At 39.4% G+C, this 42,698-nt stretch carries 43 protein-coding genes and 1 pseudogene; 31 read left to right on the top strand and 13 right to left on the bottom strand.

Translation table 11 applies throughout. From position 1 onward, the window contains the following. Positions 1 to 239: 239 nt before the first annotated feature. On the bottom strand, positions 240 to 1,091 hold the full coding sequence (locus JOC31_RS06080; RefSeq protein WP_205017270.1) for a helix-turn-helix domain-containing protein: 852 nt from the start codon (positions 1,089 to 1,091) through the stop codon (positions 240 to 242). A gap of 80 nt (positions 1,092 to 1,171) precedes the next feature. Here JOC31_RS06080 and JOC31_RS06075 point away from each other — a divergent pair, with 80 nt between their 5' ends. From JOC31_RS06075 to JOC31_RS06035, 9 genes and pseudogenes are all read left to right on the top strand, one after another. Further along, a complete protein-coding gene (locus JOC31_RS06075) occupies positions 1,172 to 1,243 on the top strand; it encodes an SHP2/SHP3 family peptide pheromone (RefSeq protein ID WP_205017272.1) in 72 nt (23 codons plus the stop codon). 124 nt (positions 1,244 to 1,367) lie between these two features. Beyond that, positions 1,368 to 2,576, top strand: coding sequence for an MFS transporter (locus JOC31_RS06070; protein WP_205017269.1), 1,209 nt, complete (start codon positions 1,368 to 1,370; stop codon positions 2,574 to 2,576). A 294-nt stretch (positions 2,577 to 2,870) separates the two neighbouring features. Beyond that, positions 2,871 to 3,461: a type IV toxin-antitoxin system AbiEi family antitoxin domain-containing protein gene (locus tag JOC31_RS06065; RefSeq protein ID WP_205017268.1), complete on the top strand. Its 591-nt coding sequence runs from the start codon at positions 2,871 to 2,873 to the stop codon at positions 3,459 to 3,461. Next, positions 3,461 to 4,297: a nucleotidyl transferase AbiEii/AbiGii toxin family protein gene (locus tag JOC31_RS06060; RefSeq protein ID WP_205017267.1), complete on the top strand. Its 837-nt coding sequence runs from the start codon at positions 3,461 to 3,463 to the stop codon at positions 4,295 to 4,297. The genes JOC31_RS06065 and JOC31_RS06060 overlap by 1 nt, the downstream gene beginning before the upstream one ends. Before the next feature lie 72 nt (positions 4,298 to 4,369). Further along, positions 4,370 to 5,033, top strand: a pseudogene (locus tag JOC31_RS06055) (recombinase zinc beta ribbon domain-containing protein); the annotation flags it as partial. A gap of 134 nt (positions 5,034 to 5,167) precedes the next feature. Further along, a complete protein-coding gene (locus JOC31_RS06050) occupies positions 5,168 to 5,953 on the top strand; it encodes a Cof-type HAD-IIB family hydrolase (protein ID WP_205017266.1) in 786 nt (261 codons plus the stop codon). After that, a complete protein-coding gene (locus tag JOC31_RS06045; RefSeq protein ID WP_205017265.1) occupies positions 5,954 to 6,772 on the top strand; it encodes a Cof-type HAD-IIB family hydrolase in 819 nt (272 codons plus the stop codon). Positions 6,773 to 6,782: 10 nt separating this feature from the next. Continuing rightward, a complete protein-coding gene (gene ftsY / locus JOC31_RS06040; RefSeq protein ID WP_205017264.1) occupies positions 6,783 to 8,078 on the top strand; it encodes a signal recognition particle-docking protein FtsY in 1,296 nt (431 codons plus the stop codon). Between the two features lie 11 nt (positions 8,079 to 8,089). Beyond that, a complete protein-coding gene (locus JOC31_RS06035) occupies positions 8,090 to 8,272 on the top strand; it encodes a cytochrome O ubiquinol oxidase (protein WP_205017263.1) in 183 nt (60 codons plus the stop codon). Between the two features lie 98 nt (positions 8,273 to 8,370). Here the strand turns inward: JOC31_RS06035 and JOC31_RS06030 are convergent, their stop codons facing one another. Genes JOC31_RS06030 through JOC31_RS06020 form a run of 3 tightly spaced genes read right to left on the bottom strand, consistent with a single transcriptional unit; the run spans position 8,371 to position 10,262 of the window. Continuing rightward, the gene (locus tag JOC31_RS06030; protein ID WP_205017262.1) at positions 8,371 to 9,186 is read right to left on the bottom strand and encodes a TIGR03943 family putative permease subunit; all 816 of its coding nucleotides are present in this window, start codon (positions 9,184 to 9,186) and stop codon (positions 8,371 to 8,373) included. Next, positions 9,183 to 10,088 (bottom strand): permease, encoded by a 906-nt coding sequence (locus JOC31_RS06025; RefSeq protein ID WP_205017261.1) that lies wholly within the window; start codon positions 10,086 to 10,088, stop codon positions 9,183 to 9,185. Before JOC31_RS06025 ends, JOC31_RS06030 begins: the two co-directional genes overlap by 4 nt. Before the next feature lie 24 nt (positions 10,089 to 10,112). Next, entirely contained in the window at positions 10,113 to 10,262 is a 150-nt protein-coding gene (locus JOC31_RS06020) for an SPJ_0845 family protein (RefSeq protein WP_205017260.1), read from the bottom strand. 188 nt (positions 10,263 to 10,450) lie between these two features. On the opposite strand from JOC31_RS06020, the gene JOC31_RS06015 reads away from it, so the two are divergent. Further along, positions 10,451 to 11,503, top strand: a complete 1,053-nt coding sequence (locus JOC31_RS06015) for an LLM class flavin-dependent oxidoreductase (protein WP_205017259.1) — start codon at positions 10,451 to 10,453, stop codon at positions 11,501 to 11,503. Positions 11,504 to 11,603: 100 nt separating this feature from the next. Here the strand turns inward: JOC31_RS06015 and JOC31_RS06010 are convergent, their stop codons facing one another. Further along, on the bottom strand, positions 11,604 to 14,423 hold the full coding sequence (locus JOC31_RS06010) for a GBS Bsp-like repeat-containing protein (protein WP_205017258.1): 2,820 nt from the start codon (positions 14,421 to 14,423) through the stop codon (positions 11,604 to 11,606). Positions 14,424 to 14,555: 132 nt separating this feature from the next. On the opposite strand from JOC31_RS06010, the gene JOC31_RS06005 reads away from it, so the two are divergent. The 7 genes from JOC31_RS06005 (at position 14,556) to JOC31_RS05975 (ending at position 20,205) form a co-directional block, all read left to right on the top strand. Further along, a complete protein-coding gene (locus tag JOC31_RS06005) occupies positions 14,556 to 16,688 on the top strand; it encodes a Tex family protein (protein ID WP_205017257.1) in 2,133 nt (710 codons plus the stop codon). Continuing rightward, on the top strand, positions 16,675 to 17,103 hold the full coding sequence (locus tag JOC31_RS06000) for a SprT family protein (protein WP_205017256.1): 429 nt from the start codon (positions 16,675 to 16,677) through the stop codon (positions 17,101 to 17,103). Before JOC31_RS06005 ends, JOC31_RS06000 begins: the two co-directional genes overlap by 14 nt. Positions 17,104 to 17,184: 81 nt before the next feature. Next, positions 17,185 to 17,460 (top strand): PspC domain-containing protein, encoded by a 276-nt coding sequence (locus JOC31_RS05995; protein ID WP_205017255.1) that lies wholly within the window; start codon positions 17,185 to 17,187, stop codon positions 17,458 to 17,460. Between the two features lie 159 nt (positions 17,461 to 17,619). Then, positions 17,620 to 18,552, top strand: coding sequence for an HPr(Ser) kinase/phosphatase (gene hprK / locus JOC31_RS05990; RefSeq protein WP_205017254.1), 933 nt, complete (start codon positions 17,620 to 17,622; stop codon positions 18,550 to 18,552). Then, positions 18,549 to 19,325 carry a prolipoprotein diacylglyceryl transferase gene (gene lgt, locus JOC31_RS05985; protein ID WP_205017253.1) on the top strand — a complete coding sequence of 259 codons (777 nt, stop codon included), beginning with the start codon at positions 18,549 to 18,551 and terminating at the stop codon, positions 19,323 to 19,325. The genes hprK and lgt overlap by 4 nt, the downstream gene beginning before the upstream one ends. Positions 19,326 to 19,367: 42 nt before the next feature. Further along, the gene (locus JOC31_RS05980; RefSeq protein ID WP_205017252.1) at positions 19,368 to 19,745 is read left to right on the top strand and encodes a DUF948 domain-containing protein; all 378 of its coding nucleotides are present in this window, start codon (positions 19,368 to 19,370) and stop codon (positions 19,743 to 19,745) included. A 25-nt stretch (positions 19,746 to 19,770) separates the two neighbouring features. Then, positions 19,771 to 20,205 carry a YtxH domain-containing protein gene (locus JOC31_RS05975; RefSeq protein WP_205017251.1) on the top strand — a complete coding sequence of 145 codons (435 nt, stop codon included), beginning with the start codon at positions 19,771 to 19,773 and terminating at the stop codon, positions 20,203 to 20,205. A 201-nt stretch (positions 20,206 to 20,406) separates the two neighbouring features. Here the strand turns inward: JOC31_RS05975 and JOC31_RS05970 are convergent, their stop codons facing one another. Beyond that, positions 20,407 to 20,691, bottom strand: a complete 285-nt coding sequence (locus JOC31_RS05970) for a DUF3270 family protein (RefSeq protein WP_205017250.1) — start codon at positions 20,689 to 20,691, stop codon at positions 20,407 to 20,409. Positions 20,692 to 20,905: 214 nt separating this feature from the next. On the opposite strand from JOC31_RS05970, the gene JOC31_RS05965 reads away from it, so the two are divergent. Together JOC31_RS05965 and JOC31_RS05960 are read left to right on the top strand one after the other, a co-directional pair. Next, positions 20,906 to 21,835, top strand: coding sequence for a peptidase U32 family protein (locus JOC31_RS05965; protein ID WP_205017249.1), 930 nt, complete (start codon positions 20,906 to 20,908; stop codon positions 21,833 to 21,835). Between the two features lie 107 nt (positions 21,836 to 21,942). Further along, complete coding sequence (locus JOC31_RS05960; protein WP_205017248.1) at positions 21,943 to 23,229, top strand: peptidase U32 family protein; 1,287 nt, start codon at positions 21,943 to 21,945, stop codon at positions 23,227 to 23,229. Positions 23,230 to 23,515: 286 nt separating this feature from the next. On the opposite strand, the gene JOC31_RS05955 is transcribed toward JOC31_RS05960, so the two are convergent. Continuing rightward, on the bottom strand, positions 23,516 to 23,830 hold the full coding sequence (locus JOC31_RS05955) for a hypothetical protein (protein WP_205017247.1): 315 nt from the start codon (positions 23,828 to 23,830) through the stop codon (positions 23,516 to 23,518). A 101-nt stretch (positions 23,831 to 23,931) separates the two neighbouring features. On the opposite strand from JOC31_RS05955, the gene JOC31_RS05950 reads away from it, so the two are divergent. The 4 genes from JOC31_RS05950 to JOC31_RS05935 all read left to right on the top strand — a co-directional run bounded on the left by JOC31_RS05950 (position 23,932) and on the right by JOC31_RS05935 (position 26,355). Beyond that, positions 23,932 to 24,147 (top strand): YdbC family protein, encoded by a 216-nt coding sequence (locus JOC31_RS05950; protein WP_205017246.1) that lies wholly within the window; start codon positions 23,932 to 23,934, stop codon positions 24,145 to 24,147. A 62-nt stretch (positions 24,148 to 24,209) separates the two neighbouring features. After that, on the top strand, positions 24,210 to 24,962 hold the full coding sequence (locus JOC31_RS05945; protein ID WP_205017245.1) for an HAD family hydrolase: 753 nt from the start codon (positions 24,210 to 24,212) through the stop codon (positions 24,960 to 24,962). A 169-nt stretch (positions 24,963 to 25,131) separates the two neighbouring features. Beyond that, entirely contained in the window at positions 25,132 to 25,743 is a 612-nt protein-coding gene (locus JOC31_RS05940; RefSeq protein WP_205017244.1) for an NAD-dependent epimerase/dehydratase family protein, read from the top strand. Positions 25,744 to 25,818: 75 nt separating this feature from the next. Then, positions 25,819 to 26,355: a 2'-5' RNA ligase family protein gene (locus JOC31_RS05935; protein WP_205017243.1), complete on the top strand. Its 537-nt coding sequence runs from the start codon at positions 25,819 to 25,821 to the stop codon at positions 26,353 to 26,355. A 212-nt stretch (positions 26,356 to 26,567) separates the two neighbouring features. Here the strand turns inward: JOC31_RS05935 and lysS are convergent, their stop codons facing one another. Beyond that, positions 26,568 to 28,058: a lysine--tRNA ligase gene (gene lysS / locus JOC31_RS05930; RefSeq protein WP_205017242.1), complete on the bottom strand. Its 1,491-nt coding sequence runs from the start codon at positions 28,056 to 28,058 to the stop codon at positions 26,568 to 26,570. A gap of 146 nt (positions 28,059 to 28,204) precedes the next feature. Between lysS and JOC31_RS05925 the strand changes: the two genes are divergently transcribed. Both JOC31_RS05925 and JOC31_RS05920 read left to right on the top strand, forming a co-directional pair. Next, positions 28,205 to 29,107 carry an HAD family hydrolase gene (locus JOC31_RS05925; RefSeq protein WP_205017241.1) on the top strand — a complete coding sequence of 301 codons (903 nt, stop codon included), beginning with the start codon at positions 28,205 to 28,207 and terminating at the stop codon, positions 29,105 to 29,107. 88 nt (positions 29,108 to 29,195) lie between these two features. Next, positions 29,196 to 29,711: a GNAT family N-acetyltransferase gene (locus tag JOC31_RS05920; RefSeq protein ID WP_205017271.1), complete on the top strand. Its 516-nt coding sequence runs from the start codon at positions 29,196 to 29,198 to the stop codon at positions 29,709 to 29,711. Between the two features lie 23 nt (positions 29,712 to 29,734). On the opposite strand, the gene JOC31_RS05915 is transcribed toward JOC31_RS05920, so the two are convergent. The 3 genes from JOC31_RS05915 to JOC31_RS05905 form a co-directional block, all read right to left on the bottom strand. Beyond that, a complete protein-coding gene (locus JOC31_RS05915) occupies positions 29,735 to 30,385 on the bottom strand; it encodes a histidine phosphatase family protein (RefSeq protein ID WP_205017240.1) in 651 nt (216 codons plus the stop codon). Between the two features lie 63 nt (positions 30,386 to 30,448). Next, complete coding sequence (locus JOC31_RS05910; protein ID WP_205017239.1) at positions 30,449 to 30,922, bottom strand: aminoacyl-tRNA deacylase; 474 nt, start codon at positions 30,920 to 30,922, stop codon at positions 30,449 to 30,451. 269 nt (positions 30,923 to 31,191) lie between these two features. After that, positions 31,192 to 32,052 carry a glycoside hydrolase family 25 protein gene (locus tag JOC31_RS05905; RefSeq protein ID WP_205017238.1) on the bottom strand — a complete coding sequence of 287 codons (861 nt, stop codon included), beginning with the start codon at positions 32,050 to 32,052 and terminating at the stop codon, positions 31,192 to 31,194. Positions 32,053 to 32,221: 169 nt separating this feature from the next. Between JOC31_RS05905 and JOC31_RS05900 the strand changes: the two genes are divergently transcribed. The 4 genes from JOC31_RS05900 (at position 32,222) to JOC31_RS05885 (ending at position 35,699) form a co-directional block, all read left to right on the top strand. After that, positions 32,222 to 33,334: a vitamin B12 independent methionine synthase gene (locus JOC31_RS05900; RefSeq protein ID WP_205017237.1), complete on the top strand. Its 1,113-nt coding sequence runs from the start codon at positions 32,222 to 32,224 to the stop codon at positions 33,332 to 33,334. 171 nt (positions 33,335 to 33,505) lie between these two features. Beyond that, a complete protein-coding gene (locus tag JOC31_RS05895) occupies positions 33,506 to 34,636 on the top strand; it encodes a 5-methyltetrahydropteroyltriglutamate--homocysteine S-methyltransferase (protein WP_205017236.1) in 1,131 nt (376 codons plus the stop codon). Between the two features lie 153 nt (positions 34,637 to 34,789). After that, positions 34,790 to 35,320 (top strand): ECF transporter S component, encoded by a 531-nt coding sequence (locus tag JOC31_RS05890; RefSeq protein ID WP_205017235.1) that lies wholly within the window; start codon positions 34,790 to 34,792, stop codon positions 35,318 to 35,320. Then, on the top strand, positions 35,304 to 35,699 hold the full coding sequence (locus tag JOC31_RS05885; protein WP_205017234.1) for a DUF4430 domain-containing protein: 396 nt from the start codon (positions 35,304 to 35,306) through the stop codon (positions 35,697 to 35,699). The genes JOC31_RS05890 and JOC31_RS05885 overlap by 17 nt, the downstream gene beginning before the upstream one ends. Before the next feature lie 145 nt (positions 35,700 to 35,844). Here the strand turns inward: JOC31_RS05885 and JOC31_RS05880 are convergent, their stop codons facing one another. Further along, positions 35,845 to 36,321: a glutathione peroxidase gene (locus JOC31_RS05880; protein WP_205017233.1), complete on the bottom strand. Its 477-nt coding sequence runs from the start codon at positions 36,319 to 36,321 to the stop codon at positions 35,845 to 35,847. Continuing rightward, entirely contained in the window at positions 36,314 to 38,113 is a 1,800-nt protein-coding gene (gene pepF, locus JOC31_RS05875; protein ID WP_205017232.1) for an oligoendopeptidase F, read from the bottom strand. The genes JOC31_RS05880 and pepF overlap by 8 nt, the downstream gene beginning before the upstream one ends. A 196-nt stretch (positions 38,114 to 38,309) precedes the next feature. On the opposite strand from pepF, the gene ppc reads away from it, so the two are divergent. Next, positions 38,310 to 41,006: a phosphoenolpyruvate carboxylase gene (gene ppc / locus JOC31_RS05870; RefSeq protein WP_205017231.1), complete on the top strand. Its 2,697-nt coding sequence runs from the start codon at positions 38,310 to 38,312 to the stop codon at positions 41,004 to 41,006. Between the two features lie 282 nt (positions 41,007 to 41,288). After that, positions 41,289 to 42,515: a cell division peptidoglycan polymerase FtsW gene (ftsW, locus tag JOC31_RS05865; protein ID WP_205017230.1), complete on the top strand. Its 1,227-nt coding sequence runs from the start codon at positions 41,289 to 41,291 to the stop codon at positions 42,513 to 42,515. Positions 42,516 to 42,698: the final 183 nt, after the last annotated feature.

Raw genomic sequence — 42,698 nt, 5'->3', positions numbered from 1 at the left:
GCTTTTCATTATAAGTCATGTGGGGCTTTTTTCATACCGCTAAAAAGCCCTACAATATCTGAATGAGATTTACCCACTACAGAAATTATAGAGCCATAGAATATAAAGAAAGCCTTGGAATGGATTGTTTCCAAGGCTTTTTTCTTGTCTAATGGTATAAGTGAATAGTTGTTAAAGTGGTTGTTTTTATTGAGACACCCTTGATATATAAAACGTTAAAAGATAGAGAATGATTTCACTTATTCCTTGTTAACTAATTTATCAAGATGGTCGGTGTAATGTAATTTTAACTTGTCTTCTCCTAAAATATCAAGTACTTGAATAGATTGTTTCATCTTTTCAATTCCAGTACCTGATTGTTGCTTAAATTCATAGTACCCGGTCGCATAGAGAAAGACTGTCTGTTCATAAAAGTTCAATTCATTATCTAACAATACTTTTATTTCATCAATTAAATAGGAGCAGTTAGCATATTCTTCCTTATCGATACTAAGAATAAAACAATTGATAGCTAATTGAGTGACTATTCGTTTATTAGTTTTATTTAGAGAAGAGTAGATATAATTATTTAACATTTCCTTTGTTAATAAGAAATAGGAATTGTAGTTAATTGTTCGAACACAGTTACCTAATAAAATAATCTCATAGTACCCCCATTTTTCTACTTTGAAGAGGTAATCTGTCAGTTGAAGTAATTCATCATCTGATGGAATGATGCTTGAATCCATTGTGTGTAAAATGGACTTTACCATTGTTTTTTCAAAAGAATCTAAAGTGTAATTTGAGGAATCCGAAAGTAGAGATTGTATATTATTGATGTTTTGTGATGAATATTGTTGACGGATGTACTGTACTAAATTGGTGAATGATTCCGTTTTGGTATAGTACTGATCATGTAAAATAAGGAACTCATCTAACGTAATGTGTAATTTGTCTAGAATATTGATTAGTCGAATACAAGATATTTCTGATTCTCCACGCTCAAAACGAGAGATTTGTGATTTTGAAAGATGTTCATCTGCTACAGAGCATAGACTAATTTGTTTTCCTTTACGAACTTTTCTAAGTGTGATGCCAAGTTTTGATTTCATATTTTTCCCACTTTCCCAACACAAATTAACTCAATTTTTATTTATTGTACAATAAATAAAAATTGAAAGGAAGTCCGATTATGAAGAAAATTTCAAAATTTTTGCTGATTTTGATTTTGGTGATGGATATTATCACTATTGTTGGTGGGTAATTTGCTTAGCTATAAGAAAGGCGATAAAATTGAAAAATGTAAGTTAGTAAGGAATAATATTCCCGATAATATTAAGGCTTCAAATACCTGATAAAAGAAAATATTAATAATTAAGGAGTTGCTCTTGAAAATAGATACAAAAAATATAACTTACCTTACTGTAAGTAGAGTTATATCTCGAATAGGAGATATCATGTTTGATTTCGCCAATAATACATTTTTGGCAAGTATTAATCCGACTTCTCTGTCACTGGTTGCAATCTATCAATCTTTAGAAAGTGTGATAGGTGTTCTATTTAATTTGTTTGGTGGGGTTATTGCTGATAACTTCAAGCGAAAAAAAATTATCATTGGAACTAATATCTTATGCGGTATTGCTTGTATAGGTCTTTCGTTCCTATCTCAACAACAATGGTTGGTGTATGCGATTGTCATCACCAATGTTATTTTGGCTTTTATGAGTGCCTTTTCTGGACCGTCATATAAAGCATTTACGAAAGAAATTGTGAAGAAAGATGATATAACAAAACTAAATTCCTATTTGGAAACAACTAGTACCATTATTAAAGTAACTATACCAATGGTAGCAATTTTCCTATATAATATATTGGGCATACATGGTGTATTATTATTAGATGGATTATCGTTTTTAATTGCTGCATCACTAATTTTCTTTATTATACCTATTAATGAAGAAGTGGTCACAAAGGAGAAAATGACAATAAGTGGAGTCTTTAACGACTTAAAAATAGGGTTCAAGTATGTCTACAACCATAAGCCAATATTTATTATTATCATTCTCTCTGCCTTAGTTAATTTTTTTCTAGCAGCTTATAATTTATTGCTACCTTATAGTAATCAAATGTTTGGAGAAATATCAGAGGAGCTTTATGGAACATTTTTAACAGCAGAAGCAATTGGTGGATTTATTGGAGCGATATTAAGTGGTTTTGTCAATAAATCTTTATCAAGTAAACGTTTAATGCTCCTATTAGCGTGTTCGGGTATTATGTTAATGTTATCTACTCCGTTTTATTCTCTATTCCACAATGTCATTGTTCTAGCCTTGTCTCCAGCACTGTTTAGTCTATTTTTATCTATTTTTAATATCCAATTTTTCTCTATCGTTCAAAGAGATGTAGATAATGAGTTTCTTGGTAGAGTCTTTGGTATCATTTTTACGGTAGCTATACTTTTTATGCCGGTTGGGACTGGATTTTTCTCAGTGGTTTTAGAGCCGAATAATACTTTTAATCTCTTCATTATTGGAGGATCCATCACTGTGTTATCACTAGTCTTTGGAGCTTTATTTAAGAGATATGATATAAGTTGACAGTTCTAACTAAGTAAAATTAGGTATATTGATTCGAAAGAATTTAAAAGCACTTCGTTGATAATGTACTGCCCCCAAGAAGTTAGACATTATATTTTAAGTGAAGGATTTAGTTCTGAATTGCACAGGACTAAGTCCTTTTAGTTTAGTTTTTATTCGTTTGCCAAAAGCTCGTGCTTTGGTGTCAGTCTTATTGAAGGAATTAGATCCGAAATAGTTGATATAAAAGAAATAAAATGCTAACATTTAATGAAAGTGTTAGCATTTTATTTCTTTTGAAAGGAGCCTGCCATTATGAATAGTAGTGAAAGTATTATGACTGCATTTCAACAACATCAAGGATTTTTGACCTTTCAACAGGTGGTTGAAGAGAAACTACCTTACAAATTGTTGTTGAGAATGATTGAAGAGGGGCTAGTAGAGGTTGAAGAAAAGGGGTTATATCGCCTCCCTGATACTTATCTGGATGAATGGTTTGTGGCACAGCAACGTTTTTCAAAAGGAATTTTTTCTTTAGAAACGGCTCTTTGGCTAAATGGCCTATCGCTAACAGTTCCGTTTGAAATGACCATGAGTTTTCCATATGGAACTAATACAAAAAATATCAAAGCAGAAGGTATACGTCCGATAGCTCTTCGTTCTTATTACGATGAAGGAATTGTAGAACTTGAAAGACAAGTGGGGCAGAAGATTAAGGTATATGAGCCAGAGAGAGTTTTAGCAGAGTGTTTAAGGCCAATTTATCAGGTTGATGTTCAAGTTATTGCTCCTGCATTTAAGATGTATTTTCAAAATCACAAAGTTAACTATTCAAAACTTTTTCACTATGCACAGTTATTCAAGGTGACTAATAAGTTACAATCTTATATGGAGGTATTAGCCTAATGTTTTCCAATGCAAATAGCTTTAAGGCAAAGATTAAGAATATGGCTAAGGATAGAGGTATTCCTGCCCAGCAGCTCCAACAAAACTTCCTGATTGAACAGGTGTTGAAATTGATTGCTAAAAGTTCTTATAAGGATTCTTTTATTGTTAAAGGTGGTTATCTAAGAGGACAGTTGATAGGACTTGATAAGCGAACGACGATGGATTTAGATGTGACGCTTAAAGGGACTGCACTTAATCAAGAGAATTTGATTGCTATCTTCGAGGAGATTCTTTCAGATTCGGAGGATGTCTTTTCATTTGAAGTGGATAAATTAGAGCCGATTCGTCAAGATGACGAATATGGGGGATTTTCTCTAAAACTTAATGCTACGTTTGATACCTTAAGAGAGGTTGTATTTATAGACATTACAACAGGTGATAAGATTACGCCTCGAGAAATTACTTATTCGATGCCATCTTTATTTACTAATGAAACCATTGAGGTTTGGACTTATAATTTGGAAACTGTTCTAGCTGAAAAATTGGAAACTATTATTAGCCGAGGAGTAGTATCAACACGTCCTCGTGATCGTTATGACCTTTTTACCTTGTATCATATCAGAAAAGACGAGATAGATTTCGATGTGTTGCGTAAAGCTCTAGAGAATACTGTTGAAAAACGAGGTAGTAAAGAGATTATCGACATTTGGGAAAGTCAGCTAGATAGCATTGAAATTTCTGATTATCAAAAGCAACTTTGGACACGTTATCAAAGACAATTCAAATATGCACAAGATATTTCTTTTGAGAAATCAGTTCAGATTGTTAGAGAACTCATGACAACTATTATGTAATATAAAACGGTTCATTACCATATGTTGGGTAGTGAACTGTTTTTGTGTCTAGTCCTTCTGATGAAAAGGAACATTATCAAACGTGAGGTGTTTGATTTGGCCCATGTTGAATTGGATAAACTTGAAAAGAAAAGGCAGACCAGTAACATCTTTACAGGAAGATTGTACTGCGGTGCTTGTGGGGCGTCTTTTGGAAGTAGGGTGTGGCATTCCATCAGCAAGTACAGAACTATCTACCAGTGCAATGGCAAGTACAAGGGTGAGCATAAATGTCAGACAACTTATGTGACGGAAGAAGCAATTAAAGCATGGTTCCTATCAGCCATCAATCAACTTCTCAGCAATCGAGATGAGATTATCGCAAATACAGAGCTCTTAATTGACATGGCAAAAGACACTACACCACTTGAATCTAGGATTAATGATTTGGAGCATCATCTTGAAACCATACGACAAGACATCGAGGACTTGGTCGATAGGAATGCAAGGAAGGCTCAGAATCAAAATCTTTACCAAGAACAGTACGATACCTTGGTAACAGCCTACTAAGAAAAACAGAAAGAGTTGCAGGAAACTAGATCAGCCTTGATGGTTTTATCTAAAAGCTCAAAGAGCAGGATGACCTCATCACAGATTTCAATTAAGAACTCTGGCAGACTAGTGTCGAGCGATTGGATATAAAGGAAATAAGAAAATCAGCCTAACCTTCAAAAATGGCGTGAAGATTGATTTATAGCAGATAAGGGCGTGTCAATTTGGCGCGTCTTTTTTTGGTGTTTCTGTGTTATAATAGAAGAAGTTATATTAGGATTTGTGATGCATATCCCACTCGGGTTTTGCACCCCCTTGAAAGGGAAAAGGTTAGATTGTATGATTAAACTAATAGCAACAGATATGGATGGGACTTTCTTGCGAAAGGATGGCACCTATGATCGTCAGCGTCTGGCGATTCTACTAGAAGCTTTTGGAGATGATATGATCTTCACGGTAGCTAGTGGACGTGCTTTAATTGCGGTGGATAAGCTCTTTGAGGGCTTTGTAGATCGTATTGCCATTATTGCTGAAAATGGAGCTGTCGTCCAATACAAAGGAGAGATTCTTTTTGAACAAAAGATGGCTCCTGAGGATTATCTTGGGATTGTGGATCTTTTAAATCAGTCAGATGATTGTGCGGGTTACCTCTTGTCAGGACGTTGTGGATCATACGCTCCCTTGGATGCTAGCCAAGACTATGTGGAACACATGACACATTATTACGAAAATGTGCAACGATGTGATCTGACTCAGGTCGAGGATGACATTTTTAAAGTGACCTGCCAATTCACAGCAGATACGGTAGCAGCGCGTGAGATTTGGTTGAATCAAAATCTGAAAGGAAAAACAGCGGTCACAACTGGCTTTGACGCTATGGATATTATCTTTTCAGATTTACATAAGGCAACAGGTCTCAAGGCTTTGGGACAGGAACTGGAGATTTCTCCTGAAGAAATGATTGGTTTTGGGGATAATCTTAATGATTATGAAATGCTAGATTTTGTCGGAAAAGCAGTGGCAACTGAAAATGCCCGCCAGCAAATCAAGGATATTTCAGACGAGGTTATTGGACATTGTGAGGACGAGGCAGTGATTGCCTACATGGAAGGATTGGTGAAATAGATGGCAGATATAAAAGTTTTGGCATTGGATATGGATGGTACTCTTTTTAACAGTCAAAAAGAAGTGACACCTGAGAACCGTCAAGCTCTAGCAGCAGCTCGTGATTTAGGCGTGAAGGTTGTTATCACAACAGGACGCCCTTTGAAGGCTATCCAGCATATCTTAGAAGACTTGGGTCTCTACAATGAAGATAACTATAGCATTACCTTTAACGGTGGCTTGGTACAACGGAATAACGGCGATATTTTAGCTAAGACTGAGTTGAGCTTTAAGCAAGTTGAAGCTATTTATCAAGCTATGGAGCCTCTAGGTTTACCTGTGGATGTTATCAGTGATGGTGTGGTTTACAGTCTAGAGAGTCAAGGAAATCACTCAGACTATCACAAGGCAAATCCGATGCTGACCTTTGTTGAGATTGATTCACTAGCAGACTTGCCAAGAGACATCGTCTATAACAAAATTGTTATTGTGACTGATGCAAGCTTTTTGGATCAGCAGATTCCTAAAATCCCAGCCAATTTGTATGAGCAGTTTGAACTTTTCAAATCACGTGATATTATTTTAGAAATCATGCCAAAAGGTGTTCATAAGGCAGTTGGGCTTGATCTATTGACCAAGCATTTGGGAATGACTGCAGCCAATGTTATGGCTATGGGAGATGAAGAAAATGATCTTTCTATGCTTGAGTGGGCAGGCTGGGGTGTTGCTATGGCAAATGGCGCAGCAATTGCTAAAACAACTGCTAATGCAGTAACAACAAAAACTAATGATGAATCGGGTGTCGCAGAAGCGGTTCACCAGTATATCCTAGATAAGTAAAGGAGAAGAAATGGGGTTATTTGATCGCCTATTTGGAAATACACAAGAAGACGTTGACACTAGTCAGCCAAAAGAAAATCTAACCAGTCAAGAGCAAGTAGATACAGCGCAGGCAGAGCCCGTCGAAGCTGAGACAGCTGAGGTGCAAGAGCTATTAGAAGACGAGCTCGTTGTGAGTAGCAGTGAGTCAGAGCTGTCACAGGAAGTTACGTCAGAGCAAGCGTCATTGACAGAAGGTCAAGAGCATTTCAATGCTGTGATGGCAGATTATTATGCCAAAAAAGCGGCAGCCAAAGAAGCTCAGGAAAAGGGTCAAGAAATCCATTTCCAAGCTGTGGAAACCAAGGTTGTTAGCCAAGAAGAACCAGAACCTGCCAGTGAGACGACGGAAGATAAGTATAATCGCAGTCTTAAAAAGACCCGTACAGGATTCGCTGCGCGTCTGAATGAGTTCTTTGCCAACTTCCGCAGGGTCGATGAAGACTTTTTCGAAGAATTGGAAGAGTTGCTTATCCTATCTGATGTGGGTGTAACTGTTGCTACACAGTTGACAGAGGACTTACGCTATGAAGCCAAACTTGAAAATGCCAAGAAACCAGAAGATTTGCAACGTGTCATCATTGAAAAACTTGTCAATATTTATGATAAAGACGGTGTCTATAATGAGAAAATTAATTTTCAAGATGGTTTGACAGTGATGCTCTTTGTAGGGGTCAATGGTGTCGGTAAAACAACTTCTATCGGAAAACTGGCCCATAAATATAAGACTGAAGGCAAAAAGGTTATGTTGGTTGCTGCAGATACCTTCCGTGCAGGGGCAGTAGCCCAATTACTTGAGTGGGGACGTCGTGTAGATGTTCCAGTTGTAACAGGTAAAGACAAGGCAGACCCTGCTTCTGTCGTCTTTGATGGTATGGAAAAAGCTGTCGCAGAAGGTGTAGATATCTTGATGATTGATACAGCTGGTCGTTTGCAAAACAAAGACAACCTTATGGCTGAGCTGGAAAAGATTGGACGTATCATCAAACGTGTGGTTCCAGAGGCACCGCATGAAACGCTTCTTGCCTTAGATGCCTCTACAGGTCAAAATGCCCTTAGCCAAGCTAAAGAGTTTTCAAAAATCACACCTCTGACAGGATTGGTCTTGACCAAAATCGACGGTACTGCTAAGGGTGGGGTCGTTCTTGCCATCCGTGAAGAGCTTGCTATTCCTGTTAAGCTGATTGGTTTTGGTGAAAAAATAGATGACATTGGTGAATTTAATTCAGAAGATTTCATGAGAGGTCTTTTGGAAGAATTGCTTTAAAGAGGGGGAGTGTGATGTTTGTCAAAAACTACCTATCTACCATTTTAATGACGACTGCCTGTTTAGCTTTGAGCATTTTCTTCTTCATGAGACAAGAATGGCTATGGCTTATTGTATGGGTCGTGGTAACAGTTATTAACCTCTATCGCCTAGCTTTGGGCTATAAAAAAATGGCGATGACGTCCAAAGATTAAACTGAAACATATAAAAACCGAGTTTGGAATATCCAAACTCGGTTTTTATATGTTGACTGCTGATGCTTAGAAAAGCTACTTTCTAGGCTATATCTGTTCTAAAAGACACGATAGACGTATGGGTTTTTAGGTTCTTGTACTTCAGTTGCATCACTGATTTGTAGGACAGGAAGGTTCTGTTTTAATTCTTGGTTGTATTCTAGGCTAATTTTTCCAGTAACGGTTAACCAACTATTATTTGCATAGTTCTGTGGCCAACCGGTGGTCAACAAGCCATAGACACCAGAATCGGCAATACAGTGGATGATACCGAAGCGAAAGAGGTACTGATAGCCAGAGTGATTCGGCTCGTTATAGACAAATCCAGTGAAGCGAATACTGCGTCCCATAAACTGATCTGGATAGACATAGATAAGCTCCATCAGTTCCATATAGTTTTCAGTTGTGATGGTTAATTCGCCACTTCCCTGATATTTTTTGAGCTCTTTTGCCATCTCTTTTTCATAAGCTGACGCTGTAAAATAAGAACTGGTATCAGGTTTTAGATACTGGATAGAGACATTGTCTTCGGCAGCTGTTTGGGCATTGCTGCCAGATGCTAATGGGAAGTAGTAGCCTTTTGCAGATACCGTTGTAGAATCTAGAGTTACTGTAGGCACTAAAAGCCCAACTAAAACAGGAAAGACAAGAATCAAGGGACTGGTTAGCTTTGCCCATTTTCCAGTCAAGTGACTGTGTGTGCGGACCTTACGAGCCCAGAGGATAAGTTGTACAACAGCTAAAATAAAGGACAAAACCATTGAAATGTATGCTAAGTAGCTGTAATGGATATTGATGTACTGATTGAGTTTGCCAGTCACATTGAGGTACATGACAAGCTCAAAATAACCTGCTAAAATGAGAAATCGAATCATGCGAGGACCTCCACTAATAAGCAGTAGACGATGATGACAAGACTAGATGTTGCAACAAATTGTATGATGAAGCGTGGTTTAAAAGACTTAACCATCATCAGTAGGTTTTTTATATCAACCATCGGTCCAATAAGCAAGAAAGCAAGGACTGGTCCCATGCCAAATGTTGAGACCAAAGAAGCACCGATAAAGGCATCTGCTTCGCTACAAAGCGAAAGAATAAAAGCCATTAGCATCAGAATTAAAATGGCAACGATAGGATTGTGTCCAATGCTAGTCAAGATACGAGTTGGAACATAGATTTGCATTGCAGAGGCAAGGAGTGTCCCAAAAATCAAGTAGCGACCTGTATCGAAAAACTCATCAATAGCATGTACCAAGGCGAGAAATAGCTTCTTAAAGAAACCATGGTGACTATAATCGTGATGATGAATCGGAGGTCTATTGTCTTTTAGAATCTGTTCATCAACGACAAATCCCAGTAAAATTCCTAGAATGCTAGCCACACAGATAGCTCCCAGTAATCGTAAAGTCACATAGGTCCAAGAATTTCCAAATGCTGAGTATGTAGCAAACAGGACAATGGGATTGATGATAGGAGCAGTTGCTAGAAAAGGAACAGCCGTATAGGAGGGCACCTGCTTTTCTAAAAAGCGAGTAATAATTGGAACAATCCCACACTCACAAGAGGGAAAGAGAAAGCCGATAAAGGTGCCAAATAGGATGCGAAGCCATTTGTTTTTAGGTAAGTAGCGGTGGACGGTGTCAGGGGTTACAAAGACCTCGATGATACCAGATAAGATGGACCCCAGTAAAACAAAAGGAAGTGCTTCGATAATGATTGATATAAAGATGGCAAACCACTGAAGCACACTAGATGGCAGTTGATTTAAAATAGCCATGATTTCACCTTCTGATTCAAATGATTAATTTGCTTTAACAGCTTTATCTGAGCTGTTTTTCTCTTTGTCTTGATTTTTGCCAGCATTTGGATCTGAATCTATTTTGTCTGGTAGTTTTGCAAATTGCTCGAACAAGCTTTCCATTGAATCTTCTTTTTTGTAAGTAATAGCCATGATAGACTCCTCTTTTCTATAATAATAACGTCTTCTATTATACTTGTTTTTTTAAAAAAAGGGGGATTTGAGGTACAGGAGACGAAAAGTGAGTTTATCTTATAGTATTTTTTGATCTTGAGCCAAATAGTTTATTTTAATACTAATTAGTGATAAAATAAACTCATCAAAGAAAGAGGTATATGATTATGGGAAAACAAATCGAACTCGGTATTTCAACATTTGGAGAAACAACAGTCTTGGAGGAGAGTGGACAGACCTACAGCCATGCACAGCGCATTCGTCAGTTGGTTGCTGAGATTGAGTTGGCAGATCAGGTGGGACTAGATGTCTACGCTATCGGAGAGCATCATCGAGAGGATTTTGCGGTTTCTGCACCTGAAATCGTCTTGGCTGCAGGAGCGGTAAACACCAAACATATCCGCCTTTCGTCTGCAGTGACGATTCTATCGTCGATAGATCCTGTTCGTGTCTATCAGCAGTATGCGACTATTGATGCCTTGTCAAATGGCAGAGCTGAGATTATGGCTGGTCGAGGCTCCTTTATTGAGTCGTTCCCATTATTTGGTTATGACCTAGCAGATTATGATGAGTTATTCAATGAAAAACTTGATATGCTACAGGCTATCAAGGCAAATACGACTCTAAATTGGAAAGGTCACTTGACACAATCGGTTGACCATCGTCCAGTTTACCCAAGAGCCGTTCAAGAGGATTTCCCGATCTGGGTGGCAACTGGAGGTAACCTTGACTCAACGGTAAGAATTGCAGAGCAGGGGCTACCGATTGTCTATGCAACCATTGGTGGCAACCCAAAACATTTTGCCCAGCTTGTTGCTATTTACAAGGAAATCGGCAGCCGACACGGCTATAGCGATGAACAGTTGAAGGTTGCAGCTCACTCATGGGGATGGATTGAGGAAGATAAGCAATCAGCTATCGAACGTTATTTCTACCCTACTAAGCAGACGGTTGACAATATTGCCAAAGGGCGCCCTCACTGGAGAGAGATGACCAAGGAACAGTATTTGCAGTCTGTCGGACCAGAAGGTGCCATGATGGTTGGAGACCCTAAAGCAGTCGCTCAAAAGATTATTCAACTCATTGAAGATTTGTCGCTAGATCGTTTTATGCTCCATTTACCAGTTGGTTCAATGCCACACGAAGACGTTCTAAAGGCTATTGAACTCTATGGTAAAGAAGTCGCTCCTTTGGTTAAAGCACACTTTGAAGCAAAATAGAAGCTTATTCAAGAATTCTTAAAATGAAACTAATAAAGACATGGTCCATCAGACTATGTCTTTATTTATATTATGTAGCAAGGCATAAACTACTGACGATTTAAGCGTCAACAATTTTGATGAATGGAGCACCAACACCTGCTGTATCGATACGATCTGTTGATTGTTCTTTCCAAAGGGCATTGATGGCGTACCAACCGACATTTCCTTGTGTGTAAGGATCATAGACGTAGGTATTTCCGTTCGAATACCCCTTTAGAACAAGTTCATGAGTACCTGAGGAGACAAATTTATCGTACTGTACCGCTGCTAAGACATGGTGACCTTCTTTGAGAGCGGTAATCAGAGCGTTTTGACTACCAAGTGGTGTTGCAGTCATTCCCCAAGCTGATGCAGCTTCTAGAATTCCTTGTCCTGATGTTCCTGCAAATGATTTGTTGAATTCGCTAGTATTATTGTAGAGGTAGTTAGCGACATCTGTAGGAAGTACGGTTTTGTCCGTTAGGCTTGAAAAGACCATAGCAAGTGAGGTCGGTACACATCCAGAATAAGATAGAGAGTAGTTTCCATAGCGGTTGCCACCCCAGCGGGCATCGCGTTGATTGTAATAAGGTGTCGTAAAGTCTGTTTGGTCAACTGTAAAAGTCGTCGATGTCAAAAAGGTCATCGTGTCATGATCTTTTTGATAGACATGGATAGAATAGTCTCCAGTTCCTTTGTGATTAGCTACATTGATAGTACCAAAGGCACGATCACCAATTTGTTGGCTGTTGTACCAGATGATATCATCTTGGTCATTGATATTTGACCAGACAGCGTAGAGTACCTCGCCAGAAGAAGTAATGTTAGAGATGGTAACGTTATAGATTCCAGTTCCTGTATAAGCGACGGCTACACTAGCATCGGCTTTAGTTTTATCAAAATGGAATTGACCAACATTTGTTCCATTGGTATTGCCATCAGTTGTTGTAACATAAGCGTGAATCGTGTAGGTACCAGCTAGATTGTGGTGGTATTTTTCATCGACAGTTACGATGATTTTGCCGTTAACCACTTGACTGCTTGAGTACCAGTGGAGGTTAGCTTGGTTATCCTGAGACCAAGCTGCGACATTGACAGACTTAATTGTCTTAGAGTGATCTGTTTCAGTAATCACGATTTGGATAGTACCATTGGTAGCATCATAATTTTGATAACTGACACCTGGTTCTGTTAATGTTATTCCCTCCTGTGAGACATCAAAACCAGCGGTTGCTGTAAGCCCAACTAATCCTTTTGTAACCTGGCTGTGTCCATAAACGTGAACGTTATAATGACCGGTATCGAAATTGTGATCTTTTAATGAAATAGTAGCGGTGTAGTTTCCTTCACCATCAGTCTGTGTTGAAGTCCATTTAATATCATCCTGGTCGTTTTTGCTTGACCAAACCGGTAAACTAATATCGGTAATGTAACTGGGTACATCACTAACAGTAACCTTGTAAGTGGTGTCATCAACCTGGGTAATTGCTGTTTTGACATGAGGTTCGGTGATAGAGATTGTACTTGTATTTAATCCAATCATACTACCATTAACAGCAGCATAGGTATGAATGTTATAAATACCGTAGTCTCCAGTATAGTCAACGAGGGTTTTCCCAGATTTATCAGCAGTATACCATTTAAGATCATCTTGCCCATTTTTTTCAGACCAGACTGCATGCATAATGGTAATATTGGCTGCTAAGTCGGCAGATAATGTTAGTTCGATTCCTTTTGAAGTTGCCGTAGGAGTCACCGTCACCTCCCCTACTTGGAGTTGATTGTCAAATCCGTTCGTTGCAAGTCCAACTAAACTTTGGGTGATCTGATTATAGCCGTAAACATGAACGTTGTAGTGACCATATTCGAGATGGTGTGTTGCTGTTGAAATCGTCGCAGTATAAGTTGATGAAGAGCTTTGTTCTGCTTCATGCCAGATAATGTCATCTTGTCCATTAGCCTCTGTCCAAGTCGGAAGACTAACATTAGTAATGTAAGAAGGAACATTTGACACAGTAACTTTGTAGCTAGTTGAAGAGACTTTCTCAATTGAAGTCGTTACTTTAGGCTCAGCTACGATAAAAGTTCTAGCATTGAGACCAGTCATTTGCCCATTCACAGATTGGTAGGTATGGATATTGTAAGTACCGAGACTTTTGTGATTGGATAGAGGAACATTTACAGCTCCCTTAGAGTCTGCCTTGTACCATTTTAGATCATCTTGATCTCGTTCTTCAGACCAAACCGCAAAGAGTAACTGGGCATTTGAAGCAATGGTTTGATTATATTGGAGATTGAGATTAGCTCCGTGGAGACTGACAGATGTGACAACAGTTGGATCTACTGGAGCTGTAGCAGCTGATAAGTCAAGATTACCATTATCATCTTGTAGTCTGTCATCGGAACTAGGAGTTGTTTCAGCTTGATGACTTGCTGTCTCAAGGCTGGTGTTGACTTTTGCTTGTGGCTCTTGTGAAACAAGATTTGGACTTATCTGTTCTAGAACTGAAGAAGTTGTCTGGTCATCTTGTTGTGTGATAGGTGTTTCTTGTTCCTGATATGATGGGAGATTTGGTTCCTCACTAGTTGTTTTTTCAAGGTTGTTAGTGGAGGGCTCTTCAGAACTTGTTATTTCAGTTGGTTGCAATTCCTCTGTCACTTCAGTTACTTCTGAAGTCTCAGCTATAGGTTCCTGAGTTTGAATCTCGGAACTGGTGGTGTTACTAGTAAGATTAGAAGTCTCTGTTATTAGATTAGAGATTTGGTTATCATTGGCGACAGTGCTTGTTTCATCGGCTGAAGCTTTATAGGAGAAACCTAATAGAGCTGTTGCCAATACAACACCGCAAAGACCATAGGACCTAGATTTCTTAAAACCAAAATATTCTTTCTTTTTCATGAAAAACTCCTTATCATGTTAATTTACCTTTATTATAACACATTTCAATAGAAAATCTAGTTATTTTCTGACTATTCACATTTTAGGGTTGTTGTTTTGGGCTGGACTTGAAATTTGATATAATGAGGTATTATGGAAAACAAAAATATAACACGCATTGCTCAAGAATTAGAGCTGACAACTAATCAAATTGAACAGGTATTGAGCCTGAGTGCCGAAGGCAATACCATCCCCTTCATTGCCCGTTATCGTAAGGAAAAGACTGGGAATTTGGATGAAGTTCAGATCAAGGCTATTATTGACCGAGACAAATCATTGACAGCCTTAGCTGAACGTAAAGAAACGGTTCTTGCTAAGATTGACGAACAAGGAAAGTTGACACCAGTCTTAAAAGCAGCTATTGAGACTGCAGAGAAGTTAGCAGATGTTGAGGAACTCTACCTACCTTATAAGGAAAAACGTCGTACCAAAGCAACCATCGCGCGTGAAGCAGGTCTCTTTGATTTGGCGCGCTTAGTCCTACAAAATGTAGCTAATTTACAAGAAGAAGCAAATCAGTTTACCTCAGAGGATTTTCCAACGGCAGAAAAAGCACTAGCAGGTGCGGTAGATATCCTTGTAGAAGCCATGGCTGAGGATGCCAACTTAAGATCTTGGACTTATAATGAAATGTGGACTCACAGTCGCATCGTATCTCTTCTAAAGGATGACAGTCTGGATGACAAAAAGGTCTTTCAGATTTATTATCAATTCTCTGATCAAGTATCAAAAATGCAGGGCTACCGTACACTCGCTCTCAATCGTGGTGAGAAATTGGGTGTTCTTAAAGTCTCTTTTGAACACAATACAGACTACATGTTACGCTTTTTTGCGGCTCGCTTTAAAGAAAAAAATGCTTATATTGAAGAAGTGGTTAGCCAGGTTGTCAAAAAGAAAATTGTACCCGCTATGGAGCGTCGTATTCGTACAGAATTGACAGAAGCCGCTGAAGATGGTGCCATCAGCTTATTCTCAGAAAACTTGCGCCATCTTCTTTTGGTATCGCCTTTAAAAGGCAAGGTAGTCCTTGGATTTGACCCTGCCTTTCGTACGGGTGCCAAGCTGGCAGTGGTTGATCAGACAGGGAAATTACTCACAACACAGGTAATTTATCCTGTGCCTCCTGCCAGTGCCTCAAAGATTGCGCTAGCTAAAAAAGAACTGGCGCAGTTGATAAAGACCTATCAGGTGGAGATTATTGCTATCGGTAACGGAACAGCAAGTCGTGAGAGCGAAGCCTTTGTAGCAGAAGTTCTCAAGGATTTCTCAGATGTTAGTTATGTCATTGTTAATGAAAGCGGCGCCTCAGTCTATTCAGCGTCAGACTTAGCCCGTCATGAGTTTCCAGACCTTACTGTCGAGAAGCGCTCTGCTATCTCAATTGCCCGTCGCCTACAAGACCCTTTGGCAGAACTGGTAAAAATCGATCCAAAATCAATTGGTGTCGGTCAGTACCAGCATGATGTGAGTCAGAAAAAACTGACTGAGAATCTTGATTTTGTTGTGGATACTGTGGTCAACCAAGTCGGTGTTAATATCAATACTGCTAGTGCAGCTTTACTCAGCCACGTTTCAGGATTGAATAAGACCATTTCGGAAAATATCGTTGCCTACCGTGAAGAAAATGGGGCGTTGACCTCTCGAGCTCAGATCAAGAAAGTACCTCGCCTAGGTGCTAAGGCATTTGAGCAAGCAGCAGGATTTTTACGTATTCCAAATGCAAAGAATTTCCTTGATAATACAGGCGTGCACCCAGAGTCTTACCCAGCAGTCAAGCAACTCTTTGACCTACTTGATATCAAAGAATTGACGGATCAGTCTAAGCAAAAATTAACTGGTCTTGATGTGACGAAAACGGCTGAAAAGCTTGCTATCGGTAGCGAGACCTTGACAGATATCATTGCTGACCTGTTGAAACCAGGTCGAGATCTTCGAGATGACTTTGAAGCACCTATCCTTCGTCAAGATGTCTTAGACTTGAAAGATCTTGAGATAGGTCAAAAATTGGAAGGAACCGTACGTAATGTTGTTGATTTCGGCGCCTTTGTTGATATCGGTGTACACGAAGATGGCTTGATTCATATCTCAGAGATGAGTACAACCTTTGTTAATCACCCTAGTCAAGTGGTCTCAGTAGGAGACGTGGTGACAGTCTGGGTCTCAAAAGTGGATCTTGAACGTGGCAAAGTAAATCTTTCTTTGGTATCTCCTCGTGAATCTAACTGAGTATGTTTGTCAGGTGTCAATAGAGGATTTTGGGAAGCCATTTTGCCATCAAGCCATGTGGAATAGTAGATTGAGAACAACAGGTGGTCGTTTTTTTCCTAAAGACGGGCATTTGGATTTTAACCCCAAACTCTACCACACTTACGGTCTTGAGGTCTTTCGCCGTATTGTGCGTCACGAACTGTGTCACTATCATCTGTACTACGAGAAAAAAGGCTATCGCCATGCTGATTCTGATTTTAAAACCTTGCTTCGACAAGTTGATGGTTTACGTTATGCCCCGTCAATACCATCGCAGAAAGTCGCTTATCAGTACCGTTGTCAGCAGTGTGGGCAGACTTATGCCCGGAAGCGTCGGGTGGATACGTCAAAATACGCCTGCGGTAATTGTCATGGACGATTGGAGCTTATTTAAAAATCGGTCCCGAGTCTGATAGTATTTTTACCCTAAAAAACGTATACTTAAAGTAACAAAGGAGACTAGAAAGGAATCATCATGAAGGAAAAATTTTACAAACAACGTCATCAAAGATTAATTGCTGGTGTCTTAGCTGGAATCTGTGATCGTTACGGTTGGGATGTCAATCTTGTGAGAGCTCTTTACGTTATTTTCTCTCTATTTACCGATGGTATCGGCTTCGTTTTGTACATTGTTTTGGCTATCTTCCTTCCCTACAAGGAAGATAGCATTCGAGATGAATTTGGAACTGGTCCTCGAAGACGCAAGGATGCTAAAATTATCAAAGATGATAAGGATGGCTGGTACTGGTAATCCTTCTATCTATAAGAGAGTGTTAACTTAGAGTTATGTTTTTATCGCCACATATCTTCTGTGGTGATTTTTGTAAATATCTTGAAAATAAGTTAGCGCTTTCTTTTCTTGCCCAATCATGCTATAATGAGAGAAAATAATTGAGAAAAGAGAATTGCTATGGTAGTTACGGTACAGATGCTCGTTGATAAGGTCAAACTAGATGTTGTTCATGGCACAGCAGAAGCATTGGCAAAAAAAATAACCACATCAGATATTTCACGTCCAGGGCTTGAGATGACAGGCTATTTTGACTTTTACTCACCCGAACGAATTCAGTTAGTTGGTATGAAGGAATGGTCTTACTTAATCGCCATGACGCCACATAACCGCTACTCTGTTTTGAGAGCTATGTTTAAGCATGAGACACCTGCTATTATTGTAGCGCGTGGTCTTGATGTTCCAGAAGAGATGCTAAAAGCTGCTGAGGAAGAAGGGATTGCGGTTCTTAGCAGTCATCAGCCTACTTCGGGTTTGTCTGGTGAGATTTCTTGGTATCTTAATTCTCAACTGGCAGAGCGTACAAGTGTCCATGGTGTTCTCATGGATATCTATGGTATGGGTGTCTTGATTCAAGGAGATTCTGGTATTGGTAAGAGTGAGACTGGTCTTGAGTTAGTCAAGCGTGGTCATCGACTTGTCGCTGATGATCGTGTTGATGTTTACGCTAAGGACGAAGAAACACTTTGGGGCGAACCTGCTGAGATTTTGCGTCACCTATTAGAAATTCGAGGAGTTGGTATCATTGATATCATGAGCCTATACGGTGCAAGTGCTGTGCGTAACTCTTCTCAAGTGCAGCTGGCTATCTATCTTGATAATTTCGAAAAAGGCAAGGTCTTTGACCGCCTTGGAAATGGCAATGAAGAAATTGAATTGCAGGGCGTTAAGATTCCACGAGTTCGCATCCCTGTTAAGACTGGGCGAAATGTCTCAGTTGTCATTGAAGCGGCAGCGATGAACCACAGAGCAAAACAGATGGGATTTGATGCAACCAAGACTTTCGAAGAACGTTTAACAAACCTGATTACTCAAAATGGTGAAGACGAATGATAAATCCCATTGCTTTTCAACTAGGACCATTTTCAGTTCGTTGGTATGCGATTTGTATCGTATCTGGCCTTTTGTTAGCAGTATATCTAGCTATGAGAGAAGGGGCAAGAAAGAACATTAGCTCTGATGATATCTTGGATTTTATTTTGATTGCTTTTCCAATCGCGATTATAGGAGCTAGACTTTATTATGTCATCTTTCAGTGGGACTATTATAGTAAACATCTAGGCGATATCATTGCGATTTGGAATGGTGGAATTGCGATTTATGGTGGTTTACTAACAGGAGCACTTGTTCTTTATGTCTTTTCAAGATCACGTTTCATTTCTCCGATAGACTTTTTAGATATTGCTGCACCAGGTGTGATGATTGCTCAAGCTATGGGAAGATGGGGAAACTTTTTCAACCAAGAAGCCTACGGTAAGGCAGTGTCATCTCTGAATTATCTGCCAAGTTTTATCAAAAATCAGATGTTTATTGAGGGTGCTTATCGGATACCAACCTTTCTTTATGAGTCTGTTTGGAATCTCATTGGTTTTGCTATCATCTTAGCTGTTAGACACCGTCCAGGATTTTTAAAACAAGGGGAAATCACCTTTTTCTATTTGATTTGGTACGGTTGTGGGCGTTTTGTCGTTGAAGGCATGAGAACTGATAGTTTAATGTTGGCAGGACTTCGTGTGTCGCAGTGGCTGTCAGTAGTACTTGTTATTACAGGCCTAGCCTTACTGATTTATAGACGTCGTCAAAAGCAGACCCCAAACTATTTATAAAGCAGCTAAAACTATAAAACGAAAGAAAACTGAGGAATAGATATGATTGAAATTGCGGTTTTAATAATCGCCCTTGCTTTTGCTGTATTAGTTATTGCACTTATTATGCTCTTGAATAAGGCATCAAAAGCAATCGACGAAGCAACGACAAGCCTTCGAGTCTTGACAAGTGATGTCAACGTGACCCTGCATCAAACCAATGATATTTTAGCTAAAGCTAATGTACTGGTTGAAGATGTTAATACTAAGGTATCAACAATTGATCCTTTGTTTGTTGCTATAGCAGACCTGTCTGAGAGTGTGTCAGATTTGAATACCCAAGCACGAAGTATTGGGCATAAAGCAGGCTCAATAGGAAAAGTCGGAGCTGTTACAGGAGCAGCTAAAGTAGCATCAAAATTGTTTCGAAAATCAAAATAGTCACTAAGTGTAAAGGAGACCTATTATGAATAAATTCTTAAAAACAGTAATTGTTAGTGCGACAACAGGAGCAGCGGCAGCTTACTTCTTTACTACCAAAAAAGGAAAAGAAGTTGCTGAAAAAGCAACAGACCTCTATAAGGACTATAAGCAGGATCCAGAAAGCTACCATCAACTTGCTAAAGAGAAGGTTAATGAGTACAAAGAAGTCGCTGTGGATACCTTCAATGACTACAAAGAAAAGTACGAGAATGCTGACTTTAGCAAAGAAGATTTACTAGCAGCTGTCAAAGAAAAATCTGGTCAGGTTAAAGATTTTGCGACAGAGACTCTTCAATCGGTAAAAGACGTCACAGAAGATACTAAAGAAGAAGTCTCTGCTCAAGTTGATGATATTGTTATTGACCTTGTAGAAGACCAACCGTCTTCAGATACTGACAAGACACAAGCTGATGCCTAAAGTATCGAATGATTTAAATACAAATGATTAGATAGCACTTCAAAGAGGACGATCAATTTATCTTTGGAGTGCTATTTTGATAGAATAAGAAAAGGAATGCTCTTTTCTGACAAGGTCAGAGAAGAGCATTCCTTTATTATGAATACGATAATAGTTGATGCTTAGACTGCTTTGTTCTTCAAAGAAGTAGTTGCAAAACGCTCAATGTCTCATAGATAGGACAAAGTAGTAAAGCGTTGACGTTAGTGCCAAGCTAAGCAAGAGTGCAATTGGAAAGGCTAGGAGCGGTCGGACAGAAAGGACCAGTAGGATAAAGCTAATCAAAACAGTGAAAATTGAGAAAATAGCAATACGGGCAAAAAAGAGGAGTTCGCGAAATTTAGCGTTATTACGATTGATTTCTTGGTATTCACGGTAACGTTCTTCTTGAGCACCTTGCTTTTGGGTATCCTCAACTGGAGTCTCAAACTGCTTTTCGAGTGCCATACAACCTCTCCTTTCTAACTAAAATTAAGATTTTATCAATTGTTACAAAATCCTTTACTATCATACCATAAAAATAAGCAAATAACAGTCCAAACTTAATAAAAAATCAAAAATCCATCTTAAGTCCTAGTTTTTATTTAGAATGGTTATTAACAAGTTAAAAAATCCTCTTAATTTTGGTTTAGCTTGGTCAAAGTATGATATAATCTTACTTATGGAAAAAATTGTTATTACTGCGACAGCAGAAAGTTTAGAACAAGCGAAAGCCCTTTTGGAGCTTGGTGTTGATCGTATCTACGTTGGTGAGATGGCCTATGGTCTTCGTCTGCCAAAGAATATGACTTTTCCAGAGCTTCGCAAGGTAGCTGAGCTTACGCACAGTTATGGTAAGGAATTAACCGTTGCTGTTAATGCCCTCATGCACCAAGATATGATGGACGCTTTACCGGATTATCTTGACTTCCTTGAAGAGATCAAGGCTGACTACATCACAGTCGGCGATGCAGGTGTCTTTTATATCTGCAAGCGTGACAATCGTCCATTCAAGACGATTTACGATGCGTCAACTATGGTAACGTCTAGCCGTCAGATTAACTTCTGGGGAAAAACGGCTGGTGCTTCTGAGGCAGTCTTAGCACGTGAAATTCCGTCAGCAGAACTCTTTGTCATGGGTGAGAAGCTAGAAATTCCAGGTGAAGTCTTGGTTTATGGTGCTAGCATCATCCACCACTCAAAACGTCCGCTGCTTCAAAACTATTATAACTTCATCAAAAAAGATGAGCGTATCACCAAGGATCGTGACCTTTTCTTGGCTGAGCCTAGTGATCCAGATTCTCACTACTCTGTTTATGAGGATAATCACGGGACGCATATCTTTGCCAATAATGATTTGGACATGATGACCAAGTTATCTGAGTTGGTGGCGCATGGTTTTGACCATTGGAAACTTGATGGTGTGTACACCTTGGGTGACAACTTTGTCAAGATTGCTGAATATTTCGTCAAAGCACGTGACCTTATTATGGCTGGTGATTTCAGCCAAGATCAGGCTTTCTTGTTTGATGAAGCCATTCGCAAACTTCACCCAGCCAACCGTGGCTTGGATACTGGTTTCTACGAATACGAGCCAGACCGTGTCAAATAAAAACCAGTCTTTCTAGTCTGGAGTTACTATTTCAGGGGACTAGAAAGCCAACAAATAGCTTTGCTATTTCTCAATATCTTAACTTATCTTGCAAATAGGAGAAGAACATGTCAAATGTAAAAAAACGTCCTGAGGTGCTTGCACCCGCTGGGACCTTGGAAAAATTGAAAGTTGCCGTTGATTACGGTGCAGATGCTGTTTTCGTCGGTGGACAAGCTTACGGACTTCGCAGCCGTGCTGGTAACTTTTCAATGGAAGAGATGCTTGAAGGGATTAATTACGCTCACGAGCGTGGCGCTAAAGTCTATGTTGCTGCCAATATGGTTACCCACGAAGGAAATGAAGACGGTGCTGGCGCATGGTTCCGTGAGTTGCGTGATATGGGACTTGATGCGGTTATCGTGTCTGACCCAGCCCTCATCGAGATTTGTGCGACAGAGGCACCAGGCCTTGAAATCCACCTGTCAACACAAGCCTCAGCGACCAACGTTGAAACTTTCCACTTCTGGAAAGAATACGGGCTAACGCGTGTTGTTTTGGCGCGTGAGGTGTCAATGGAAGAATTGGCTGAAATTCGTCGTCGTACAGATATCGAAATCGAAGCCTTTGTTCATGGTGCTATGTGTATCTCTTACTCAGGTCGTTGTACGCTTTCAAACCACATGAGTGACCGTGATGCCAACCGTGGTGGCTGTTCACAGTCTTGCCGTTGGAAATACGACCTTTACGATATGCCTTTCGGTCAGGAGCGTAAGAGTATTCAAGGGGAAATTCCAGAAGAATTTTCAATGTCAGCCGTTGATATGTCTATGATTGACCACATTCCAGATATGGTTGAAAATGGTGTGGACAGTCTTAAAATCGAAGGACGTATGAAATCAATCCACTACGTTTCAACAGTTGCTAACTGCTACAAGGCTGCTGTAGATGCCTACATGGAAAGCCCAGAGAAATTTGAAGCCATCAAACAAGACTTGATCGATGAAATGTGGAAGGTTGCCCAACGTGAATTGGCAACAGGTTTCTACTATGGTACCCCATCAGAAAACGAGCAACTCTTCGGTGCTCGTCGTAAAATTCCACAATACAAATTCGTCGGTGAAGTCGTTGCTTTCAACAAAGATAATATGACAGCAACTATTCGTCAGCGTAACGTTATCATGGAAGGTGACCGTGTTGAGTTTTACGGACCAGGTTTCCGTCACTTTGAATGCTTTATCGAAGACCTTCATGATGCTAAAGGCAACAAGATTGACCGTGCCCCAAATCCAATGGAACTGTTGACCATTACTGTACCTCAGGAAGTTAAAGCAGGGGATATGATCCGTGCCTGCAAAGAAGGTCTCATCAACCTATATCAAAAAGATGGCACAAGTAAAACTGTTCGTGCATAATAACAATAAAGAGAGTAGGACAGTGACTATCAGGAAGATGTTTTAGCAACCCAAGTTAGAAAGTTGATTTATTAGACTTGTTCGGTAACTAAGTGAGTTCATTTTAAAATAACTGATACAAATAAGTTTGTGAAATGTTATTGTCCCAAATTTCAGGCTATCCGAACAAGTCTATTATGTCGACCTTCTTCTATCACTGAGCCTACATAAACTAACCATATTAAAACGAGTCTGAGACCACAGGGTCCCAAACTCGTTTTTTCTATTTATCTGTTGATTGATGATACTATTTTTGTGATTGTGATTTCGAGATGGTTTCAGGAATCAAAGTAATACGGTCAATATCTGTGAGCGAGATAATGGCAGAAAGATTATTTTGGATATTTTTCAAGATCACTTTGCCAGCTGACTTATCATAACGGATAATATTACCAGTGAAGCTTTTCTGGTGGTAAATGACATGAATAGCAGCTTGCTGGTGAAGGGCATCTTGAAGGGCTTTTATGACTTGGTTTTGCTTGATATTAACAGGAGCAGCTTTTTGAGAAGTGTTAAAAAATTGTTTAATCTCATGTTTTAGAGTCAACCAAATGTTTTTCATAGAAATCCCTTTCAAAAATTGATACAATAATTGTACACTATTTTTAAAAAATAATCACTTTTTTTCAAAAATTTACGAATAATATATATGGAGGAAAGATTATGTCAGAATTTAAATTTGAAATCGTTGAAAAACTACTTGTGCTTTCAGAAAATGAAAAAGGTTGGACAAAAGAGTTGAACCGCGTTAGCTTTAATGGAGCAGAAGCAAAATGGGATATCCGCATGTGGAATCCAGATCACACCAAGATGGGCAAGGGCATTACCCTAACTCAAGAAGAATTCCTAGTTATCCTAGATGCCTTTAGACGTCGTTAAGAGCAAGCTGATTGGTTATGACCAGTCAGCTTTTTGCTATAATAGAAGACAAAGGAGACCTTATGTTAGCTTATAAGAACTATATTTTTGACCTGTACGGAACCCTAGTCTATATCGAAACAGATGAGGAGTCGCTTGATTTTTGGAAGGCAATAGCAGAGCTATACGGCAGTATGGGGGCTATCTATGAAGCGAATGACTTGAAAAAAACGTATCTCCAGCTAGTCGCTGACGAAGAATCCAGACAATCCGAGGCATGCCAGTTAAGCCATGTCGAAATTGACTTGTTACAGGTTTTTAAGAGACTCTATATAGAATGCCCTAACAGAGATAGCATCAGTTGGGATCCAGATCTAGAGACGGCTAGCAGGCTAATGGCGACAGCCTTTCGCATTCAGTCTCGAAAGGCACTTAGAGCTTATGATGGTACACTTCCAGTGTTAGCCTATTTAAAATCTCAAGGGGTAAAGATATTTCTCCTGTCAAATGCTCAGTCGGCTTTTACCCTCCAAGAGATTAAACAGACAGGTCTCTATGACTACTTTGATAAGATTTATATCTCTTCTGATTATGGTATAAAAAAGCCTCAAGCTCAGTTTTTAGAACAAGTCCTTAAGGACAATCAACTAGAAATCAAAGATAGCCTCATGATTGGCAACGACTTCACAACTGACATTGCCATCGCAGATCATCTTGGAATGGCAAGTCTCTTTATCAATAGCTTTGGCTACGACGACAAAGACTTAGAGGAAAAGAACATCAGCAAGGTCCCTGTCATAGATGAAATCGGAGATATGATAGGACGAATAAAGTAAAGAAATAAAAAGACCGTATTAATGTCATTTAATCAGGAAAAACATTTTTTAAAACACCTTAGCAAGTCGCTAATAAGATGTTTTTTAGTTATAGGAGTTTGATATCACTTTTTTGATGAGGTCATGCTATAATAAGGGATATTTTAATAGAGAAAGCTGGAAATCTATCATGAAGATTGTGATTGCAGGTGGGACTGGCTTCGTGGGTCAAGCTATAATAGCAAGATTGTTGAGAGAAGATGTGGAGATTCATTGTATCTCAAGAAGTAAGCCGTCCTCTATTCATCATCAAAGGATAAAAAATCATATCCTGGACCTCGGAGATTCAAAACAACTAGATGACCTCGTGAAGGATGCGGATTGGGTCATTGATACGATTGGGATTTTACGCGAAAAGCCAAGTCAAAATATCACTTATGACAATAGCAGCTGGCAACCAGCCAAGTACCTGATTGATGCTGTGAAAAGTCAAACTAAGCCAAAATTTTTGTTTATATCTGCCAATTTTGCTCCAAGAGTTTTGAATGACTACATGTTAACAAAGAAACGTATCGAAACCTATGCTCATGAGCAGTTAGGAGAGCGATCAAAGATAGTTTATCCAGGAATTGTATACGATAAAGAAAAGCCTATTACCTTTATCATGGGAAGTCTATTAAGTTACGCCACTTTTATTCCAATAGTCGCAAGGATAAGACCCATCAAACGCAAGGACCTAGCCAGGGAAATTGTAAAGATTGTACTTGGGCAAAGTAGTGATTTGCAAACGAGATTGGACTAGTCAGTGATCGTTTAGTTTTAGGAGATAGAGTAGTGGGAAGCGGGTTACGGTAGGAAATTGTAAGGAGGATAAGTTATGTATGCTTTAGTGATGTGTTTAGATCATAAATCTCAAAAGGAGGTTAAGAAAGTTTGGAAGCAACTTGCTGCAGAAAGTTTATCTCACTATGCTTATGAGGTTAGGGAACGTGAGCCTCATGTTACCTTAGCATCATTTGACTATCTAGATGAGACCATATTAAAAAATCTTAGCTTATTGACTAGAAAAACTGATTGTTTGAGGGTTAAGATTAGTCATATAGGAGCATTTGTTGGAGCACCTATGATAACACTTAATATTGATAAATCAAAAGATTTAATTTATTTTCATGAGCAGGTTCATCAGATTTTGGAAACTATCGTTGATAAGAAGTCTTTATATAGTCCTGCTAATTGGTTACCCCATATTACCTTTGCTAATCGTATATCACATGATAAACTAGAGAAAGTATTTAATCGATGCCATGATTTTTGGAAGCTAAAAGAAGTTGATATTTTAAGTCTGAAAGTTATTGAGATAGTAGTGGATGAAAAACTTATAAATGTGGTTGCGGAATTTAAATTAAAAAAATAGCTTGAGATTTGTTCTCGAGCTATTTTTATTTGAGCAAGTCACCTAGAAACAGAAAGTGGCTTGAATATATTGTGAAGTAGTCGTTCGCAGTGGCCCCACACTTACTTCATCGTAGGGAGTCAAATTATCCAGTGGATAATTTGAGCAAGTCACCTAAAAACAGCAAGTGACTTGAATGTCTTGTGAATTCGTTGTTCGCAAACAACTCAAACTTATTTCATCGTAGGGAAAAGGAGCACATCACGGATAGTTGTTGTATCTGTGAGGAGCATGCAGAGACGGTCGATACCGATACCGAGTCCACCTGTTGGTGGCATACCGTACTCAAGTGCCTCAACGTAGTCGTAGTCAATACCAGTCGCCTCGTCATCACCAAGTTCTTTGGCAGCCGCTTGCGCTTTGAAGCGTTCCAATTGGTCAAGTGGGTCATTAAGCTCAGTAAAGGCATTACCGTACTCTTTAGTCATGATGAAGAGCTCGAAACGGTCAGTGAAGCGTGGGTCTTCTGGATTTTTCTTAGCCAGTGGAGATACAGCAACTGGGTGACCATAAACAAAAGTTGGTTGGATAAGGGTTTCTTCAACAAATTCCTCAAAGAAGGCATTGATGATGTGACCAACTTCAGTGTAGTGTTTTTCAACTGGGACTTTTTTCTCTTTGGCAATAGCTGACGCTTCTTCAAAGGTCATGTCAGCCCAGAAGTCAACGCCAGTGATTTCCTTGATAGCATCCACCATGTGCACACGTTTGAATGGTTCGTTAAGCTTGATTTCAGTTTCTTGGTAGATAACTGGCTCATCACCTTTAACAGCTTTAGTCACGTGTTGGATAATGCCTTCTGTCAAGTCCATGATGTCTTTGTAGTCAGCATAGGCTTGGTAAACCTCGATAGACGTGAATTCAGGGTTGTGAGTGGCATCCATACCTTCGTTACGGAAGATACGCCCAATTTCATAGACACGTTCCATACCACCAACGATAAGGCGTTTCAAGTGAAGCTCAGTTGCGATACGAAGTACCATGTCAATGTTTTGCGCATTGTGGTGAGTGATGAATGGACGAGCAGAAGCCCCACCAGCCTCATTGTGAAGGACAGGTGTCTCCACTTCTAAGAAACCAAGTCCGTCTAGGTAACGGCGAATTTCTGAGATGATCTTTGAACGTGTGACGAAACGGTTAAAGCTATCGCGATTTGAAATCAAGTCCAAGTGACGTTTACGGTAGATGGTTTCGATATCTGTCAAACCGTGGAATTTTTCAGGCAATGGACGGAGTGCTTTAGACAAGTGTGTGATGTGAGTTGCTTTGATAGAAAGCTCACCCATATCAGTACGCATCACTTCACCTTCGATTCCAAGGAAATCGCCAAGGTCAGCTTTTTTAAAGATTTCATAGTTCTCTTCGCCAACGGTATCTTTACGAACGTAAAGTTGGATTTGACCATCACGATCTTGGATGTGGGCGAATCCTACCTTACCTTTTCCACGTTTAGTCATCAGACGACCAGCAACGATAGCTGTTTCGTTGATGTCGTGCAATTCTTCTTTTGTTTTATCTGCGTATTGTTCTTTGAGTTGACCAGAAGTGGCTGTGCGCTCGAAACGCTTACCGAAAGGATCAATTCCTTGTTCAGCCAAAGCCGTCATTTTTTCGCGACGGACAATCTGTTGGTCGTTCAATTCTTCCATGTGTTCGTTTGACATCTTAGTCCTCCAATAAATAGTCCTATCTATTGTATCACAAAATAGCCTAGAATACACTTATTTATTTCAGGCTTGTGTTTGAAAAACCCTTTCAAAAATAGTATAATGAACTGTATTTTGAAAATTGGTTGAAAGAAAAGAGAAACATGATTACATCTATTGTTTTTGACGTTGATGATACGATTTACGATCAGCAAGCACCTTATCGTATCGCTGTGGAGAAGTGCTTTCCAGATTTTGATATGTCTCATATCAATCAGGCTTACATTCGTTTTCGTCATTACTCCGATATTGGTTTTCCAAGGGTAATGGCTGGCGAATGGACAACAGAGTATTTCCGTTTCTGGCGTTGTAGAGAAACCTTGCTAGAGTTTGGTTATCCTGAGATTGACGAAGCTACTGGTAAGCATTTCCAAGAAGTCTATGAGCATGAGTTGGACAATATCACCATGCTTGATGAGATGCGTATGACGCTTGATTTTCTCAAGTCAAAAGGTGTCCCAATGGGCATTATCACAAATGGTCCAACAGAGCACCAACTGAAAAAAGTCAAAAAACTAGGTCTTTATGACTATGTTGATCCAAAGCGTGTTATTGTTAGTCAGGCGACTGGCTTTCAGAAACCAGAAAAAGAGATTTTCAACTTAGCAGCGGAGCAATTTAACATGAACCCAGCAACCACCCTCTATGTCGGTGATTCTTATGACAATGATGTCATGGGGGCGAAAAATGGCGGTTGGCATGCTATGTGGTTTAACCACCGTGGACGTACTCTAAAGGCTGGTACCAAGCCTGTTTACGATGTTGCCATTGATAACTTTGAACAACTTTTTGGTGCTGTTAAGGTTCTCTTTGACCTTCCAGACAATAAATTTATCTTTGATGTTAACGATAAGAAGAACCCTATCCTTGAAATGGGGATTAACAACGGTCTCATGATGGCAGCAGAGCGTCTTCTTGAGAGCAATATGAGTGTAGATAAGGTTGTGATTTTGTTGCGTTTGAGTAAGCAACAGGAGAAAATCTTACGCATGAAGTACATCAAATAACATGACAAACGTGACCAATCATCGCATTTTGGTTATCGTTGATGGGAGGTTGGATTTCCCGACCTTTTTAGTTATTATGGAGGATGCTATGATTGATATCAGACGACTCACTTTAGAAGATAAGTCAGCTTTTGAACGTTTTCAATCGATTTTACTAGCTGAAAAAGAGGCAGGCAATGACTTGGTAGAAACCAAGAAAGTTGAGGATTTTGCAGCTTTTATTGCCAAATCCAACCAAAATGAAATTGATACAGGCAATCCAGACTGGTCTACCTCAACGAATTTTTACTATTTCAAAGACGGAGAGATAGTAGCTAGGATAGGTTGTCGCTGGGAGCTAAAGGGGGAACTAGCAAGAGTTGGAGGGCATATCGGCTATGTGACACGAACAGACTTTCGTGGACAGGGCATTATGACAGAACTCTTGGCTTTTGCGCTCAATGAATACGCGAAGCGAGGTATCAAAAAGGTACTCATTACAGCTAGAAAAGACAATCAAGCCAGTCGTGCGACAATTGAAAAATACGCTGCCACTTTTGAGTCTTATGTGAAAGATAGAGGCTATGATTGGGCTAAGTATTGGGTTGACACTAGAGGAATCTAAAAAAGTTGGGGTAACCCAACTTTTTATCTTATATAAACAACTTGGTCCTCTGGGACATCTAGGTAGCTAGTATCATTCCAAGTGATGAGGTTGAAGTGTTTAAAATCTTCTGTCTCAACAATGGTTAGACTGGCATTTGTAAGCCCACCATCAAGACGTAATTGCGCTGGTGGAAAGCCTAGCAGTGTCTTGATAGAAGCGGTTAGATTGGCACCGTGACCTACAAAAAGAACCTTTTCAAACGGTTTATTCTTCAAGCATTGCACTAAATCAAGGACGCGTTTAGTGGTCTGATAGACTGTTTCAGCGTTAAATTGGTTCCCTTTGAAGAGAGCGAGATTGTTGCGAAAAGCATCCATCTGTTTAGGATAGATTGATGACATGATATCGATTTTTTGCCCTTCAAGATTACCAAGTTGCCACTCGCGCAAAGCCTCTGTATAAATCAGTTGCTTTGGAAAATGATTTTCCTCCATAATGAGTTGAGCGGTTTTACGCGCGCGTGTTAAATCACTGGAAAAGACACAGTCAAAGTCTGTGTCTGCAAGGTAGTGTCCTAGCTCTTTCAAGTCTTGTTTGCTTTCCTCAAGTAAGGGAGAGTCACCACCAGCGCCTTGAAAGCGACCTTCGACATTCCATTCTGTTTTTCCGTGTCTGACAAAATATAGTCTCATAATTACCTCTTTATGCTGATATTACCTTTATTTTAAGACAAAATGTAAGCGTTGTCAATCGTGCTAATCAATGATGTCATGGAAGCTAGCTTGGACAAAATCAGCTAATACTTGACTATCGATACGAATAGAACGTCCAATTTCACCAGCTGACACAATCATCTGACCGTATGTTAGGGCGTGTTGGTCGATGAAAATAGGAAAGGCATGTTTTTGTCGAATCCCGACAGGATTGTTAGCACCATGAACGTAACCTGTTGTTTTTTGTAGGTCTTTTTGTGGAATCATACTGACTTTTTTATTACCTGAAATTTTGGCGAGTTTTTTTTCGGAAAGGTGTTCAGTAATGGGAACGATACCGATAACTGGCCCTGTTTTATCACCTGTCAGTGCCAATGTTTTGAAAATATGACTACGTTCTACATCATCAGGCAACTCTCCTTCAAGACCATTAAAATTGAGGCTGTCATGCTGGATGTTCGCTTTGTCTAGAATCTGATCCACTAATGTTTTTTTGACTTTTCCTTTTTTTGCCATCATAGCTCCTTTGTTACTTCGTGTTACTTTTATTATACCACTCTCAGACCAAAATGCCGTTCTGACTTTGCAATCTATGTAGAAATAATACAAAAATGGAGTGCGACAGTAAAAACATTTGGGAGATGACAACAAGCTATGCTTGATATCAAGATAGGGCTGTAAAAGTTGATTTATCAACGAATAAGAGCTCACTCAACTACTTCGTTTTGAAAATCCAAAACTAAAAAAATGAAGCTAAGGACGGTTGTCCTAGCTTCATTGTTAGCTTATTTTGATTTACTACTAGTTGTTCCAAAAAGTTTTTTGAAGGTTTTTTTAGTATCTTTATTGACTGAAATTTGATTCAAATCAAGGACGTTGTCAAAACCATTGAGGTAACCTTGTGATGTGTACTGATGAAGATCATAGTCGAGATCAGTTTCAGGAACGGATTCAAAATAACCGGAATCGCTTCCGTAAGTTGGAATCCAGACAGCATCGAAATTTTTGGTAGTGATGCCATGCTCAGTCATAAAGTAGGTTCCAATGTAGAGTCCGACGTGTTTTGCCCCAAGTCGTTTTAACTCTTTTAAGAAGGCTTGAACCCCTGCATCCATGTCATCCATCGTTTTTTCTTCCACGTCAACCCAGTAGTAGGTAGGATTGTAAGGAGAAGCATTTTTGTAGAAAACACGGGCTTCTTCTTTCATCTCCTCAATACTAGCTCCTTGTGAGTAGGCATAAACGGCCACTGGGATATTGCGTTTTTGGAATTCTTTAATATGGGTCTTAAACGACTTATCGATACCTTTATTATCAGCAGCAGTGCTATCAAAACTGATACCAGACCCTCCAAACACTCTGACGATAGCACCAGATATATTTTGAGATAGCGTATCATAGTCAATATCCTGTGGCAGTTGCCAACCAGAAAGGTCGATGATTGGTTTAAGAACAAAATCTGTACTCTCTGTTGAAGAAGACTCATCTGTTTTCGTTGATGTTGACGTTGCAACAGGTATTTCTTTCTTGGCTGAAACAAGTTGCGATGATGTTACACTATGGTTATAAATATTAGCAATAATGAACAATAAACTAATCAAACTGAAAAAGACGAGAACAACTACGGGTTTAATTCTTTTTCTCATTGTCTTTCATTTTATCTTAAAAATCCCAAAAAATCAAAGGCTCAGACCGAAAAAAGATAAGATATAGTTTTAAGCTATAACTGTTTATAGGAAATATATATTTTACAGCTATAAGTCAGGGTGGTAGAATGGTTGGCATATTAATTGATTGTTAAGGGAGTATAACATTATGGCTAAAGTACAAGAACATTTTGATCATGTAGGTTCTTACCTACGTCCAGCGGCACTTAAAGAAGCGCGTGAGCAGTTTGCAAATGGTGAGATTTCACAAGACGAGTTGCTAAAAGTTCAAGACCAACTTGTTAAAGAATTGGTTCATCACGAAGTTGAGAACGGACTTAAAGTAGTATCTGATGGTGAGTTCGGTCGCTCATGGTGGCACCTAGATTTCCTTTGGAATTTGACAGGATTTGAAGCTTACCTTCAAGAAGATTCTTATAAATTCCACGGAGCTAAGACTCGTACAACTAATGTTCGTCTAAATGGTCAGGTTGCTGAAAACCCAGAGCATCCTTTCTACCGTGACTTTACGTACTTGAAATCTATCACACCAGAAGGTGTGACTCCAAAAGTGACTATTCCAAGTCCATCACTCGTTATCGATCGTGACCATCGTAGTGATCTTTATGCTGATTATTATGAAGACTGGACAGGTTTCTTGGATGGTTTGGCGAAAGCCTACCATGATACCATTCAACATTTCTATGATTTGGGTGCTCGTTATGTTCAATTGGACGATACAACTTGGGCTTTCCTTTTGCACCAATTAGAAACATTCAAAGATGAACCTGAAAAACGTGCTCATTTTGAAAAATTGGCTGAAGATGATGTTTATGTCATCAACAAAGCTTTGGAAGGTCTTCCAGAAGATTTGACATTGGCAACTCATATTTGTCGTGGTAACTTCAAATCAACTTATTTGTTTGAAGGTGGCTATCAAACCATTGCTAAATACCTTGGTCAGTTGAACTATGATATTTTCTTCTTAGAATACGATGATAGCCGCTCAGGTGACTTCTCACCATTATCAGAAATCTGGAACGGCCGTGACAATGTCGAATTGGTATTGGGTGTTATCACATCTAAAGACCCACAATTAGAAGATGTTGATGCTGTTATTGCACGTATTCAAGAAGCAGCAGAACTTGTACCACTTAAAAACCTAGGAATCTCCACACAGTGTGGTTTTGCCTCAACAGAAGAAGGTAATATCCTAACTGAAGAAGATGAGTGGAAAAAACTTCAATTGATCCAAAACATTACTGAAAAAGTTTGGGGTTAATCCATTTTATAAGAAAAGCCGAGCCATTTTGCTTGGCTTTTTGTCTTGATGAAATCAAACTATATAGTTAATAGTTATAGCTAACCATAGAAAATATATATTTTACAGCTATAAGTAGGAGTGCTAGAATATAAGCAAGAACTAAGTAAAGTCTTAATAAGGAGTAACAAAATGGCAAAAAAATATTTTGAACATGTAGGGTCTTTCCTTCGTCCACAAGAATTACAAGAAGCGCGTGCTGGCTTTGAAGCTGGTACAGTAACTGCTGAAGAGCTTGCAAAAGTAGAAGATGCAGCAATCAAAGACCTGGTTGATAAACAAATCGCAGCTGGTCTTGAAAAAGTGACGGATGGAGAATTCCGTCGTGCTTATTGGCATCTTGACTTCTTCTGGGGCTTCACTGGTATCGATCACGTTCAAGCTGCTGAAGGTTATCGTTTCCACGATGAAACGACTAAAGCTGACTCTGCTCTTATTGCAGGCAAAATTACTGGTGACAATCACCCCTTTGTTGAAGCTTACAAATTCTTGAAGGCTACCGTTGATGCAACTGGGGCTGATGTTGAAGCAAAATACACCATTCCAGCTCCGTCACAATTTTACTTTGAATTGATTCGCGATGCAGAGCACGTTGAAAAATTAAATGAAATCTATCCTGATTTTGAAGAGCTCCGTACAGATATCAAGGAAGCCTATCTAAAAGTCATCGAGGATTTGATTGCAGCTGGTCTTAAGACTCTTCAGGTAGACGATTGTACTTGGGGAACGCTTGTAGATAATAATTTCCTAGCTGGCTGGGGAGCTGCAACAGGTCGTACAGCACAAGAAGTCTTCGATGAGTTATCATCAGTTTTCCTAACGCTTAACAACGATGTTTATGAAAATGTTCCAGAAGGTCTCTTGGTAAATACACACGTTTGTCGTGGAAACTACCACTCAACATGGGCTTCATCAGGTGGTTATGATCCAGTAGCTAAAGATCTTTTTGGTAAAGAAGAAGTTAAGGAATACTTCCTTGAGTTTGATAATGATCGTTCAGGTGGCTTTGAACCATTGGCAGAAGTGACAGATGGTAAAGTTGCAGTACTTGGATTGATTACTTCAAAAGAAGCGACACTAGAAGATAAAGATGCTGTCATCGCTCGTATCCATGAAGCTGAAAAATTCTTACCACTTGATCAACTTTGGGTATCAACACAATGTGGATTCGCTTCAACAGAAGAAGGTAATATTTTAACAGAAGAAGACCAGTGGAAAAAATTAGCCTTGGTTAAAGAAGTTATTGACGCTGTTTGGAAATAAAAAATAGCAGATAAAAATGATAAGACCAAAAAGAGCTTGGAACAAAGAATGTTCTAAGCTTCTTTTTGGTCTTTGACTTATGATGTCAACTCGCCTCACTAAATCACCCTAGGATGGCTTGACAGTTTTTCTCCTTTTAGCTAGACTGTTCTTATGGCTAGAAGTACTTACCTATCTCTAAATCAAGTCACTCGTATTTCCCTTTTATCGGCTCTTTGCGTGGTTTTACGTTATGCTTTTGCGAGCTTACCCAATATTCAACCGATAACAGCTATCTTCTTGGTGATCTCTCTGACCTTTGGTCTTCTGGAGAGTATTTTGGTGATGGCGGTGACTATGTTGATATCATCCTTTCTTTTAGGATTTGGCCCTTGGGTTCTGTGGCAGATTGTATCATTTGCCGTGGTCTTATTTATATGGTTTTATCTGCTCTATCCCCTGACAAAACTTCTTAAATCTACTAGGGGTAGCGAGATAGCCTTTCAGGCCTTCTTGGCGGGGGGAGTGGGCTTTAGCTACGGAATGGTTATCGATTCATTCTTTTCTTTACTTTACGGTATGCCTTGGTGGGCTTATGTCATCGCTGGTGCTGGCTTTAACCTTGCCCATGCAGCTTCAACAGTCATCTTTTATCCACTTATCATATTAATTTTTAGGAGATTTTCATATGAAAAAACTACGTAATCTGCTTGTCTTGTCTTTATCCCTGTTTTTATTGGTTGCTTGTAGCAATGTTACAGAATCGCAATCAAAAAGCTCCACGTCTTCATCAAGTCAGGTAAAATCTAGCTTTACCTTAACCATTGAGGCAAATAATAGCAAAAAAGAAGAGACCTTAACGTTCACATCTGGTCAGACCGTTATGGATGCCCTAAAAGCAAATCATAACGTTGAGGAAAAAGATGGCTTCATCACAGCGATTGATGGGGTTTCACAAGATGAGAGTAAGGGGCTCTATTGGATGTTTGAGGTCAATGGTGAAATGGCACCAAAGGCTGCTAATCAGATTAAACTAGCAAAAGGTGATAAAGTCCGCTTTTATCAAGAAGTTTATCAAAACTAAGTCAATTATTCGTAAGTGAAAGTGATGCCTAAGCTAGGGCTTGTTACAGCTTAGTTCTATAAATACAAAACCGTCTAAAATCAAGGCTCTGATAAGCTTGATTTTAGACGGTTTTATTTCTTGATTTGGAACGACATCTCTATTTTTATAAGAGACGTTCGATAGCTTGTATCAAGTCTTCTGGCGGGCATTTTGAAGAGAAACGCTCAATGACCTGACCTTCTCGGTCAATCAGAAATTTAGCAAAATTCCATTCGATACGTTTACCTAGGGGACCATTTTTTTCGGACTTGAGCCAATTATATAAGGGATCAGCTTCTTTGCCGTTGACCTTGATTTTAGCAAACCGTTGAAAAGTTGTTTGATAGTTAAGAGTACAGAAGGTATTGATTTCTTCTGCGCTACCTGGGGCCTGTCCCATAAATTGGTTGCATGGAAAATCTAGAATATCAAAGCCTTGATCCTTATAGGTACCATAGAGTTTTTGCAAACCTTCGTATTGAGGGGTTAACCCACATCCTGTAGCAGTATTGACAATTAAAATCACCTTACCAGTGTAGGTGCTTAAGTTGCAGTCGCTACCATCTTGATTTTTGACTCTAAAATCATAGAGATTAGGCATTTTCAAGCTCCTTTGTGTAGGCGATGATTTGGTCAACGGTGTCGCTAAGGAATTGGATAGTATCGCGTAGCGGTTTGTCTGTTGAAATGTCAGCACCTATGAGAAGAGCAGTGTCTAGCGGTGTGCGGCTACCACCTGACTTGAGAAGGTCTAGCCATTCTTTTGCACCATTTGGATTGTTTTTGAGGTTGAGATAGCCAGCTGTTGAGATGACTAAACCAGCAGAGTAGGTATAGCTGTAAAGTCCCATGTAGTAGTGGGCTTGGCGCATCCAGGTCAGAGCAGCATCGTCGTCAATGACCACGGCATCTCCCCAGAACTGTGTCAAAACATCTTTCATGATAGTGTTCAATTGCTCCGCACCGAAACCTTTGCCTTCTTCAATGAGCGTGTAAACTCTTCTTTGGAAAGCAGCCTCTAGCAAGTGCGTGATAAAATTGTGGAAGTAAGTATCTGTCAGACGGTGGGCAAGCGCAAAACGCTTCTGACGAGGGTCATCTAGTTGTCGCTCTAAGTAATCACTCAGCAGCAACTCATTGAAGGTTGATGGTGCTTCTACGTAGTAAGTTGACATGTGAGTATTGAAGTAAGACTGGTTATTATCTGAGAAAATGAATTGTCCAGAGTGACCAATCTCATGGATAAGAGTGTAGACATCAGACATACGACCTGTCCAACTCATCAGTACGTAAGGGTGTACTTTGTAAGGGTCAGCGGCGTAGCCACCAGAGTCCTTGTTAGCATTGGCAGCAAAGTCAACCCAACGTTCGGATTGGTAACGAGCCACTTCTTGACGGTATTCTTGCCCGAGCGGTTCAACAGATTTCATAACTAAATCATAAGCACCATCAATTGTCACATCAGGATTAAGTTCGTTGTCTAAGTCTAATTTCCAGTCAGCGAAGGTCATTTTTTCTAACCCATTAACCTTAGCCACGTGTTTAAGATACTTTTGTGCAACGGGAGCAAACTCTGTCATGATGAGGTCGATTTGTCGGTCAAACATAGCACGATCCACCTCTTGTTCAGCCAGGAGATAGTCAAAAACACTGTCGTAACCACGCATATCGGAAAGAATCTTTTCAGATTTTACCTTGGCTAGATAGGCAGCGGCAGCAGCGTGTTGATGCTTGCGAAGTCCAGCTGAGAAAGATCGAAAAGATTTTTCGCGAATGTCTGCATTTTCATGATTTTGGTAGAAATTTTCGTAAGTCACAAACGAATTTTTATAGGACTTTCCTGCCACTTCAAAATCATCCATAGCATAATCACTGGCACGCATCTTGGTGTAGATATCATAAGGTGCCCCCAAGACCTCACCTAGGTTGGTCAGAGCTTTTTCGACATCAGGACTGATGAAGTGTTTCTTTTGGATTTTCGCTTGACGAATAGCTGCGCTAAAATGCGGATTTTCTTCCAGTTCATCAAGGACAGCCATATCAGCTGTAGCCAAAGCGGTGTCGAAGAAGCTAAGCGCCACATTGGCCTTGGTTTCAAAGTCACTACCTGCTTGAGCAATCTCAGCGAATTCTTCACTCCCAAAATCAGTTGTCTGTGGCATGAAAGCATAGCTGTTGATATGACTCATCTCAATGTAAATGTGTTCAATTTCATAGAGAGCAGCAGAGAAGTCATCAACTGTGTGGAGACGATTTTCGTAATTGCGTTTAAAGGTATCGATATCACCTAGCGTCTTTTCCATAGCTAGTAAAAAATCTTGGCGGTCTTTGTAGAGGGCTGTAAGGTCCCAAAGTTCATTTTCAGGGAATTCTGAACGTGGTTTAAGTTCCATAAAAATCTCCTTAATAGTTCTATTGTTCCTTCATTATATCAGATAATAGTTAGTAAATGGAGGCGAAAACGAACAATTATATATAGAAAAATCAGAAAATTACTAAAATACTAGACAATTTTTTGGATAATGGTTTATTTTTAAAGGAAAAAGAGTATAATAGAGGGTATAACATAGAAAGACGGGAGTGGCTTTTGTGACGATAAAAAAACTTGAGAGCAACAGTAACAAAGATGTCATTGAAGAAGAAGTGTTGATTTTGACCAACCTTCTTGAAGAAACGACACGTAACATGATTGGTGATAAAGCTTTTGGAATCATTAAAGAGTTAACAGAACTATCAGAAAAACAGAACTATCAAGTTCTTGAAGAAACAATTTCTCAGTTGAGTAATGAAGAAATGGTTGTCATTTCACGCTATTTCTCTATTTTGCCACTTTTGATCAACATTTCAGAGGATGTGGATTTGGCATACGAGGTCAATTATCAAAATAATGTTGGAAAAGATTACCTCGGAAAACTTTCAACAACAATTGATGTTGTGGCTTCGAACGAACATGCCGAAGAAATTTTGGAAAATATCAATGTCGTTCCCGTCTTGACAGCTCACCCAACACAGGTGCAACGTAAAACGATGCTAGGTTTGACCAATGAGATTCATGTCCTTCTTCGTAAATACCGTGATGTTAAACTTGGGCTAATCAACAAGGAAAAATGGCACGCGGATTTACGTCGTCAGGTTGAGCTTATCATGCAGACGGATATTATCCGAGAGAAAAAACTCAAGGTTAAAAACGAAATCACCAATGTCACTGAGTACTATCATACTTCATTGATTAAGGCGATTACGAGCTTGGTGGCAGAGTACAAAAAACTTGCAAGTGCTAAAGGTTTTGAACTCAAAAATCCAAAACCAATTACCATGGGAATGTGGATTGGTGGAGACCGTGACGGTAATCCTTTCGTTACGGCAGAAACCCTACGTTTATCAGCGACTACTCAAGGTGAAGTTATCCTCAGCTACTATCTTGAGAAAATCGACAGCCTTTACGCTTCTTTCTCTATGTCAAGCACCTTGGTGGATGCGACGGATGACTTAAAAGCCTTGGCAAATCTCTCCACAGATACATCAGAGTTTCGTGAAAAAGAGCTTTACCGTAAAGCGCTCAATTATATTGAAACAAAATTAGGGAATACCCTTGCTTACATTACTGAAGATAAGAAAGTAGAGCCACGCTATATTCGTGCTAGCGAATTTAAGGATGACTTAGAGGTCATCAAGGCATCATTACTATCAAACCGTGGAGAATCATTGATCAATGGTGATTTTGCAGAATTGCTTCAAGCAGTTGAAATTTTTGGTTTCTACTTAGCAAGTATTGACATGCGTCAAGATTCTAGTGTTCAGGAAGCTTGTGTATCAGAGTTGTTAAAAGCAGCTAATATCGAACAAGACTATTCTAGTCTTTCAGAAGATGCCAAATGCCAACTCTTGTTGAAACAGCTCCTAGATGATCCTCGTATTCTGTCAGCTACGCATGTTGAAAAATCTGAAGAACTCCAAAAAGAACTCGCGATTTATCAAGCAGCTCGTGAAATGAAAGATAAGATGGGTGAAGAAATCATCAAGCAACACATCATTTCACATACAGAGACTGTTTCAGATATGCTTGAGCTTGCTATCATGCTTAAAGAAGTAGGCTTGGTTGATACTGAAAAAGCGCGTGTTCAGATTGTTCCTCTCTTTGAGACGATCGAAGATTTGGACAATGCAGCTGAGATCATGACGGCCTACTTGCAATTGCCAATCGTTCAAAAATGGATTAAAGCAAACAAAGGCTACCAAGAAATCATGTTGGGTTATTCAGATTCCAACAAAGATGGTGGTTACTTGTCATCAGGTTGGACACTTTATAAAGCTCAAAATGAGTTGACGAAGATTGGTGAAGACTTTGGTGTCAAAATCACCTTCTTCCATGGTCGTGGTGGTACGGTTGGTCGTGGTGGTGGTCCATCTTACGACGCTATTACGTCACAGCCATTTGGCTCAATTAAAGATCGTATCCGTCTAACTGAACAAGGTGAAGTTATCGGTAATAAATTCGGTAACAAGGATGCGGCTTATTACAACCTTGAAATGCTGATTTCAGCAACACTTGACCGTATGGTAACACGTCAGATTGTTGATCCTAATAAGATTGATGGTTATCGTGACATTATGGATGGTATCGTTGCAGATTCAAATGTCATCTATCGTGACCTTGTTTTTGGCAATCCGAACTTCTATAATTACTTCTTTGAAGCCAGTCCAATCAAGGAAGTATCAAGTTTGAATATTGGTTCACGTCCCGCAGCTCGTAAGACCATTACTGAAATTTCAGGTCTTCGTGCCATTCCTTGGGTATTCTCATGGTCACAAAACCGTGTCATGTTCCCGGGTTGGTATGGTGTTGGATCAAGTTTCAAAAACTTTATTGATAAAGATATTTCAAACCTAGCTAAGCTACAAAACATGTATCAAACATGGCCTTTCTTCCGTTCGCTTCTGTCAAACGTGGATATGGTCTTGTCAAAATCAAATATGAATATCGCCTTCCAATATGCTCAAATGGCAGAGTCAGAAGAAGTGCGTGATGTCTTCTATACGATTTTGGATGAGTGGCAGTTGACAAAAAATGTCATCTTAGCTATCGAACAAAACGATGATCTTCTCGATGATCTTCCAAATTTGAAAGCAAGTTTGGATTACCGTCTACCATACTTTAATGTGTTGAATTATATTCAAATCGAGTTGATCAAACGCCTCCGCCGTGGTGAGGTGAATGATGATTATGAAAAACTAATCCATATCACGATCAACGGTATTGCAACAGGTTTGCGTAACTCAGGTTAATCACTGAAAGAGTTAGTACACAAAAAAGCAAGAAGTTAAGGAATTGTCTTAACTTCTTGCTTTTTTTTAACTTAGAAAGATGATATAATACTGTCGTTATGCGTGACAATCGTGAAAGAAGCTAAAGCTAGCTTTTACCAATAAATAAACTCACAATCACTGTCAACTGTGATAGTCAATGCTTCAAAAGAGGTGGGAGTAGCCAGTTGTCATTAGTATTGCGGTATATTGAATGAAGAGACTGTCGTTTCTCCTTCAAATAAACTTTAAGAGAAGAATGGTATGAATTTAGAAAAAAAACATTTATTGAACTATTCCATTTTAATTCCTTACTTGATTATGTCAGTTTTGGGATTAATTGTCGTTTATTCAACGACAAGTGCTAGTATGATTCAGTACGGTTTGAATCCTTTTAGATCAGTCATTAGCCAAGGTGCCTTTTGGCTTGTCAGTTTGCTGGCGATTGCCTTTATCTACAAATTGCGACTAGATTTCTTAAAGAATGAAAAAGTCCTGTCTATTGTGATAGTAGCCGAAATGATTCTGTTAGTTATCGCGAAATTTTTCACAAAGGAAGTTAACGGTGCTAACGGTTGGATTGTTTTAGGGCCGCTAAGTTTTCAACCGGCAGAGTATTTGAAAATCATTATGGTTTGGATGTTAGCTTTAGTTTTCTCCAAGAAACAAGATGACATTGCCATTTATGATTATCAAGCATTGACAAAAGGGCAATGGTTTCCTAAAAAAATCACTGATTGGCGTGTCTATGCTACTGTTCTAGTTATTCTGGTAGCTATGCAACCTGACCTAGGTAATGCCTCAATTATTGTCTTAACTGCCATTATCATGTTTTTGGTTAGTGGTGTAGGCTATCGCTGGTTCTCAGCTATTTTAAGTCTTATCGTTGGTGTGTCTGGACTTTTCATTGGATTAACAGCCATTGTCGGTGTTAACAATATGGCTAAAGTTCCTCTTTTTGGGTATGTTGCGAAACGTTTCAGTGCTTACTTTAACCCATTTAAAGATTTAACTGATTCGGGTCACCAGCTGGCTAATTCTTACTATGCGATGAGTAACGGAGGTTGGTTTGGTAGAGGACTTGGCAATTCAATTGAGAAGTTGGGTTACCTACCGGAATCAACAACAGACTTTGTTTTCTCAATTGTAATTGAAGAATTAGGGTTGATAGGTGCAGTCTTTATCCTTGCTCTTGTTTTCTTTTTAATTCTTAGAATTATGCTAGTTGGGATCAAGGCTAAAGATTCCTTCAATGCAATGTTGGCACTAGGCATGGGAAGCATGATGTTGATGCAAGTTTTTGTTAATATTGGAGGAATTTCAGGAGTAATTCCATCTACAGGAGTGACCTTCCCGTTCTTATCACAAGGTGGAAATAGTCTTTTGGTCCTTTCGGTAGCAATTGCTTTTGTGCTCAATATCGATGCCAATGAGAAACGACAGGACATTCTTGCTGAAGCACAATTATTAATGGATACAGATCAGATTTAGGCATTGCCTAGATCTTTTTTTTATGGCTTCGAGTCAGTTTTTCTCTGAGAGAAAAACAAGAAAACCACCAGCTATGCTGGTGGCTGATAAGGCTTTGAGCTTCCATTTATTTTTCCTGTATAATCTAAGTGTTCAGGTCAGATAAGGAGGAGTAAACTAGTCCAGTGGACTAGTTTAGCATGG

The organism is Streptococcus saliviloxodontae, from assembly GCF_016908655.1.
In the GTDB taxonomy this organism is placed as follows: Bacteria; Bacillota; Bacilli; order Lactobacillales; family Streptococcaceae; genus Streptococcus; species Streptococcus saliviloxodontae.
This window is presented reverse-complemented; position numbering and strand designations above follow the sequence as displayed.

Coding starts and splice junctions, on each gene's coding strand:
- JOC31_RS06030 (WP_205017262.1), bottom strand. CDS start 9,186: ATGATTCGATTTCTCATTTTAGCAGGTTATTTTGAGCTTGTCATGTAC.
- JOC31_RS05935 (WP_205017243.1), top strand. CDS start 25,819: ATGTATGCTTTAGTGATGTGTTTAGATCATAAATCTCAAAAGGAGGTT.
- JOC31_RS06015 (WP_205017259.1), top strand. CDS start 10,451: ATGGGAAAACAAATCGAACTCGGTATTTCAACATTTGGAGAAACAACA.
- JOC31_RS05890 (WP_205017235.1), top strand. CDS start 34,790: ATGGCTAGAAGTACTTACCTATCTCTAAATCAAGTCACTCGTATTTCC.
- JOC31_RS05940 (WP_205017244.1), top strand. CDS start 25,132: ATGAAGATTGTGATTGCAGGTGGGACTGGCTTCGTGGGTCAAGCTATA.
- JOC31_RS05925 (WP_205017241.1), top strand. CDS start 28,205: ATGATTACATCTATTGTTTTTGACGTTGATGATACGATTTACGATCAG.
- lgt (WP_205017253.1), top strand. CDS start 18,549: ATGATAAATCCCATTGCTTTTCAACTAGGACCATTTTCAGTTCGTTGG.
- JOC31_RS05920 (WP_205017271.1), top strand. CDS start 29,196: ATGATTGATATCAGACGACTCACTTTAGAAGATAAGTCAGCTTTTGAA.
- JOC31_RS05945 (WP_205017245.1), top strand. CDS start 24,210: ATGTTAGCTTATAAGAACTATATTTTTGACCTGTACGGAACCCTAGTC.
- JOC31_RS06025 (WP_205017261.1), bottom strand. CDS start 10,088: ATGGCTATTTTAAATCAACTGCCATCTAGTGTGCTTCAGTGGTTTGCC.
- JOC31_RS05995 (WP_205017255.1), top strand. CDS start 17,185: ATGAAGGAAAAATTTTACAAACAACGTCATCAAAGATTAATTGCTGGT.
- JOC31_RS05905 (WP_205017238.1), bottom strand. CDS start 32,052: ATGAGAAAAAGAATTAAACCCGTAGTTGTTCTCGTCTTTTTCAGTTTG.
- JOC31_RS05970 (WP_205017250.1), bottom strand. CDS start 20,691: ATGGCACTCGAAAAGCAGTTTGAGACTCCAGTTGAGGATACCCAAAAG.
- JOC31_RS05965 (WP_205017249.1), top strand. CDS start 20,906: ATGGAAAAAATTGTTATTACTGCGACAGCAGAAAGTTTAGAACAAGCG.
- JOC31_RS05975 (WP_205017251.1), top strand. CDS start 19,771: ATGAATAAATTCTTAAAAACAGTAATTGTTAGTGCGACAACAGGAGCA.
- JOC31_RS05885 (WP_205017234.1), top strand. CDS start 35,304: ATGAAAAAACTACGTAATCTGCTTGTCTTGTCTTTATCCCTGTTTTTA.
- hprK (WP_205017254.1), top strand. CDS start 17,620: ATGGTAGTTACGGTACAGATGCTCGTTGATAAGGTCAAACTAGATGTT.
- JOC31_RS05910 (WP_205017239.1), bottom strand. CDS start 30,922: ATGGCAAAAAAAGGAAAAGTCAAAAAAACATTAGTGGATCAGATTCTA.
- JOC31_RS06050 (WP_205017266.1), top strand. CDS start 5,168: ATGATTAAACTAATAGCAACAGATATGGATGGGACTTTCTTGCGAAAG.
- JOC31_RS06020 (WP_205017260.1), bottom strand. CDS start 10,262: ATGGCTATTACTTACAAAAAAGAAGATTCAATGGAAAGCTTGTTCGAG.
- ftsY (WP_205017264.1), top strand. CDS start 6,783: ATGGGGTTATTTGATCGCCTATTTGGAAATACACAAGAAGACGTTGAC.
- JOC31_RS05915 (WP_205017240.1), bottom strand. CDS start 30,385: ATGAGACTATATTTTGTCAGACACGGAAAAACAGAATGGAATGTCGAA.
- JOC31_RS06010 (WP_205017258.1), bottom strand. CDS start 14,423: ATGAAAAAGAAAGAATATTTTGGTTTTAAGAAATCTAGGTCCTATGGT.
- JOC31_RS05895 (WP_205017236.1), top strand. CDS start 33,506: ATGGCAAAAAAATATTTTGAACATGTAGGGTCTTTCCTTCGTCCACAA.
- pepF (WP_205017232.1), bottom strand. CDS start 38,113: ATGGAACTTAAACCACGTTCAGAATTCCCTGAAAATGAACTTTGGGAC.
- JOC31_RS05900 (WP_205017237.1), top strand. CDS start 32,222: ATGGCTAAAGTACAAGAACATTTTGATCATGTAGGTTCTTACCTACGT.
- JOC31_RS06005 (WP_205017257.1), top strand. CDS start 14,556: ATGGAAAACAAAAATATAACACGCATTGCTCAAGAATTAGAGCTGACA.
- JOC31_RS05950 (WP_205017246.1), top strand. CDS start 23,932: ATGTCAGAATTTAAATTTGAAATCGTTGAAAAACTACTTGTGCTTTCA.
- JOC31_RS06060 (WP_205017267.1), top strand. CDS start 3,461: ATGTTTTCCAATGCAAATAGCTTTAAGGCAAAGATTAAGAATATGGCT.
- ftsW (WP_205017230.1), top strand. CDS start 41,289: ATGAATTTAGAAAAAAAACATTTATTGAACTATTCCATTTTAATTCCT.
- JOC31_RS06080 (WP_205017270.1), bottom strand. CDS start 1,091: ATGAAATCAAAACTTGGCATCACACTTAGAAAAGTTCGTAAAGGAAAA.
- lysS (WP_205017242.1), bottom strand. CDS start 28,058: ATGTCAAACGAACACATGGAAGAATTGAACGACCAACAGATTGTCCGT.
- JOC31_RS06065 (WP_205017268.1), top strand. CDS start 2,871: ATGAATAGTAGTGAAAGTATTATGACTGCATTTCAACAACATCAAGGA.
- JOC31_RS05880 (WP_205017233.1), bottom strand. CDS start 36,321: ATGCCTAATCTCTATGATTTTAGAGTCAAAAATCAAGATGGTAGCGAC.
- JOC31_RS05960 (WP_205017248.1), top strand. CDS start 21,943: ATGTCAAATGTAAAAAAACGTCCTGAGGTGCTTGCACCCGCTGGGACC.
- JOC31_RS06045 (WP_205017265.1), top strand. CDS start 5,954: ATGGCAGATATAAAAGTTTTGGCATTGGATATGGATGGTACTCTTTTT.
- JOC31_RS05955 (WP_205017247.1), bottom strand. CDS start 23,830: ATGAAAAACATTTGGTTGACTCTAAAACATGAGATTAAACAATTTTTT.
- JOC31_RS05980 (WP_205017252.1), top strand. CDS start 19,368: ATGATTGAAATTGCGGTTTTAATAATCGCCCTTGCTTTTGCTGTATTA.